Source organism: Streptomyces verrucosisporus, assembly GCF_017114865.1.
In the GTDB taxonomy this organism is placed as follows: Bacteria; Actinomycetota; Actinomycetes; order Streptomycetales; family Streptomycetaceae; genus Streptomyces; species Streptomyces fenghuangensis.
The window spans coordinates 1-56046 of record NZ_JADEYH010000001.1 but is presented as its reverse complement, the minus strand read 5'-3'; the positions used below and the strand labels follow the sequence as shown (position 1 = coordinate 56046).

Annotated in this window: 53 protein-coding genes and 2 tRNA genes; 27 read left to right on the top strand and 28 right to left on the bottom strand. The window is 73.5% G+C overall.

The window, feature by feature from the left end; all coding sequences use genetic code 11:
• Nucleotides 1–263 precede the first annotated feature (263 nt).
• Nucleotides 264–1610 (top strand): SGNH/GDSL hydrolase family protein, encoded by a 1347-nt coding sequence (locus tag IQ279_RS00265; protein ID WP_206346198.1) that lies wholly within the window; start codon nt 264–266, stop codon nt 1608–1610.
• Nucleotides 1611–1707: 97 nt separating this feature from the next.
• On the opposite strand, the gene IQ279_RS00260 is transcribed toward IQ279_RS00265, so the two are convergent.
• Nucleotides 1708–2163, bottom strand: a complete 456-nt coding sequence (locus IQ279_RS00260) for a hypothetical protein (protein WP_241027373.1) — start codon at nt 2161–2163, stop codon at nt 1708–1710.
• An 879-nt stretch (nt 2164–3042) separates the two neighbouring features.
• Here IQ279_RS00260 and IQ279_RS00255 point away from each other — a divergent pair.
• Nucleotides 3043–4590: a peptidoglycan recognition protein family protein gene (locus IQ279_RS00255; protein WP_206346197.1), complete on the top strand. Its 1548-nt coding sequence runs from the start codon at nt 3043–3045 to the stop codon at nt 4588–4590.
• A 112-nt stretch (nt 4591–4702) separates the two neighbouring features.
• On the opposite strand, the gene IQ279_RS00250 is transcribed toward IQ279_RS00255, so the two are convergent.
• The gene (locus IQ279_RS00250; protein WP_206346196.1) at nt 4703–5242 is read right to left on the bottom strand and encodes a hypothetical protein; all 540 of its coding nucleotides are present in this window, start codon (nt 5240–5242) and stop codon (nt 4703–4705) included.
• The gene (locus IQ279_RS00245; RefSeq protein WP_206346195.1) at nt 5239–5496 is read right to left on the bottom strand and encodes a hypothetical protein; all 258 of its coding nucleotides are present in this window, start codon (nt 5494–5496) and stop codon (nt 5239–5241) included. Before IQ279_RS00245 ends, IQ279_RS00250 begins: the two co-directional genes overlap by 4 nt.
• A 436-nt stretch (nt 5497–5932) precedes the next feature.
• Between IQ279_RS00245 and IQ279_RS27645 the strand changes: the two genes are divergently transcribed.
• Together IQ279_RS27645 and IQ279_RS27640 are read left to right on the top strand one after the other, a co-directional pair.
• Nucleotides 5933–6343, top strand: a complete 411-nt coding sequence (locus IQ279_RS27645; RefSeq protein ID WP_241027372.1) for a hypothetical protein — start codon at nt 5933–5935, stop codon at nt 6341–6343.
• Entirely contained in the window at nt 6340–6570 is a 231-nt protein-coding gene (locus IQ279_RS27640; protein WP_241027371.1) for a hypothetical protein, read from the top strand. The genes IQ279_RS27645 and IQ279_RS27640 overlap by 4 nt, the downstream gene beginning before the upstream one ends.
• Here IQ279_RS27640 and IQ279_RS00235 read toward each other — a convergent pair.
• The 4 genes from IQ279_RS00235 to IQ279_RS00220 all read right to left on the bottom strand — a co-directional run bounded on the left by IQ279_RS00235 (nt 6561) and on the right by IQ279_RS00220 (nt 9121).
• The gene (locus tag IQ279_RS00235) at nt 6561–7235 is read right to left on the bottom strand and encodes a pirin family protein (protein WP_206346194.1); all 675 of its coding nucleotides are present in this window, start codon (nt 7233–7235) and stop codon (nt 6561–6563) included. The genes IQ279_RS27640 and IQ279_RS00235 overlap by 10 nt on opposite strands.
• Before the next feature lie 409 nt (nt 7236–7644).
• Nucleotides 7645–7968: a helix-turn-helix domain-containing protein gene (locus IQ279_RS00230; protein WP_206346193.1), complete on the bottom strand. Its 324-nt coding sequence runs from the start codon at nt 7966–7968 to the stop codon at nt 7645–7647.
• A 38-nt stretch (nt 7969–8006) separates the two neighbouring features.
• Complete coding sequence (locus IQ279_RS28740; protein ID WP_372445050.1) at nt 8007–8126, bottom strand: hypothetical protein; 120 nt, start codon at nt 8124–8126, stop codon at nt 8007–8009.
• Nucleotides 8127–8518: 392 nt separating this feature from the next.
• Nucleotides 8519–9121, bottom strand: a complete 603-nt coding sequence (locus IQ279_RS00220) for a CGNR zinc finger domain-containing protein (RefSeq protein WP_206346192.1) — start codon at nt 9119–9121, stop codon at nt 8519–8521.
• A 74-nt stretch (nt 9122–9195) separates the two neighbouring features.
• On the opposite strand from IQ279_RS00220, the gene IQ279_RS00215 reads away from it, so the two are divergent.
• Nucleotides 9196–10467, top strand: coding sequence for an MFS transporter (locus IQ279_RS00215; RefSeq protein WP_307791940.1), 1272 nt, complete (start codon nt 9196–9198; stop codon nt 10465–10467).
• Nucleotides 10468–10493: 26 nt separating this feature from the next.
• On the opposite strand, the gene IQ279_RS00210 is transcribed toward IQ279_RS00215, so the two are convergent.
• On the bottom strand, nt 10494–11069 hold the full coding sequence (locus IQ279_RS00210; RefSeq protein ID WP_206346191.1) for a Uma2 family endonuclease: 576 nt from the start codon (nt 11067–11069) through the stop codon (nt 10494–10496).
• Between the two features lie 154 nt (nt 11070–11223).
• Here IQ279_RS00210 and IQ279_RS00205 point away from each other — a divergent pair, with 154 nt between their 5' ends.
• The 5 genes from IQ279_RS00205 to IQ279_RS00185 all read left to right on the top strand — a co-directional run bounded on the left by IQ279_RS00205 (nt 11224) and on the right by IQ279_RS00185 (nt 16187).
• Nucleotides 11224–12426 carry a PucR family transcriptional regulator gene (locus IQ279_RS00205; protein ID WP_206346190.1) on the top strand — a complete coding sequence of 401 codons (1203 nt, stop codon included), beginning with the start codon at nt 11224–11226 and terminating at the stop codon, nt 12424–12426.
• A 100-nt stretch (nt 12427–12526) separates the two neighbouring features.
• Complete coding sequence (locus IQ279_RS00200) at nt 12527–13483, top strand: ACP S-malonyltransferase (protein ID WP_206346623.1); 957 nt, start codon at nt 12527–12529, stop codon at nt 13481–13483.
• Nucleotides 13484–13497: 14 nt separating this feature from the next.
• Nucleotides 13498–14502 carry a ketoacyl-ACP synthase III gene (locus IQ279_RS00195; protein WP_206346189.1) on the top strand — a complete coding sequence of 335 codons (1005 nt, stop codon included), beginning with the start codon at nt 13498–13500 and terminating at the stop codon, nt 14500–14502.
• Between the two features lie 86 nt (nt 14503–14588).
• Nucleotides 14589–14837, top strand: a complete 249-nt coding sequence (locus tag IQ279_RS00190; protein ID WP_093848993.1) for an acyl carrier protein — start codon at nt 14589–14591, stop codon at nt 14835–14837.
• 87 nt (nt 14838–14924) lie between these two features.
• Nucleotides 14925–16187 carry a beta-ketoacyl-[acyl-carrier-protein] synthase family protein gene (locus tag IQ279_RS00185; RefSeq protein WP_206346188.1) on the top strand — a complete coding sequence of 421 codons (1263 nt, stop codon included), beginning with the start codon at nt 14925–14927 and terminating at the stop codon, nt 16185–16187.
• A 280-nt stretch (nt 16188–16467) separates the two neighbouring features.
• Here IQ279_RS00185 and IQ279_RS00180 read toward each other — a convergent pair whose 3' ends face one another.
• Complete coding sequence (locus IQ279_RS00180; RefSeq protein WP_206346187.1) at nt 16468–16962, bottom strand: DUF3145 domain-containing protein; 495 nt, start codon at nt 16960–16962, stop codon at nt 16468–16470.
• 341 nt (nt 16963–17303) lie between these two features.
• Here IQ279_RS00180 and IQ279_RS00175 point away from each other — a divergent pair, with 341 nt between their 5' ends.
• The 8 genes from IQ279_RS00175 (at nt 17304) to IQ279_RS00140 (ending at nt 27214) form a co-directional block, all read left to right on the top strand.
• Nucleotides 17304–18263, top strand: a complete 960-nt coding sequence (locus IQ279_RS00175) for an SGNH/GDSL hydrolase family protein (protein WP_372445049.1) — start codon at nt 17304–17306, stop codon at nt 18261–18263.
• 112 nt (nt 18264–18375) lie between these two features.
• Complete coding sequence (locus IQ279_RS00170) at nt 18376–19536, top strand: mandelate racemase/muconate lactonizing enzyme family protein (protein ID WP_206346186.1); 1161 nt, start codon at nt 18376–18378, stop codon at nt 19534–19536.
• Between the two features lie 304 nt (nt 19537–19840).
• A complete protein-coding gene (locus IQ279_RS00165; protein WP_206346185.1) occupies nt 19841–20896 on the top strand; it encodes a zinc-dependent alcohol dehydrogenase in 1056 nt (351 codons plus the stop codon).
• Between the two features lie 101 nt (nt 20897–20997).
• Nucleotides 20998–22026, top strand: a complete 1029-nt coding sequence (locus IQ279_RS00160; RefSeq protein ID WP_206346184.1) for a hypothetical protein — start codon at nt 20998–21000, stop codon at nt 22024–22026.
• A gap of 5 nt (nt 22027–22031) precedes the next feature.
• On the top strand, nt 22032–23183 hold the full coding sequence (chvE, locus tag IQ279_RS00155) for a multiple monosaccharide ABC transporter substrate-binding protein (RefSeq protein WP_206346183.1): 1152 nt from the start codon (nt 22032–22034) through the stop codon (nt 23181–23183).
• Nucleotides 23184–23211: 28 nt separating this feature from the next.
• Nucleotides 23212–24777 (top strand): multiple monosaccharide ABC transporter ATP-binding protein, encoded by a 1566-nt coding sequence (mmsA, locus tag IQ279_RS00150; RefSeq protein WP_206346182.1) that lies wholly within the window; start codon nt 23212–23214, stop codon nt 24775–24777.
• On the top strand, nt 24774–26036 hold the full coding sequence (mmsB, locus tag IQ279_RS00145; protein WP_206346181.1) for a multiple monosaccharide ABC transporter permease: 1263 nt from the start codon (nt 24774–24776) through the stop codon (nt 26034–26036). The genes mmsA and mmsB overlap by 4 nt, the downstream gene beginning before the upstream one ends.
• Nucleotides 26033–27214 carry an aldose epimerase family protein gene (locus IQ279_RS00140; RefSeq protein ID WP_206346180.1) on the top strand — a complete coding sequence of 394 codons (1182 nt, stop codon included), beginning with the start codon at nt 26033–26035 and terminating at the stop codon, nt 27212–27214. Before mmsB ends, IQ279_RS00140 begins: the two co-directional genes overlap by 4 nt.
• A gap of 21 nt (nt 27215–27235) precedes the next feature.
• Here the strand turns inward: IQ279_RS00140 and arfA are convergent, their stop codons facing one another.
• The 7 genes from arfA to IQ279_RS00105 all read right to left on the bottom strand — a co-directional run bounded on the left by arfA (nt 27236) and on the right by IQ279_RS00105 (nt 34827).
• Entirely contained in the window at nt 27236–28744 is a 1509-nt protein-coding gene (arfA, locus tag IQ279_RS00135) for an arabinosylfuranosidase ArfA (protein WP_206346179.1), read from the bottom strand.
• 59 nt (nt 28745–28803) lie between these two features.
• Nucleotides 28804–29829: an arabinan endo-1,5-alpha-L-arabinosidase gene (locus tag IQ279_RS00130; protein WP_372445048.1), complete on the bottom strand. Its 1026-nt coding sequence runs from the start codon at nt 29827–29829 to the stop codon at nt 28804–28806.
• Between the two features lie 128 nt (nt 29830–29957).
• Nucleotides 29958–30893, bottom strand: coding sequence for a carbohydrate ABC transporter permease (locus IQ279_RS00125; RefSeq protein ID WP_206346620.1), 936 nt, complete (start codon nt 30891–30893; stop codon nt 29958–29960).
• Between the two features lie 17 nt (nt 30894–30910).
• Nucleotides 30911–31870, bottom strand: coding sequence for a carbohydrate ABC transporter permease (locus IQ279_RS00120; RefSeq protein ID WP_206346178.1), 960 nt, complete (start codon nt 31868–31870; stop codon nt 30911–30913).
• On the bottom strand, nt 31867–33096 hold the full coding sequence (locus IQ279_RS00115) for an extracellular solute-binding protein (RefSeq protein WP_206346177.1): 1230 nt from the start codon (nt 33094–33096) through the stop codon (nt 31867–31869). Before IQ279_RS00115 ends, IQ279_RS00120 begins: the two co-directional genes overlap by 4 nt.
• A 138-nt stretch (nt 33097–33234) precedes the next feature.
• Nucleotides 33235–33663, bottom strand: coding sequence for an organic hydroperoxide resistance protein (locus IQ279_RS00110; protein ID WP_206346176.1), 429 nt, complete (start codon nt 33661–33663; stop codon nt 33235–33237).
• Between the two features lie 147 nt (nt 33664–33810).
• Entirely contained in the window at nt 33811–34827 is a 1017-nt protein-coding gene (locus tag IQ279_RS00105) for an NADP-dependent oxidoreductase (protein ID WP_241027370.1), read from the bottom strand.
• An 85-nt stretch (nt 34828–34912) separates the two neighbouring features.
• Here IQ279_RS00105 and IQ279_RS00100 point away from each other — a divergent pair, with 85 nt between their 5' ends.
• Nucleotides 34913–35392, top strand: coding sequence for a MarR family winged helix-turn-helix transcriptional regulator (locus IQ279_RS00100; RefSeq protein WP_206346174.1), 480 nt, complete (start codon nt 34913–34915; stop codon nt 35390–35392).
• 174 nt (nt 35393–35566) lie between these two features.
• On the opposite strand, the gene IQ279_RS00095 is transcribed toward IQ279_RS00100, so the two are convergent.
• The 4 genes from IQ279_RS00095 to IQ279_RS00085 form a co-directional block, all read right to left on the bottom strand.
• Nucleotides 35567–35797 carry a hypothetical protein gene (locus IQ279_RS00095; protein WP_206346173.1) on the bottom strand — a complete coding sequence of 77 codons (231 nt, stop codon included), beginning with the start codon at nt 35795–35797 and terminating at the stop codon, nt 35567–35569.
• On the bottom strand, nt 35788–36162 hold the full coding sequence (locus tag IQ279_RS28915) for an SCO2400 family protein (protein WP_443742646.1): 375 nt from the start codon (nt 36160–36162) through the stop codon (nt 35788–35790). Before IQ279_RS28915 ends, IQ279_RS00095 begins: the two co-directional genes overlap by 10 nt.
• A 62-nt stretch (nt 36163–36224) precedes the next feature.
• On the bottom strand, nt 36225–37091 hold the full coding sequence (locus tag IQ279_RS00090) for an SMP-30/gluconolactonase/LRE family protein (RefSeq protein ID WP_206346172.1): 867 nt from the start codon (nt 37089–37091) through the stop codon (nt 36225–36227).
• Nucleotides 37092–37164: 73 nt separating this feature from the next.
• A complete protein-coding gene (locus IQ279_RS00085; RefSeq protein ID WP_206346171.1) occupies nt 37165–37944 on the bottom strand; it encodes an IclR family transcriptional regulator in 780 nt (259 codons plus the stop codon).
• A gap of 190 nt (nt 37945–38134) precedes the next feature.
• Between IQ279_RS00085 and ligD the strand changes: the two genes are divergently transcribed.
• Complete coding sequence (ligD, locus tag IQ279_RS00080; protein ID WP_206346170.1) at nt 38135–39028, top strand: non-homologous end-joining DNA ligase; 894 nt, start codon at nt 38135–38137, stop codon at nt 39026–39028.
• Between the two features lie 56 nt (nt 39029–39084).
• Here ligD and IQ279_RS00075 read toward each other — a convergent pair whose 3' ends face one another.
• Nucleotides 39085–39396 carry a YtxH domain-containing protein gene (locus tag IQ279_RS00075; RefSeq protein WP_093849012.1) on the bottom strand — a complete coding sequence of 104 codons (312 nt, stop codon included), beginning with the start codon at nt 39394–39396 and terminating at the stop codon, nt 39085–39087.
• A gap of 202 nt (nt 39397–39598) precedes the next feature.
• Here IQ279_RS00075 and IQ279_RS00070 point away from each other — a divergent pair.
• From IQ279_RS00070 to IQ279_RS00050, 5 genes are all read left to right on the top strand, one after another.
• Nucleotides 39599–39671 (top strand) — tRNA-Asn (locus IQ279_RS00070).
• Between the two features lie 213 nt (nt 39672–39884).
• Nucleotides 39885–39958, top strand: a tRNA-Ile gene (locus IQ279_RS00065).
• A 211-nt stretch (nt 39959–40169) separates the two neighbouring features.
• Nucleotides 40170–40637: a cation:proton antiporter regulatory subunit gene (locus IQ279_RS00060; RefSeq protein WP_372445047.1), complete on the top strand. Its 468-nt coding sequence runs from the start codon at nt 40170–40172 to the stop codon at nt 40635–40637.
• 2 nt (nt 40638–40639) lie between these two features.
• Nucleotides 40640–41899, top strand: a complete 1260-nt coding sequence (locus tag IQ279_RS00055; protein ID WP_206346168.1) for a cation:proton antiporter — start codon at nt 40640–40642, stop codon at nt 41897–41899.
• Nucleotides 41900–41943: 44 nt separating this feature from the next.
• Nucleotides 41944–43413 carry an FGGY family carbohydrate kinase gene (locus tag IQ279_RS00050; RefSeq protein WP_206346167.1) on the top strand — a complete coding sequence of 490 codons (1470 nt, stop codon included), beginning with the start codon at nt 41944–41946 and terminating at the stop codon, nt 43411–43413.
• Between the two features lie 59 nt (nt 43414–43472).
• Here the strand turns inward: IQ279_RS00050 and IQ279_RS00045 are convergent, their stop codons facing one another.
• From IQ279_RS00045 to IQ279_RS00020, 6 genes are all read right to left on the bottom strand, one after another.
• The gene (locus IQ279_RS00045) at nt 43473–44630 is read right to left on the bottom strand and encodes an RNA polymerase sigma factor (RefSeq protein WP_206346619.1); all 1158 of its coding nucleotides are present in this window, start codon (nt 44628–44630) and stop codon (nt 43473–43475) included.
• Nucleotides 44631–44933: 303 nt separating this feature from the next.
• Nucleotides 44934–46844, bottom strand: a complete 1911-nt coding sequence (gene dnaG, locus IQ279_RS00040; RefSeq protein WP_206346166.1) for a DNA primase — start codon at nt 46842–46844, stop codon at nt 44934–44936.
• 10 nt (nt 46845–46854) lie between these two features.
• Nucleotides 46855–47385, bottom strand: coding sequence for a GNAT family N-acetyltransferase (locus IQ279_RS00035; protein WP_206346165.1), 531 nt, complete (start codon nt 47383–47385; stop codon nt 46855–46857).
• Between the two features lie 102 nt (nt 47386–47487).
• Nucleotides 47488–48750: an NAD(P)/FAD-dependent oxidoreductase gene (locus IQ279_RS00030; RefSeq protein WP_206346164.1), complete on the bottom strand. Its 1263-nt coding sequence runs from the start codon at nt 48748–48750 to the stop codon at nt 47488–47490.
• A 256-nt stretch (nt 48751–49006) separates the two neighbouring features.
• The gene (locus IQ279_RS00025; RefSeq protein WP_206346163.1) at nt 49007–50317 is read right to left on the bottom strand and encodes a PucR family transcriptional regulator; all 1311 of its coding nucleotides are present in this window, start codon (nt 50315–50317) and stop codon (nt 49007–49009) included.
• Between the two features lie 161 nt (nt 50318–50478).
• Complete coding sequence (locus IQ279_RS00020) at nt 50479–53388, bottom strand: helix-turn-helix transcriptional regulator (RefSeq protein ID WP_206346162.1); 2910 nt, start codon at nt 53386–53388, stop codon at nt 50479–50481.
• Nucleotides 53389–53583: 195 nt separating this feature from the next.
• Between IQ279_RS00020 and IQ279_RS00015 the strand changes: the two genes are divergently transcribed.
• Both IQ279_RS00015 and IQ279_RS00010 read left to right on the top strand, forming a co-directional pair.
• Nucleotides 53584–54366 carry an alpha/beta fold hydrolase gene (locus tag IQ279_RS00015; protein ID WP_206346161.1) on the top strand — a complete coding sequence of 261 codons (783 nt, stop codon included), beginning with the start codon at nt 53584–53586 and terminating at the stop codon, nt 54364–54366.
• 146 nt (nt 54367–54512) lie between these two features.
• Nucleotides 54513–55349 (top strand): endonuclease/exonuclease/phosphatase family protein, encoded by an 837-nt coding sequence (locus IQ279_RS00010; RefSeq protein ID WP_206346160.1) that lies wholly within the window; start codon nt 54513–54515, stop codon nt 55347–55349.
• Nucleotides 55350–55362: 13 nt separating this feature from the next.
• Here IQ279_RS00010 and IQ279_RS00005 read toward each other — a convergent pair whose 3' ends face one another.
• Nucleotides 55363–56010, bottom strand: a complete 648-nt coding sequence (locus IQ279_RS00005; RefSeq protein ID WP_206346159.1) for an N-acetyltransferase — start codon at nt 56008–56010, stop codon at nt 55363–55365.
• Nucleotides 56011–56046: the final 36 nt, after the last annotated feature.

Below are 56046 nucleotides of genomic sequence, written 5' to 3'. Positions count from 1 at the left end.
GCGACGGCCGAGCGACCGGCCCGTGCGACCTGCCGTCCGGCGAAGCCGCGGACGCGGTCGCAAACCTCCCCCGTCCGTCGCCCGTGCCCCGGGTGGCCCGCGAGGCCCGCGAGGCCCGGCCCAGGGATCCCTCAACATCCCGCCATCCCTCATCGAGCAAATTAATCAGGCGAGTTCACGAATTCCTCTTGTCTTTCCGCCCGAGCCCATTAGGGTCGCTCACGCCCACCGGACGGCGACGGACCCTGGAGGTCGCAGTGCCCATGAGACGGAGATCGTCCCTGACGGGCCTGCTCACCGCGGGAGCCCTCGCGGCGACCGTGCTCGTGACCTCCCAGGCCACCGGCGCCCTGGACACCCCGGCCCCCGGCGCCGGGGACCGGACGGGCATCCACACCTCCGCCGCTCCGGCGGCGCCGAAGAGGGCCGCCCGGCACTGGGTGAACACCTGGACGTCGATGCCGCAGCTCACCGAGCCCCACAACATGCCGCCCGCCCCCTTCACCGACGAGGGGCTGGTGATGGAGGACACCACGCTGCGGCAGACCATCCGCGTCACGGTCGGCGGCGACAAGGTGCGGCTGCGCTTCTCCAACGCCTTCGGCGGCGCGGACCTGCCCATCACCGCCGCCTCCGTGGCCTTCCCCGAGGGCGGGAAGGCCGGGACCGACGCGATACGTCCGGGCACCTCCCGCCCGCTGACCTTCAGCGGCAGGCCCTCGGCTCTCGTCCCGGTCGGGGCCCAGGTGGTCTCCGACCCGGTGGACATGCGGGTGCCCGCGGGGGCCGGTCTCGCCGTCACCCTCTATCTGGCCGACGGCCAGGCATCGAACGACATCACCTCCCACCCCGGCTCCCGCACCACTTCCCACCTCCTGCGCGGTGACCACGTCTCGGCCGAGGACCTGCCGGGCGCGACGGCGGCCGACCACTGGTACTTCCTCAGCGGAGTCGAGACGTGGTCGGCCGGGTCCACCCGGGCGGTCGCCGTCCTGGGCGACTCCCTGACCGACGGCCGCGGCTCCACCACCAACGGCAACGACCGCTGGACGGACCAGTGGTTCGACCGCCTCCAGACCCGCCGCGGCACCGCCCGCCTCGCCGTTCTCAACCAGGCCGCCGGCGGCAACCGCGTCCTCGACGACGGGCTGGGCCCCAACGTCCTGGCCCGGCTGGACCGCGACGTGCTGGCACAGACCGGGGTGGAGTCGCTGATCGTCTTCGAGGGCGTCAACGACATCGGCACCGCGGCGGCCACCGAGGCCGCGCAGAAGCGGGTCGCGGCCGACCTGATCGCCGCCTACGAGCAGATCGTCACCCGCGCCCACGCACACGGCATCGAGGTCCACGGCGCGACACTGCTGCCCTTCGGCGGCAACGAGATGTACGACGACCCGGCCGGGCACCGCGAACGCGCCCGGCAGACGGTCAACGAGTGGATCCGCACCAGCGGCCGCTTCGACTCCGTCATCGACTTCGACCGCGCCGTCCGCGACCCCGCCGACCCCGAGCGGCTCCACCCCGGCCTCCACGACGGCGACTGGCTCCATCTGAACCCCGCCGGCTACGGCCGGCTGGCCGCCGCCGTGCCCGGCCGCCTGTTCCGCTAGTCCGGCCGTCCGCGCCGGCCACCCGCGCCGGCCACCCGCGCCGCCCTTCGGCCCGTCCACGACCGCACGCGCGATGGCCGTGGACGGGCCGAAGCCGTCAGGCGGCGTCGGAACCGGCCTCACCGGGGCGGTGCCGGCCGTGCAGCATCAGGTAGAACGTCCGCACCGAATCCTGCGAGCCGTACGCGAAGCGGTTGGCCACCCTGCCCAGCGGGTTCCACACGCGCCCATCGGGCATCCGCACACCCACCGACTGCCCGGACCGCTCGCACTGCCCGGTGTCGAGGTCCACCCACACCGCCCCGGCCTGCCGGACCATCACCTCCCCCAGGTGCCCGCCCAGACCGAACAGGGCCTCCGCCACACGTCCGGCGGGGTCCGGACCCTGGCGGCGCATGCCCTCGATCACCGCGTCCACGATGCGCAGGCTGTTCACCGAGTAGTCCAGGGGCAGCCGGTGCCCGGCCCTCCCCGACGTCAGGTCCGTGACGAACCGCGCCACATGCCCGCGCATCCTTCCGGCCGTGGGTCTCGCCGTGGTCTCCGTACCCATGAGCGTCTCCCCTCGCGTTCGGCTCGGCAGCGGGCGGCGGCACGCCGGACGCCGCCCGGGAGAGGGTTCCATCCCCTCCCCCTCACCAAGCGCCGCCGCATACTGCCTGGTCACGCCCTCACGGTGTGGCGGTACTCACGTTTACGCGGTGTCAGCGAAGCTCCCGGAGCCGGGCCGGGGAGAGGAACCGTACCGCCTCCGCGCCCAGGGGAATTCCGCGTGAACTTCAGCCGTACACAATCTGCGCCGGAGCCCGGGCGGTAGCGGGACGCATGCGCTGCGGGCGGCCATGCGGAACCTCGTCCACGCTCGGTCGGCACCACCACGGTTCCGGCGCCGGATCCCACGAACCCCTGGTGGCGACGGGCTTCCCATACGGATCGGTTCCGGTGCGGGCGGCGGCCGCCGCCCGCACCGGAACCGGTGGCCGCCCGCTCCCACTCCGTTCCTGCGCGCCACCGTGCCCCTTTTCGGGCTTTTCTTTTCACGAATGACGCATGGTGATGCTCTGGGGTATAACCGGCCCGTCCGACAGTGGACGGAAGGCCGGCCGCACTCCGATCCGCCGTACGTACCGGTCGCGGTGCCACCGCCCTGGGCCGGGGCTCGTCATCGCGCCCCGGGAACGGCGGGGCGTGCCGCGGGCCATCAGGGCGGAAGCCGCCGGCGGCCACAGTGCCCGGCGCGTACGACGAGTCGTCGCACACGGCCCGTGCCGCTCGTACGGCCGCTTCCGTCCGCTGTCCGCGTCGGGGCCCGAGCCCGCCGACCGCCGAAGGGGCGGAGACAGAGCGGCGGCCGCCGGACGCACCGGGATCTTCCAGAGGGGGTTTGGAACACGTGGGATCGAACAGAGGCCGCGGCCGCAGGCCGGCGGACATGAAGCGTCGGACCTGGCTGGCGGTCGGCTCCGTCGTGCTCGGGGGGTCGGTGGTGACGACGGTTGCCGTCGCCACCTCCTCGGACACCTCGGACGAGCAGGCCCGCAGCGAGAGGATGCGGCCCGTGGCCGCGTACACCGAGACGTTCCAGGGCGGTGCCCCGGGGGAGCGCTCGGTGCCGCGCAAGGACACCCGGCCCTTCTCCATGCTCGGTGTCTCCTGGGAGGACCCGGAGGCCGAACTCGACGGCACCGCCCAGATACGCACCCGCAGCGCGCAGAGCGGGCAGTGGACGCGGTGGCAGGACCTCGACCTCGACATACGGCCGCCGGAGACCGACGAGGGCAGGGACAGCGGAGTGCGCGGGGCCTCCGAGCCCCTGTGGGTCGGCAAGTCCGACGGGGTCGAGGCACGGGTCCTGGCGGAAGGCGGGGAGTCGGCCGAACTGCCCGGCGGGTTAAGCCTGGTGATGATCGACCCCGGCGTGCTGGGCGAGGACATCGGCGACGGCTGGCGCAAGGTCGGCGACATGAACGGAGGCGGGAAATCGCAGGAGCCGTCGCAGCAGCCCACCACGGAGCCGACGCCGGAGCCCAGCCAGGGCGAACCCTCCACGGAGCCGTCCCCCTCCACCTCCGCCACGGAGGAGCCCGAGCCCGGCCAGGAGCCGTCGCAGCAGCCCACCACAGAGGCTCCCACCGGGGAGCCGAGCCCGGAACCCTCCACCGAACCCACCGGAGAGCCGACCGGCGAACCGACACCGGAGCCCTCCACCGAACCCACCGGCGAACCGTCCGCCGACCCCTCCACCGAACCCACCGGAGAGCCGACCGGCGAACCGACACCGGAGCCCTCCACCGAACCCACCGGCGAACCGTCCGCCGACCCCAGCACCGAACCCACCGGTGAGCCGTCCACCACCGCCCCGGCCCCCTCACCGTCCGAGACGCAGACGCCGCGGATCGTCAGCCGCGCCCAGTGGGGCGCCGACGAGTCGCTGGTGGAGGACCCGCCCTCCTACATGAGCCGGGTGGACGCCGTCTTCGTCCACCACACCGCCGGCACGAACAGCTACACCTGCACCCAGTCGGCCTCCATCATCCGGGGCATCCTCACCTACCACGTGAAGACCAACGGCTGGAACGACATCGGCTACAACTTCTTCGTCGACAAGTGCGGCACGATCTTCGAAGGCCGCGCGGGAGGCGTCGACAAGGCGGTCCGGGGCGCCCACACCTACGGCTTCAACGGCAACTCCGCGGGCGTCTCCCTGCTCGGCAACTACGAGGACGGCGGCCGGCCCACCCAGGCCGCACTGGACGCCATCGCCCGGATCTCCGGCTGGAAGCTCGGCCTGTACGGCGCCGACCCGGCCGGCAGGGTGACGCTCACCGCGGCCGCCGACACCGGCGTCTGGAAGAACGGCGAGCGGGCGACGCTGTACCGGATCTCCGGCCACCGCGACGGCTACGCGACCCTGTGCCCGGGAGCGAACCTCTACTCCCAGCTCCCGGCCATCCGCACCAAGGCCGCCGCGTCCTCCTGACCCACCCCGCGACCGAGCGGCACCGGAGTCGGAACCGGAATCGAGACCGGAACCGGGAACAGGACCGGCCGCCCCGTACACCGGGGCGGCCGGTCCCGTACTCACCGCTCGCTCAGTCGGCCGCGGCCCCGGCGAGCTTGCCCACCTGCGCGGTGACGATGTCCTGCGGCACCGAAGCGCCCGACGGCGACTTGACGTTCAGGCTCATGAACTGCGCCAGCGACGCCCCGGAGCGCACCACCGCGAAGTGCATCGGCACCTCGGCGCCCTCCGCCTCGCCCACCAGCCGTACCGCGACCGCCTCGTCACCGCTCCCGGGCGCCTCGATCTCCTCCACGGCCGTGTAGCGGACCGTCTCCCCGCCGTTGTTGCCCGAGGTGGTGAACCCGGCGCCGCACGCCTCGATCGCCGACCGCACGCCCTCCACCGTCCGGGCCGCGCCATCGCCGTCGTAGGACAGCAGCGACACCGTCACGATCCGCCCGGCCGTCTCCTGCCCCGTCCCGGCGAACCCCTGGGCGGCGAACGCCCGCGCTCGGGGCGTACGTCCGGTGCCGTAGGCGGTCAGGTCGGCCAGCGGCCGGCACTCGTCCCGGTCCGCCTTCGGCGTCAGCGACTCCTGATCGGCGGCGGCGACCTGATAGCCCTTCACCTCGCCGTCGGTGCCTTCTTCCCCCTGGGCAGCTTCTCGCGGCTGGGCAGCGCCGCCCTGCCGTCGGCGGGCGGGGCCGCCTCGCCGTCGTCCTCGTCGCCGGAGAACCAGTCAGCGACGGTGTCGACGATGCCCTTGCCGCCGTCGTCGCCCTCTTCGGACGCCGGGGCCGCGTACGCCACCTGCGGCAGCAGGGTGCCCATGACGGCCGACACGACGAGTCCGGAAAGCAGTCTTCGGTACCGCTTTCTCATCTTGCCGAATTCCTTTCCCGGCCGGTCCCGCGTCTCCCCCGCGCTTGCGTACGCGCGGAATGCGGGCAGGCCGAAGCAACCGCCCCGGGAAACGGGGCGGCCTACGGACGGAACATGGCCGTGAAATCGGCGTTACGGCGTGGGGGCTGGACGACGCACCCCCAGAAGGAACCCCTGAAGAGGGGTTTCGCCAAGGAATGCGTCGCCCGCCGGTCACGACGGCTCTCGCAGCCGACGGAGGGTTCTACGCGTGTTTCCGACCCCCGCCAAGCGTGTGGAAATAACGGGCACTTCACCGGTTCGCCGCCTCATCGCCGCAGATCACGACGGATCGATGGGATGGATTGGGATGCTTTTTTTCCTTCGCTGGCCACGGGGCGCGCGCATGGTGTAGAACGCCGTGTTCACATGTCCGCGTTCTCGGAAAGGGATCGTCATGAGCAAGGACATGTCCGGGCCCCCGGACACACCCGACGAGGAAAAGGAACTCGCGCAGACGCAGACGGACGAATCGGCCGACCGCCCGGACGATCCGGTGCCGGGTGACCCGGAAACCGTCCCTGTGGATTTCGCCGGTTCCACCGATTCCACCGACGGCGAAACCGGAAAGGGAAAGGGAACGTCCGAACAGGGCGTGGACCGGCGCGTGGCGGCCGTCGCCGCCGCCCTGGTACTCGCCTGCGCCGGCCTCGTCGGCTACGGCGTCCTGAACACCGGGGACGAGCTCGGGGAGCGAGCCCTCCCCACCGCCGAGGTCACCTACGAGGTGCGGGGGGGGAGGGCAAGGCCCACATCACCTACCTCGCCCGCAGCGAGGTCGGGAAGGCCACCATCGCCTCGGACGTGACACTGCCGTGGAAGAGGACCGTGGAGGTGCCCCAGGGCAAGGAGCCCACCGTCAGCATCCTCCTCGGCGAGGAGGGCGGCGAGGCCAGCTGCACCCTCGCCATCCGCGGCAGGCACGTCCAGCGCGCCACCGCCTTCGGCTCCTACGGGCGCGCCACCTGCTCCGGCGCCCTCCCGGCACCGGAGTCCGCCCCGGAGCCCGTCGTGGAGAGGCGGTCTCAGCCGTAGGACGGCTCGGAGTGCATCTCCCAGACCAGCGCCTCGGCCCCGGCCCCGCCTCCGGACGCCTCCAGCCCCTGCGCTCCCCCGATCCGCGCCGCGTCGCCCGCCTCCAGCGACTCACCGCCCAGGCTCAGCCCGCCGCGCACCACGTGCACGTACACCCACGGGGCGTCCGGCACCGCCGTGCGCTCCCCCGCGCCCAGCCGCCGCACGTGCAGCACCGCGTCGGCGCGGGCCAGGGCGTAGGGGGTGCCGTCGGCTATACCGCGCACGACCTCGTACTCCGCCTCGCCCCCGAACACCCCCGGCACCAGCCACATCTGCACGAACCGCAGCGGCTCGCTCCCGGCGTTGCGCTCCACGTGCCGGATGCCGCGGCCGGCGCTCAGCCGCTGCACGTCCCCGGGCCGCACGGTAACGCGGCGGCCGGCCGAGTCCTCGTGCGTCAGCTCGCCCTCGACCACCCACGAGACGATCTCCACGTCCGCGTGCGGGTGCTCGGCGAAGCCCGCGCCCGGCGCGAGCCGCTCCTCGTTGCAGGCGACCAGCAGCCCGAAGCGCGTGTTGGACGGTTCGTAGAAGCCGGAGAAGGAGAAGGCATGCCGTGTCTCGATGCCGGCCGCCGGGTCCCCGCCCCGATAACGGTCCGCATCGCGCCATATGTGCAGCATTCCTCCACCGTACGCGGACGGGCCGACATCCCACACGACGGCCGTACTCCCTCACGCCTCCCGTCGGAACAGCGCCGTCCAGCGGTCGGCCCCGGGGCGAACAGCCCGTTCAGCAGCCTCAGTACGTCCTCCACAGCGCGGATGCTCCGGTCCATACCGTCCGCCCCCTCTCCCTGCGGGAAACGTACGCCCGGAGCGCTCAGGGACGCCAGCGGGGCCTGCCCACCCCGACCCCGTACGCGACCGCCTGAAGAGACCGGCCGGGAGCGGCCAGGGGAGCAACCCCCGGCCCGGCGGGGTCGTCCGCCGCCGGGCCCGCTGGAGGCGGCTGCGGGCCTTCGGCGGCTCCCCCGGGGTGGCTTCCTCCACGGATTCCGCCGAGTCCCTCCGTGCGAACGAGCGAACGGGCTCAGCCCACCTTGCGCAGGTCCCCGTCGTCGAAGACGGCGACCATCATGAGGCTGCCACCGAGCGCCTGGACATATCGCGCGATAACCTCACTCCCCGATACTTGACCGCTTTCGATTTGCGAGACACGCCCCTTGCTGATCCCCATCCGCGCGGCCACCTCGGTCTGGGTGAAGCCGCGCTCCCGCCTCATCTCGACCAGCCTCCAGGCTCTCGCCTCGGCCAGCAGACGGCGCGCACCCTCCTCGAACTCCGCCTTCCCCCCGGCCAGTTCCTCCGCACGCTGACGATGCCCGCTCTCCGACCACTTGACGAAACCGTTCACTGCCCCATCTCCTCCTCGCGCTCAGCCGGACAGACCGCCTACAACCGTTCCGCTCGGAGAATCGCTTCGCGGTACCAAGTGCTCCAGTTGCCGGCTTTGTCGCCCGCGGCCAGCAGAACCGACGAACGCCATGGATCGGACATGAACAGGATGCGCACCTCGCCGCGCCCTGCCGATCCCGGCCTCAACTCCTTGAGGTTTGCGGCACCGACCCTTTGACCCGATCGACGAGAGGGCGCCCTTCAGCCGGACCGCTGCACGCCAGGGCTCAGATGGCCTGGTTGACCAGCGCATACGACTCGGAGTCAACTTTCTCGAGCTCGTGAAGCCATTGATCCACCTCGCCGGTCAGGTATACATCCCACCGGTCTTCCGGTCTGCACCCTTTCATCGAGTTTAGCAATCACTAAACCCGATGCCTTCCGTCAGCCTCCGCCGCACTGGCGACAGCCACCCGATCGAGTGATCAGATCGGCGAAACTGACACAAGGCAACCCCCAAAGGTCAAGGACCGGTCGACTCGGAAGGCGGCCGACTCCTCCACTTCACCTCACACCGCCCGCCCGCCCATCCGGCCGGGCGGGTCGCCCCTGCCGTCCTCCCTCCGGCGGCGGCGGTGGGCCGCGACGCGGGCGCGGGAGGCGCAGGTGGCCGAGCAGTAGCGGCGGGCGCTGCCGGGGCCGGTGTCCAGGTAGAAGGCGGAGCAGCCGGGGGCGGCGCACTCGCCCCAGGCGGCGCGGCCGTACTCGGTGAGGATCTGCGCCAGGGCCAGGGCGCTCGCGGCCAGGAACCAGTCGGCCCAGCCCGCGTCCTCGTCCCGGTCGACGTGGAGGTGCCAGGGGTGGCGCCCGCCGTGGTCGGTCAGGCGGGGGCGGGCACCGCACTCGGCGAGGATCCCGTTGAGCGCGCGGGCGGCCCGGCCGGTGTCGGTCTCGGCCAGTACGGCCGTCATACGGGCGACGGCGGAGCGCAGTTCGGCCGCGCAGGCCGGCGGGAACGCCTCCTCGGTGAGGTCCTCGGGCCGCTCACCGTGGCGGACGAGCAACCCGGCCAGCTCCTCCCGCGGCAACTCCGGTTCGGCGCGGAGGGCGTTGGCGAGTTCGACCAGCCGCCGGGCCGGCCGGAATCCGCGTCCGGTGACCACGTCGTTCATATATCTCTCCCCTCGCCGGCCCCGCACAGGGTAACGTCTTTTTCCAAAATGGCGTTACACCTCGGGAGGCGCCCGTGCGTCCGCACACCGGGCTGAGGCCCTATCTGGCCACCGCCCTCCTCGCGCGGCTCGCCGAGGAGGGCATGGCGGTGGCCGTGGTGATGCTGGCGATGCACCGCACCGGCAGCGCCGCCCAGGGCGCGTTCGTGCTCACCGCCTGGATGGCCCCGCACGTACTGGCCGCGCCGCTGACGGGGGCGCTGGCCGAACGGGCCCGCAACCCCCGGCTGTTCTACCTGGGCACGCTGGGCGGCCTCGCTGCCGGCATCGCGGTGCTGGCGGCGATCACCGGACGCGCGCCCCTGCCCGTGGTACTGGCCGTCGCCGCCCTCGGCGGCGGCTGCGGCCCGGTGGCCACCGGCGGACTGTCCGGCCTGCTGGCACGTCTGGTGCCCGAGGGGGCGGACCGCGACCGCGCGTACGCCCTGGACGCGGCCACCTACAACGCCGTGTCGGTGGCCGGTCCCGCCCTGGTGAGCGTGATCGCCGCGCTGGCCTCGCCCGCCCCGGCCGTGTTGCTGCTGGCCGTTTCGGCGGCAGGTGCGGCCGCCACCGCGGCGGCGCTGCCGCACGGGCGGGCGGATGCGGGCGGATGCGAAAGCGGGGACGGAACCGCGGCGCCCGGCCCGGAGCCCCGCAGGACGCTGCGGGCCGATCTCGGGGCGGGGCTGGCGGCGATGTGGCACCTGCGGGAGTTGCGCGCGGTCACCGTCGCCACCTCCCTGGCCTTCGTCGGCGTCGGCGGCCTGACCACCACCGCGGTGCTCCTCGCCGGCGACCGGGGCCGCCCGGACGCCGGGGGCGTGCTGATGACGGCGCTGGCTCTCGGAGCGCTGGCGGGTTCCCTGGCGGTGGCCCGGTGGCTGCGGTCCTTCCCCGCCCGGCGTCTGGTCCCCCTCTGCCTGACCGGTGCGGGACTGGGCCTGGCGGCCGCCGCTGCCATGCCCTCGTTCACCGCGCAGGCAGTGCTGTTCGCGGTGGTGGGCGTCTTCGAGGGGCCGCTGCTGAGCGCCACGCTGCGCATCCGCGCCGACCACTCCCCGCCCGGGGTGCGGGCACAGGTCTTCACCATCGGGGCGGGGCTGAAGATCTCGGCGGCGGCCTGCGGTTCGGCACTCGCCGGGGCCGTGGCCGGGCTGCCGCCGCACCTGTTGCTGCTGGGGATCGCGGCCCTCCAGCTCGCCGCCGCCGGGCTCCACCGACTCCTGCGTCCCCGTCCGCGCCCGGCCGGAAAGCCGGCCGCCCGGGCCGGCGCCCGGGCCCGCGGGCATCGGACCTCCGGCTGAGCGGCTGAGCCTCCGCGCCGGGGCGTTCAGCCGTACGTCGGGAAGACGGATGTGTCCACCGTCCAGTCGCCCACCCGCACCGTCTCGCCGAAGGCGAACTCCGTGGACGTGCCGTAGCGCGGGCCCTCCGGGGTGCGGTGGATGCCGGAGCAGAGCGCCCCGTTGCCCTTCCGGGGGTCGAGCAACAGGTGGTAGGGGATGCCCATCGCCGGGTAGTCGCGGGTCTTCCCCTCGTAGCCGTTCTCCGGGTTGGTCCGCGAGACGACCACGACACCGACCTCGACCTCGCCCTCGTGAGGGTGGACGGCCTCGCCCGTCTCCAGGCAACTCTCGGGGAAGACCATCACGTCCGGCCGCCGTCTGACTCCTACAGCGCGGTCCTCCAGGTCGGCACCGCCGTGGGCGATGAGATCCACCCCCTGCCGATCGACCTGGGCGTCGAGCTGCTTGCCCACCCGGCGGACGATCAGTTCGTGCTGATTGCCCGGGGACATCATCATGACGATCTCTTCGCCGCTGATCTCGACGGCCCGGACCTCCTCGAGGATGTGCCTGCTCAGCTCCTCGGCGATCTCGGCCATACGCTCGTAGTCGACGGACATAGCGCTCCCCTGAGCACAGAACCCCCTGACCGGCTCCGCCGTCACCGTAAGCCGTACGCGCCGGCGCCGGGCGGGCACCGTTCCGGGCCCCGCCCGTTGTACGGATCCGACACCCGCCACCCACACGGCCGTACCAATAAGGCAGTCTTGTCCCGTGCCAGAACCCACTCAGACACCAGCACCCGACAAGCAGCGCCCCCACCCGCACCCCGCGACGCTGCGGCGGCTGGAGCAGTCCTCCGGCAAGCTGGCCGCCGCCGCCCTCACCCGCATGGGAGAGCAACTGCCCTGGTACCGGGCGATGCCACCGGAGAACCGGTCGTGGATCGGCCTGGTGGCGCAGGCGGGCATCGCGGCGTTCACCGAGTGGTTCCGACACCCCGAGACGCCCCAGGCGATCAGCACGGACGTGTTCGGCACCGCACCGCGCGAGCTGACGCGGACGATCACGCTGCGGCAGACCGTGGAGATGGTCCGCACCACCATCGAGGTCGTGGAGGCGGCGATCGACGAGGTCGCCGCACCCGGCGACGAGGGCGTACTGCGCGAGGCGCTGCTGGTCTACGCCCGCGAGATAGCGTTCGCCACCGCCCAGGTGTACGCGCAGGCCGCCGAGGCTCGCGGCGCGTGGGACGCGCGGCTGGAGTCGCTGGTGGTCAACGCCGTGCTCTCCGGAGAGGCCGACGAGGGGGCCGTCTCCCGTGCGGCGGCGCTGGGCTGGAGCTCCCCCGAGCATGTGACGGTCGTGCTGGGCACCGCGCCCGACGGGGACAGCGAGCTGACGGTGGAGGCGATCCGGCGTGCCTCCCGGCACGCCAAGCTCCAGGTGCTGACCGGGGTGCTGGGCGACCGGCTGGTGGTCATCGCCGGCGGCTCGGACGATCCGCTGCACGTCGCCAAGTCGCTGATCGGTCCGTTCGCCGCGGGCCCGGTGGTGGCCGGTCCCGTGGTGGGCGACCTGCTGTCGGCGACGCGGTCGGCACAGGCGGCCGCCGCCGGGCTGAAGGCGTGCGCCGCGTGGCCGGACGCGCCGCGCCCAGTGCTCGCGGACGATCTGCTGCCCGAGCGCGCGATGGCCGCGGATCCCACCGCGCGGGCGCTGTTGGTGGAGGAGATCTACAGACCGCTCCAGGAGGCCGGAGCCGCTCTCCTGGAAACCTTGAGTGTTTATCTGGAGCAGGCCAGCAGTCTGGAGGGGGCCGCGCGGATGCTGTTCGTGCACCCCAACACCGTTCGCTACCGGCTGCGACGTGTGACGGACGTCACCGGATGGTCTCCCTCGGACGTCCGTTCGGCGTTCACGCTGCGCGTCGCGCTGATCCTGGGTCGCCTGGCAGACAGGGGCGGGCAGATATAGTCATGCCCATCGGTTTTGTCGGCCTCCCACAATTCCCCTGACCGTTCTTCGTGCCGGTCCCCACCGGCGTGGACATCCGTCGACAAGAGAGAGTGTGAGAGTGCTCGTACTCGTCGCTCCCGGCCAGGGCGCCCAGACGCCCGGCTTCCTGACTCCCTGGCTCGAACTCCCCGGCGTCGCCGACCGGCTGCGTGAGTGGTCGGCCGCCGTCGACCTGGACCTGGTGCACTACGGCACCGAGGCCGACGCCGAGCGGATCCGCGACACGGCCGTGGCCCAGCCGCTGCTGGTGGCGGCGGGGCTGGTCTCCGCGCAGGCGCTGCTGGAGGGCGTCCCGCTGGACTCCCTCGGTGCCGTCGCGGGCCACAGCGTGGGCGAACTGACCGCAGCCGCGGTCGGCGGAGTCCTCACCCCCGAGGCCGCGATGGCGCTGGTGCGCACCCGGGGCCGGGCGATGGCCGAGGCCGCCGCCGTCACCCCGACCGGCATGGCCGCCGTACTCGGCGGTGATCAGCAGGCGGTGACGGCGCATCTGGAGAAGCTGGGGCTGACCCCGGCCAACGTCAACGGCGCCGGCCAGATCGTCGCCGCCGGCACCATGGAGCAGCTCGCCGCCCTGGCCGAGGACAAGCCGGAGGGTGTGCGGATGGTCAAGGCGCTGTCGGTGGCGGGCGCCTTCCACACCCACCACATGGCCCCGGCCGTCGACGCGCTGGCGAAGGCCGTCGAGGGCGTGGCGCCCAACGACCCGCGCGTGCCCTACGTCTCCAACCGGGACGGGCAGGCGGTCTCCGACGGCGGCGAGGTCCTGAAGCGGCTGGTGCGGCAGGTGGCCGGGCCGGTGCGCTGGGACCTGTGCATGGAGACGTTCAAGGAGATGGGCGTCACCGCGCTGATCGAGGTGTGCCCCGGCGGCACCCTCACCGGCCTGGCCAGGCGTGCCCTGCCGGGCGTGAAGACGCTGGCGCTGAAGACCCCCGAGCACCTCGACGCGGCCCGTGAGCTGATCGCCGAGCACGTCTCTCCCGCGGCCCAGCGGCCGGACAGCAGTCGATAGGAGCTTGCGAGAGCATGACCGCGAAGATCAGGCCCGCGAAGGGCGCACCGTACGCGCGCATCCTCGGAGTCGGCGGCTACCGTCCGACCCGCGTGGTGCCCAACGAGGAGATCCTCAAGCACATCGACTCGTCCGACGAGTGGATCCGCTCCCGTTCGGGCATTACCACCCGGCACTGGGCCGGGCCGGAGGAGACCGTCGCCGAGATGACGCTCGCCGCGGCGGGCAAGGCGATCGCGGACGCGGGGATCACCCCCGAGCAGATCGGCGCGGTCGTGATCTCGACCGTCTCCCACTTCAAGCAGACCCCCTCGATCGCCACCGAGGTCGCCCACCGGCTGGGCACCGGCAAGGCCGCCGCCTTCGACATCTCCGCGGCCTGTGCGGGCTTCGGCTACGGACTGACCATCGCCAAGGGCCTGGTGGTGGAGGGCAGCGCGCAGTACGTGCTGGTCGTCGGCGTCGAACGGCTGTCGGACCTGACGGATCTGACGGACCGCACCACCGCCTTCCTCTTCGGCGACGGCGCCGGGGCGGTCGTCGTCGGCCCGTCCGAGGAGCCCGCCATCGGCCCCACGGTGTGGGGTTCTGAGGGCGACAAGGCGGACGTCATCTCGCAGACCGTGCCGTGGGACGACTACCGCGAGGGCGAGGTCGAGAAGTTCCCGGCGCTCCGCCAGGAGGGCCAGACGGTCTTCCGCTGGGCCGTCTTCGAGATGGCCAAGGTCGCCCAGCAGGCACTGGAGGCGGCCGGGCTCACCTCCGACGACCTGGACGTCTTCATCCCGCACCAGGCCAACATGCGGATCATCGACTCGATGGTGAAGACCCTCAAACTGCCGGAGCACGTCACGGTCGCCCGTGATGTGGAGACCACCGGCAACACCTCGGCCGCCTCCATTCCGCTCGCCATGGAGCGGCTGCTGGCGACCGGGCAGGCGAAGAGCGGCGACACCGCGCTCGTCATCGGCTTCGGGGCGGGTCTCGTCTACGCGGCGACGGTCGTTACCCTCCCATAGCCGGATGTTCCGCGCCGCAGTACACCGGACCGCAGTACACCGGACCACAACCCACCACGCGTAACACGAAACGAAGGAGCGCCACCATGGCCGCCACCAAGGAAGAGATCGTCGAGGGTCTCGCCGAGATCGTCAACGAGATCGCCGGCATCCCGACCGAGGACGTCCAGCTGGACAAGTCCTTCACCGACGACCTGGACGTCGACTCGCTGTCCATGGTCGAGGTCGTCGTCGCCGCCGAGGAGCGCTTCGGCGTCAAGATCCCGGACGACGACGTCAAGAACCTCAAGACCGTCGGCGACGCGGTGGACTACATCCTCAACCACCAGGACTGACCGGTCCGCACACCCGTTGAAGCGTTTGTCGCCACCCGCCCCGCGGTGGCGGATGACCGCACTTCCCCTACCAGTGGAGAAATTCCTGTGAACGCGACCCACCACACCGTGGTCGTCACCGGTATCGGCGCAACCACACCGCTGGGTGGCGACAGCGCATCGACGTGGAAGAGCCTGCTCGCCGGCCGCTCCGGGGTCAGGGCCCTGGAGCAGGAGTGGGCGGCCGAACTGCCCGTGAGGATCGCCGCGCGGGCGGCGGTCGACCCGTCCGAGGTCCTGCCCCGTCCGCTCGCCCGCAAGCTGGACCGCTCGGCGCAGTTCGCGCTGATCGCGGCCCGCGAGGCGTGGGCGGACGCCGGCTTCGAGGGCCGCGCCGGGGAGAGCGGACAGGTGGACCCGGGCCGGCTCGGCACCGTCGTCGCCTCCGGCATCGGCGGTGTCACCACCCTGCTCGACCAGTACGACGTGCTCAAGGAGAAGGGCGTACGCCGCGTCTCCCCGCACACCGTGCCGATGCTGATGCCCAACGGCCCCTCGGCCAACGTGGGCCTGGAGGTGGGCGCCCAGGCGGGCGTGCACGCCCCGGTCAGCGCCTGCGCCTCGGGCGCCGAGGCGGTGGGCTACGCCGTGGAGATGATCCGTACCGGACGCGCCGACGTGGTCGTCGCGGGCGGCACCGAGGCTGCGATCCACCCGCTGCCCATCGCGGCGTTCGCCAACATGATGGCGCTGTCGAAGAACGACGGGGACCCGGCGAAGGTCTCGCGCCCCTACGACAGGGCCCGCGACGGCTTCGTGCTCGGCGAGGGCGCGGGCGTCGTCGTGCTGGAGTCGGCCGAGCACGCCGCCCGGCGCGGCGCGAAGGTCTACTGCGAGGTGCTGGGGCAGGGCCTGTCCGCGGACAACCACCACATCGCGCAGCCCGAGCCGGCCGGCCGGGGCATCGCCGACGCCCTGCAGGGCCTGCTGGAGAGCACCGGTCTCAACCCTTCGGAGATCGCGCACCTCAACGCGCACGCCACCTCCACCCCGCAGGGCGACGTCGCCGAGATCAAGGCGCTGCGCAAGGTGCTGGGTTCCGACCTGGACCATGTCGCCATTTCCGCCACCAAGTCCATGACCGGTCATCTGCTGGGTGGCGCGGGCGGTATCGAGACGGTGGCGACGGTGCTGGCGCTGCACCACCGCACGGCGCCGCCGACCATCAACGTCGACGACCTGGACGAGGAGATCGACGCCGACATCGTGACCGGCGGGCCGCGCCCGCTGGGCGAGGGGCCGCTGGTGGCGATCAACAACTCCTTCGGCTTCGGCGGCCACAACGTCGTCGTGGCCTTCCGCACAGCGTGAACGCCGCATGAGCACCGCCCGAGGGGCCCGCCGGACACCGTCCGGCGGGCCCCTCGGGCGTGCGGAGGAGACGGGTTCGGGCGGGGGTGGGTACAGAAGGCGGAGGCCGGGGCCGCGCGGGAGGCCGTGAGCCGTCACCGCGCCCGGGGCGGGGGCGGGCGGGCACCGTCCGGTCCGCCGGGCTCGGTCCTGCGGGGCGCACGGCCGGGGTGGGGCGCACGGGCCGGGCGGGCTCCGGGCCCGGTGGGTACGGCCACGTCGTCGCGCGGCCGCACCGGTGTCAGACCACCTGGTGCAGCCAGCGCACCGGGGCGCCCTCGCCCGCGTAGCGGAAGGGCTCCAGTTCGTCGTCCCAGGGCTTGCCCAGGAGCTTGGAGATCTCGGCTTCCAGCTCGGTCTCGCCGCGCGCGGCCCGGTCCACGGCGGCGCGCAGCCGGTCCTCGGGGATGAGGATGTCGCCGTGCATGCCGGTGACCGCGTGGAAGATGCCCAGTTCGGGGGTGGAGCTGTAGCGCTCGCCCTCCGCTGTGGAGCAGGGCTCGGAGGTCACCTCGAAGCGGAGCATGCGCCAGCCGCGCAGCGCGGAGGCGAGTTTGGAGGCGGTACCCGGCTCGCCCTGCCAGGACAGCTCCGCGCGCCAGGTGCCCGGGGAGGCGGGCTGCTTGATCCAGTCGAGGCCGACGCGCGCGCCGAGCACTCCCGCGACGGCCCATTCGACGTGCGGGCACAGTGCGCGGGGGGCGGAGTGCACGTACAGAACTCCACGTGTCGTCACCGGGACCTCCTGTGTGGTTCGAGTGCGACCTTCCGTGGCGGCCTCGAATCCCTGCCGGCCATGCGCCGGGTCACCGGTCGACATCTTGTCCCATCGGTCACGTGTCTTCCGGCACCCGAAGTTACGAACAGTAAACACTATCCGTGCCGATTCTCCCTAAAAGGGACAGCAAGTGACGCGATGTAATCTGTCAAACGTGTCCGGCGGCCATTTTCGGACCGTCATGGCAAAAGCTACCGTGCCACGGCACCCATGGGGTGACGTACCGTCGGCCGAGGCGGTCAACCCACCCGTCCGAACCATCACCCCACCGGGACACAGGAAGGAACGGGGGCGCACCCGTGCGAGACGACACGCCGTCCGGCCCTCCACCTGCGGTACGTGCCCGCCGCGGAGGACCGCCGCCCGCCGCCTGGGCCGCGGTCGCCGCCACCGTGGCCCTCCTCGTGTTCGCCGTGTCGTGCGGCGGCTTCGGCGGTGGTGCGCCGCACTCCCGGGGCGCGTCCGCCGGTGCCCGCCCCTCCTCCCCGCCTTCTCCCTCCCCTTCTCCCTCGCCCTCGTGGGAGACCGGCCCCGACTCGCTGGCAGCCTTGGGCGACTCCATCACCCGCGCCTTCGACGCCTGCTCGCTGCTGGACGACTGCCCGGAGGCGTCCTGGGCCACCGGCACCTCCCCGGAGGTGGACAGCCTGGCCCGGCGGCTGGGCATCCCCGCCGCCACGACCTGGAACCACGCGCGCTCCGGCGCCCTGATGGCCGAGCTGCCCGCCCAGGCCCGGAAGGCCGCGGCGCACCGGCCCGAGCTGGTCACGGTGCTGATCGGGGCGAACGACGCCTGCCGGCCGACGGTGGAGCGGATGACGCCGGTGGAGGAGTTCCGCGCCGACTTCGCCGAGGCACTGCGCACCCTGCGCCGGGCCTCACCGAAGACCCAGGTGTACGTGGCCGGCGTGCCGGACCTGGAGCGGCTGTGGTCCCTGGGGCGGTCCCACCCGGTGGCCGCGCAGGTGTGGCAGCTGGGCGTCTGCCCGTCGATGCTGGGCGGGGCGCAGGCCTCGGACACCGAGGCGGCAGAGCGGCGGGCGAAGGTGTCGGCGCGGGTGCGGGCGTACAACGCCGCGCTGGCGGATGCCTGCGAGCGCGACACGCGCTGCCGGCACGACGGCGGAGCGGTGCACGAATACCGTTTCACCGCCCGTGAGCTGAGCTCCTGGGACTGGTTCCATCCCGGCCCGGAGGGGCAGCGCGCACTCGCCGAGATCGCGCACCGGCAGGTCACCGCCGCTTCTCCGCCCGCCTGAGCGGCGGAAATCCGCCTCCGCCCCATTGACGCCGACCGGCGCCCGTCATTACATTCGCGCCAGCATTTCGAACGTGTGACGAAATATCGAACGGCAGAGAAGGGCAGCCGCTGTGCGCATCACCGGGATCAGCACGCATGTCGTCGGTACTCCGTGGCGCAATCTGACCTACGTCCAGGTGCACACCGACGAGGGACTCACCGGCGTCGGCGAGACCCGGATGCTCGGTCACACCGACGCCCTGGTCGGCTATCTGCGCGAGGCCGAGGCCAACCACATCGCCGGATCCGACCCCTTCGCGGTCGAGGACCTGGTGCGGCGCATGAAGTACGGCGACTACGGGCGGGCCGGGGAGATCGTGATGTCCGGCATCGCCTGCGTGGAGATGGCCTGCTGGGACATCAAGGGAAAGGCCCTGGGCGTGCCCGTGTGGCAGCTGCTGGGCGGCAGGGTGACCGACCGGGTCAAGGCGTACGCCAACGGCTGGTACACCGTCGAGCGCACCCCGCAGGCGTACCACGAGGCGGCACTGAGAGTCGTCGGGCGCGGCTACCGGGCGCTCAAGCTCGATCCGTTCGGCACCGGCCACTTCGAGCTGGACCACGCCGAGACGCTGCGCTCGGTGGCCCTGGTGGAGGCGGTGCGGGACGCGATCGGGCCGGAGTGCGAGCTGCTGCTGGAGATGCACGGCCGCTTCAGCCCCGCCACGGCCGTCCGTATCGCCCGCGAGGTCGAGCCGTTCCGGCCGAGCTGGCTGGAGGAGCCGGTGCCGCCGGAGAACCTCAAGGCGCTGGCCAAGGTGGCGGAGAAGGTGGACATGCCCATCGCCACCGGCGAGCGCATCCACGACCGCATCGAGTTCCGCGAGTTGTTCGAGTCCCAGGCCGCCGACATCATCCAGCCGGACCTGGGCCACCTCGGCGGCATCCTGGAGACCCGCAAGCTCGCCGCCACCGCCGAGACCCACTACATGCTGGTGGCGCCGCACAACGTGGGCGGCTCGGTGCTGACGGCCGCCTCCCTGCAACTGGCCGGCTGCACGCCGAACTTCAAGATCCTGGAGCACTTCAACGACTTCGCGGACGCCGAGATCAAGAAGGTGGTCAAGGGCGCGCCGGAGGTCGTGGACGGCTACTTCTCCCTCCCCGACGCCCCCGGCCTGGGTGTGGAGCTGGACACCGACGCGGCGGCGGAGTTCCCGCAGCAGCAGGCCCGCTTCGATTTGTGGGCCGAGGGCTGGGAGAAGCGGGATCCGCGCGGAGCCCGGTCGTGAGGCGGGACGCTTGCCGGGGGCTCACGGCGGCCGGGCCGCGCGCCCCGGCCGCGCACCGGTGCGCGGGCACGCCTTCGGAGGCCGGGGATGGCGTGCGGTCCCGTGCGCGCCGGCTTCGCCGGTGCGGCGGGGGACGGTGCGTCACGTACGGCCCGGCAGGGGGCGGCTTTGCGGCGGCCGGCCTCCCGGGCGGTGGTGACACATCCGGGCATCCGGCGCAGAATCCACCGCGAGGGGCGGCCGTCCGTCCCCCGGCGGGCGCCGAGGGCGCCGGCTGTCCGCACGCCGTGGGGAGGAACCGGTGGTGAACACACCCGCGCACACCCCGGCGCCGGACGGCGTCCGCGCCGGCGGACGCGCCGTCCTCGTGGAGCGGCCCGGCGGCCACCGGCTGGTGGAGGCGCCCCGCGGCGAGCCCGGTCCGGGCGAGGTGCGGGTGGCCGTGTACGCGGCGGGCGTCTGCGCCAGCGACCGCGAGGTGTACGCGGGCACCCGTGCCGAGGGCTACGTCCGCTACCCCGTCGTGCCCGGCCACGAGTGGTCCGGCACGGTGGAGGCGGTCGGGCCCGGCGCCGACCCGGCGCTGGTGGGGCGGAAGGTGGTGGGCGAGGGGTTCCGCGCCTGCCTGGTCTGCGACCGCTGCCGCGAGGGTGCCACCAGCCTGTGCACCGGCGGCTACGACGAGACCGGCTTCACCCGGCCCGGCGCCTTCGCAGACTTCCTCGTCCTGCCCGCCCGGCTGCTGCACGTCCTCGACGACCGCGCCGACCTGCGTTCGGCCGCCCTGCTGGAGCCCGCCGCCGTGGTGGCGGCGGCGGTGCTCGCCGGCGGGCCGCGCTCCGGCGAGCGGATCGCCGTGGTCGGGGCGGGCACGCTCGGCCTGCTGGCCGTGCAGTTGCTGGCCGCCGTCTCCCCCGCCGAGCTTCTGGTCGTCGACCCCCGCACCGAACGCGCCGGGCAGGCGCTGCCCATGGGCGCCACCGGGGTGTGCGCACCGCCCGAGACCGCCGGTCTGCGCGGCCGCTACGACCTGGTGGTGGAGACCGCCGGCGCGCCCACCACCGCCCACGACTCCTGCCTGCTGGCCCGGCGCGGCGGGCGGGTGGTGCTGACCGGACTGCCCGGGCCGGGCGCACGGGGCATCGATCCCGTCCATCTGTCCGTCAGCCAGCTCACCGTCCGGTCCGTCTTCGGCGCCCCGCCGGCCGCCTGGGCCCATGCGGTGCGGGCCTTCGGCGCGGGGCTGCTCGCACCCGCGCCCCTGATCACCCACGAGCTGCCGCTGGAGGACTTCGCCACGGCCGTCGCACTGGTCGGCGGCGGCGACCCGGATGTCGGCAAGGTCCTGCTGAAGCCCTGACCCCGCCTTCCCGGCCACCCATGGCCCCGGCCCGCGCCTTCAACCACGAACGACGTACGAGATACCGAACGAGATCGAGTCAGATCGAACCAGGGAGCATCGTGACCGACGCGTCCATCAAACCCTCCGGCCCCCGCCGTCCCGGCGAGGCCGCCCTCGCCTCCCTCGGCCACCCCTGCCCCGACCGGGACCCCTCCGACTCCTCCCCGCACTCCTTCCCCGACGGCGGCACCTGGCGCACCGAGATCCCCTCCGTCGAGGGGCCGGAGGCGCTGGCCACCGTGCTGAAGGAGGCCGAGGCCCTGGACGTCCCCGTCCACCGCATCAGCCAGGGCAGCGGCGTGTGGATGCTCACCGACGCCGAGATCTCCGAGATGGCCGGCGCCTGCGCCGAACGGAACGTGGAGCTGTGCCTGTTCACCGGGCCGCGCGGCACCTGGGACGCCGGCGCCGGCACCCGTACGCCCTCCGGCGGCGCGGGGCTGCGCGCCCGCGGCCACGACGCGCTCGCCGGATGCGTCGAGGACGCCGTACGCGCCACCGAACTCGGTGTGCGCTGCCTGCTGGTGGCCGACGAGGGCGTGCTGTACACACTGCACCGGATGCGGACGCGCGGCGTCCTGCCGGCCGACACCACCCTCAAGGTGTCTGCGCTGATCGGCCCGGTGAACCCGGCCTCGTACGCCGTCTTCGAGCGGCTGGGCGCCGACTCGGTCAACGTGCCCTCCGACCTGACCCTGGAGCACCTGACCGAGATCCGCCGGGTCAGCCGCGCCCCGATGGACTTCTACCTGGAGGCCCCCGACGACCTCGGCGGCTATGTGCGGATGTACGACGCCGCCGAGCTGATCCGGCGCGGGGCACCGGTCTACCTCAAGTTCGGGCTCAGCAAGGCCCCCGCCATCTACCCCTACGGCGCGCACCTGCGCGACGCGACCCTGGACACCGCCCGCGAGCGGGTCCGCCGCGGCAGGCTCGCCCTGGACCTGCTGGCCCGCCTCGGCGCCGGGGAGGGGATGTCCCCGCCCGGCTCCCGTCTGCCCGGCCCCCTCAACCGCTTCCCCGACGAAACCGGGACATCCGCAGAACCAGGAACATCCGCCGACGCCGCCACGTCCGAAGGGAACTGACCGCCATGCACGACCACAGCCGCCGCACCCGTACCCGCACCCGCACCCGCACCCGCACCCGCAGCCTCACAGCCGTCGTCGGCGCCTGCGCCGCCCTCGCCCTGTCCCTCACCGCCTGCGGCCAGAACTCCGACGGCGGCGGGAACGGCGGCGGCGCCGAGGGAGGCACCATCGGCATCGCCATGCCCACCAAGTCCTCCGAACGGTGGATAGCCGACGGCGAGAACATGGTGGAGCGGTTCGAGGCCGCCGGTTACGAGGCCGATCTGCAGTACGGCGACGACAAGGTGGAGAACCAGGTCGCGCAGATCGAGAACATGATCTCCAAAGGACACAAGGCCCTGGTGATCGCCGCCATCGACGGCTCCTCGCTCACCAACGTCCTCGGCCGGGCCGAGGAGGCCGGCATCCCCGTCATCGCCTACGACCGCCTCATCCGCGGCACCGGGAGCGTCGACTACTACGCCACCTTCGACAACTTCAAGGTCGGCGAGCTCCAGGCCCGCTACATCGTCGACGCCCTGAAGCTGGAGGAGGACGGCGGGGGCGCGGACGAGAAGTCCAACCTGGAGCTGTTCGCCGGGTCGCCAGACGACAACAACACCGGCTTCTTCTTCAGGGGCGCGATGAGTGTCCTCAAGCCCCACATCGACGACAAGCGGCTGGTCGTGCGCAGCGGCCAGACCGAGATGAACCAGGTCACCACCCTGCGCTGGGACGGCGGCACCGCCCAGAAGCGCATGGACGACCTGCTCAGCCGCTACTACGGCAGCGAGCGCGTGGACGCGGTCCTCTCCCCCTACGACGGCATCTCCATCGGTGTCATCTCCGCGCTCAAGAGCGCCGGTTACGGCACGAAGGCCAAGCCCTACCCCGTCGTCACCGGCCAGGACGCCGAGCTGGCGTCCATCAAGTCGATCATCGCCGGCCAGCAGACCCAGACCGTCTTCAAGGACACCCGCAAGCTCGCCGAGCAGGCCGTGCGGATGACCGACGCCGTGCTGAAGGACGAGAAGCCCGAGGTCAACGACACCGAGTCCTACGACAACGGCGTCAAGACCGTCCCGGCCTACCTGCTGGAGCCGGTCAGCATCGACGAGTCCAACACCGAGCTGCTCGTGGACGAGGGCTACTACACCGCCGACCAGCTCAAGTAGCCCGGTCCCCACTCCCCCAGGAGCAGTCATGAGCAGCGTTCTGGAGATGCGCTCGATCACCAAGACCTTCCCCGGGGTCAGGGCGCTGTCCGGGGTCGATCTCACCGTCCGGCCGAAGGAGATCCACGCGGTCTGCGGGGAGAACGGGGCCGGCAAGTCGACGCTGATGAAAGTGCTCAGCGGCGTCCATCCGCACGGCAGCTACGAGGGGGAGATCCTCTTCGAGGGCGAGCCGTGCGCCTTCCGCGACATCCGGGCCAGCGAGCGGCGCGGCATCGTCATCATCCACCAGGAACTGGCGCTGGTGCCCTACCTGTCCATCGCCGAGAACATCTTCCTGGGCAACGAGCACGCCCTGCGCGGTGTCGTGCGCTGGGGGGAGACCGTCCGCCGCGCCGCCGAGCTGATGCGGCGGGTCGGGCTGCGCGAGAGCCCGCACACCCGCGTCGCCGACATCGGCGTGGGCAAGCAGCAGCTGGTGGAGATCGCCAAGGCACTGGCCAAGAGGGTGCGGCTGCTGATCCTGGACGAGCCGACCGCCGCCCTCAACGACGAGGACAGCGCCAAACTGCTGGGTCTCATCGGGGAGCTGCGCTCCCAGGGCGTCGCCTGCGTCCTCATCTCCCACAAGCTGGGCGAGATCCGCGAGGTGGCGGACACCGTCACCGTCCTGCGCGACGGGCGGACGGTCGAGACGCTCGCCGTCCGCCCCTCCCCCGGCGCCCCCGCCGAGGTCTCGGAGGACCGGATCATCCGCGGCATGGTCGGCCGCGACCTGGACAGCCGCTTCCCGCCGCGCACCCGCTACCGGGGGCCGGACGCCGGTCGGGTGGCGCTGGAGATCTCCGGCTGGACGGTCCGCCACCCCGTCGACCACCGGCGCAAGGTCGTCGACGGGGTGTCGCTGAACGTGCGGCGCGGCGAGATCGTCGGTCTCGCCGGCCTGATGGGCGCGGGCCGCACCGAGCTGGCGATGAGCGTCTTCGGACGCTCCTACGGCCTGTACGCGGGCGGCACGGTGCGGATCGACGGGCGGGAGGCCGACACCCGTACCGTGCCGGGGGCGGTCGCCCGCGGCCTGGCGTACGTCACCGAGGACCGCAAGACCTACGGACTGAACCTGATCGACACCGTCAGCCGCAACATCTCCCTGGCCTCGCTGCCGAAGCTGACCCGGGCCGGGGTGGTGGACGAGCACCGGGAGCGGCGGGTCGCCGAGGGCTACCGCGACTCGATGAACATCAAGACCCCGACCGTCTCCGAGCAGGTCGGCCGGCTCAGCGGCGGCAATCAGCAGAAGGTCGTGCTCGGCAGGTGGGTGCACGCCGATCCGGAGGTGCTGATCCTCGACGAGCCCACGCGCGGCGTCGACGTCGGGGCGAAGTACGAGATCTACACCGCCGTCGACCGCCTCGCCGCCCAGGGCAGGGCGGTGCTGCTGATCTCCTCCGAGCTGCCGGAGCTGCTGGGGATGTGCGACCGGATCTACACCATGGCGGCCGGGCGGCTGACCGGCGAGGTGGCGCGCGAGGAGGCGGACCAGGAAGTGCTGATGCGTCATATGACGAGGGACGGAAGCCGAGGCGATCGATGACGACCGAAGAGAGTGTCGCGCGCAAGGGACCGGCGGGCGGGCCCGGCCGGCCGGCCGGGGGCGCCCGCGGCGGTAGGGGCGGCAGCGGTGCCGGGGCGCTACTGCTGCGGACCGTGCGCGCCAACATGCGGCAGTACGGGATGCTCGTCGCGCTGGCGCTGATCGTCGTGCTTTTCCAGATCTGGACCGACGGCAATCTGCTCAAGCCCGTCAACGTCTCCAACATCGTCCAGCAGAACAGCTACATCCTGATCCTGGCCATGGGCATGATGATCGTGATCATCGCGGGTCACATCGATCTGTCCGTCGGCTCGCTGGCCGCCTTCGTCGGGGCCGCGGCGGCCGTGCTGATGGTCCACCACGACTTCTCCTGGCCGGCGGCGCTGGCCTGCTCGCTGCTGATCGGCGCGGCGGCCGGCGCCTGGCAGGGCTTCTGGATCGCCTATGTGGGCATCCCGTCGTTCATCGTGACCCTGGCGGGAATGCTGCTGTTCCGCGGCGGCACCCAGATCCTGCTGGAGGGGCAGTCGCTGGCGCCCTTCCCGCGCGGCTTCCAGAACATCAGCCAGGGCTTCCTGCCCGAGGGCGGTCCGCTGGACAACTACCACGACCTGACGGTGCTCATCGGCGTGGTCGTGGTGGCGGTGGTGCTGTTCCAGGAGTGGCGCGGCCGGCGCCGGCAGCGGGAGTACGAGCTGGAGGTGCTGCCGCTGAGCCTGTTCGTCCTCAAGTGCGTGGCGATCGTGGCGGCGGTGGTGGCGTTCACCCTGACCCTGGCCAGCCACCGGGGCGTCCCGGTGGTGCTGCTGATCATGTGCGGCATCCTGATCGGGCTGGGTTTCGTGATGCGCAACGCCGTCGTCGGCCGCCATGTGTACGCCCTCGGCGGCAACCGGGCCGCCGCCAGGCTGTCGGGCGTGAAGGACAGGCGGGTCACGTTCTGGGTCTTCGTCAACATGGGCGTGCTGGCGGCGCTGGCGGGCTGCGTGTACGCCGCCCGGCTGAACGCGGGCACCCCGCAGGCCGGCATCAACTTCGAGCTGGAGGCGATCGCCGCCGCGTTCATCGGCGGAGCCTCGATGAGCGGCGGTGTGGGTACCGTACTCGGGGCCGTCATCGGCGGCCTGGTGCTCGGCGTGCTCAACAACGGCATGTCCCTGGTGGGTATCGGCACCGACTACCAGCAGGTCATCAAGGGCCTGGTCCTGCTGGCGGCGGTGGGATTCGACGTCTGGAACAAGAGGAAGGTGGGCTCGTGAGCACCAGCAGACGCAGTGTGATCGGCGCGGCCGCCGCGGCCGGTCTGGCAGCGACGGCGACCGCGGGACCGGGCGCCGGGGCCGCACAGGCGAAGCCGGGCGGGCCGGGCGGGCGGCCGTCCGCGCCGCGCCGCGCCCGCTTCGGCGAACTGGCGGACGGCACGGAGGTGGATGTCTGGACCCTGTCGTGCGGGGGCACCCGGCTGCGGGTGCTGTCCTACGGGGGCATCGTGCAGTCCCTGGAGGTGCCCGACCGGCACGGCCGGCCCGCCAACATCTCGCTCGGCTTCTCCGACCCGGCCTCCTACGAGGCCCGCTCTCCCTACTTCGGCGCGCTCATCGGCCGCTACGGCAACCGCATCGCACAAGGCCGCTTCAGCCTGGACGGCAAGGCCTACGAGCTGCCGCGCAACGACGGCGACAACACCCTGCACGGCGGCGACCGGGGCTTCGACAAGCGGATCTGGTCGGTGAAGCCGTTCACCCGGCGCGGCGAGACGGGGCTGGTGCTGACGCGCACCAGCGAGGACGGCGAGATGGGCTTCCCCGGAAGGCTGGAGGTCCGGGTGGAGTACGCGCTGGACCACCGCGGCGACTTCCGCATCGACTACGAGGCCACCACCGACAAGCCCACCGTCGTCAACCTCACCAACCACACCTACTTCAACCTCGCCGGAGAGGGCTCCGGCAGCGTCCTGGATCACGAGCTGGAGCTCGCGGCCTCCCGTTACACGCCGGTGGGCGAGACGCTGATCCCCACCGGCGAGCTGGAGCGGGTGGCGGGCACGCCCTTCGACTTCCGGCGGGCCAAGCCGATCGGGACGGACATCCGCAAGGCGCACCCGCAGATCCTGTACGGGCAGGGCTACGACCACAACCTGGTGCTGGACAAGGGCATCACCGCCGGGCCCGAGCACTTCGCCACCGTCCGCGAGCCGGTCTCGGGCCGGGTGATGCGGATCGCCACCACCGAGCCGGGCGTGCAGTTCTACAGCGGCAACTTCCTCGACGGCACCCTGGAGGGCACCTCGGGGCGGGTCTACCGGCAGGGCGACGGCTTCTGCCTGGAGACCCAGCACTTCCCCGACTCCCCCAACCAGCCGTCATTCCCCACCACCGTGCTGCGGCCGGGGCGCACCTACCGTTCCACCACCGTCCACTCCTTCTCCGCCGAGTAGACCGGACGGCCCGTCGGCCCGTCACACGATCCGGATCATGTTCCACGACATCGGCTCCAGGGTGGCGCGCAGCACCCCGCCGGCCAGCTCCGTGCCCTCCACCCGGCGGGGAGCGACCCTCTCGGGACCGGCCAGGGTGTTGCGGGCCTCGGGATCGGCGTCGGCCAGCACGCTGTGCTCGGCGACCCGCTCCGGTTCCAGCCCGTGCAGGGCGACCTCCAGCGGCATGGCGGCGTGCCTGCCGCGGTTGACCGCGAAGACGGTGACGGCGCCGGTGGCCTCGTCCCGCACCGCGGTGGCGTGCAGCAGCGGTACCTCGCCGTACTTGGCCGTGGTGTACGTGGGCGACTGCACCCGCACCTCCAGCACCCGCCCGCGTCCGTGGCGGGATGCCTGGGCGAAGGGGAAGAAGGTGGTCTGCCGCCAGGCCGGGCCGCCGGGCTCGGTCATGATCGGGGCGATGACGTTGACGAGCTGCGCCAGGCAGGCCACGGCCACCCGGTCGGCGTGGCGCAGCAGGGCGATGAGCAGGGAGCCGAAGACGACGGCGTCGGTGACGGTGTAGTTGTCCTCCAGCAGCCGGGGGGCCTCCTCCCAGTCGGGCGGCGGCTCGGCCTGGAAGCGGCGCTGGTACCAGACGTTCCACTCGTCGAAGGAGAGGCTGATGCGCTTGGGCGACTTCAGCCGGGCCCCGACGTGGTCGCAGGTGGCCACCACGTTCTCGATGAAGGACTCCATGTCCACCGCGGAGGCCAGGAAGGAGTCGCGGTCGCCGTCGGTCTCCTCGTAGTAGGCGTGCAGGGAGATGTGGTCCACCAGGTCGTAGGTCTCGGCCAGGACGGTGGCCTCCCAGGCGGCGAAGGTGTCCATCGCCTGACTTGAGCTGCCGCAGGCGACCAGTTCGAGGGAATCGTCGAGCCGGCGCATGGCGCGGGCGGTCTCGGCGGCCAGCCGGCCGTACTCGGCAGCCGTCTTGTGGCCGGTCTGCCAGGGGCCGTCCATCTCGTTGCCCAGGCACCACAGCCGGATGCCGTAGGGCTCCTTGTCGCCGTGGGCGGCGCGCAGGTCGGACAGGGCGGTGCCGCCGGGGTGGTTGGCGTACTCCAGCAGCTCGCGGGCCTCCGCCACGCCGCGGGTGCCGAGGTTGACGGCCATCATGGGCTCGCCGCCGGCCTTGCGGACGAAGTCGATGTACTCGGCGAGGCCGAAGCGGTTGCTCTCCACCGACCGCCAGGCGGCGTCCAGCCGGCGGGGGCGCTGTTCGGCGGGCCCGACGCCGTCCTCCCAGCGGTATCCGGAGACGAAGTTCCCGCCGGGGTAGCGGATGGCGGTCACGCCCAGTTCGCGGACCAGTTCCAGGACGTCGGTGCGCAGGCCCTGCTCGTCGGCACGGGGGTGCCCGGGCTCGAAGACCCCCGTGTAGACGCAGCGGCCGAGGTGCTCCACGAAGGAGCCGAAGAGCCGGGGGTCGACCTCTCCGACGGTGAAGGCGGGGTCGAGGGTGAACCGGGCCGGATGGGCGGTGCTCATGGGTTCCTTCCGTCGGGGACGGGGTGGGGCCCGGTGGGCCCACCCCGGGTTGAAAGGTTTCAGTAAACTACCGGCCAGCCGCCTTCCCAGCGCATCAGGTTGATGCCGAGGGTGGGCGAGCCGTTGTTGTCGCGGTCGTAGTAGTGGTAGACGAGCAGGTCTCCGTCGACGTCGGACATGACGGACTGGCCGCCGGGGCCGACTACCCGGCCGTGGGTCTCCAGGACGACCGTCCCGCCGTTGTCGCGCATGTCCCTGCCGCTGCGGTCCCGGAACGGTCCGGTGGGGCTGGTGGAGCGGCCGACGCGGATGCTGTAGGTGCTGTCGGTGCCGGCGCAGCACTTGTCGAAGGACGTGAACAGGTAGTAGTGACCGCCCCGCTTGACCAGGGTCGGTCCCTCGATGCCGTTGCTGGTGGGGTTGCGGGCGGCCACGGAGTACAGGGTGCGGTCGCCGGGATGCTGCTTGCCGGTGGACGGGTCGAGCCGGATCGTCTTGATCCCCGTCCACCAGGAGCCGAAGGTCATCCACCACTTGCCGTCGTCGTCGACGAACAGGTTGGGGTCGATGGCGTTGTGGTCCGAGCCCGTGGTGGTGGCGTACACCGGGCCGTGGTCGGTCCAGGTGCCGGGAAGCCCGCTGGGGCTGGTGGCCACGCCGATGGCGGAGTGGCTGGAGCCGAAGGTGGACAGGGAGTAGTACAGCCAGTACCGGCCGCCCTGCCTGGAGACGTCCGGCGCCCAGGGGCTGCGCTCGGGCGAGTACCGGCCCCACCAGGAGGGCGGGCTGGGGAAGGCCGCCCCGGCGTGGGTGAAGTGGACGCGGTCGGTGGAAACGCGCGCCTGGGGGCCGTTGTGGGTGGGGTAGAGGATGTAGCGGCCGTCGTCGAGTCGGACCATCGACGGGTCGTGGACGGAGATGTCGCCGGTCACCCGGCCGGGCCCCGGACAGGCGGAGGCGCTGCCGGGGACGAGGGCCATGAGCGCGCCCAGCAGGGCGGCGGCCAGGGCGGGCAGGGGCCGGCGGGCGGGCAGGCGGAGGGACATGCGGGGGGACGCGCTGTGGGGGGAGGTGCGACTGTTCATCGGACTCCTTCGGGAGTTCTCGGCAACCGGCCGGGGTTCACGGCTTCTTGGGACCTCCTCTCCTTCTCTCCTGCGGGTCGGGGCGGGGCGGAACGGGACGGGACGGGAGGGGAGGGGAGGGCCTTCCGTCACTGGCCGGCCAGCCCCGTGTGGGCGACGCCTCGCACGATCTGCCGCTGGAAGAAGGCGAAGACCAGCAGCAGCGGCAGCCCGGCGATCACCAGCGAGGCCATCACCTGGGCGTAGCGGGCGCCGTAGGTGGACTGGACGTTGACCAGGCCGACCGGCAGCGTCATCGCGTTCGGGTCGGTGGTCACCAGGAACGGCCACAGGAAGTTGTTCCAGGTCTGGAGGAAGGTGAAGATGGCGACGGCGGCCAGGACCGGCCGCGACAGAGGCAGCACGACCGTCCAGAACACCCGCCAGCGCCCGGCGCCGTCGACGTGGGCGGCCTCCTCCAGTTCCCTCGGCACCCCCTCGAAGAACTTCACCAGGATGAACACCATGGCGGGGACGGCGACCTGGGGCAGGATCACGCCCCAGTAGGTGTCGACCAGTCCGAGGGAGACCATCTCGGCGAAGAGCGGGGCGATGAGCACCTGCGGCGGCACCATGATCCCTGCCAGCACGAGCCCGTAGAGCGCCTTCCGGCCGCGGAAGGCGGTGCGTGAGAAGCCGTAGACGGCCATGGCGCAGGCCGCGACGGTCAGCGCGGTCGTCACGACCGAGATGTAGGCCGAGTTGAGCATCCACCGCGCCAGGTCCCCGGATGCCCACACCTTCTCGTAGGCGTCGAAGGTGATCCGCGAGCCGATCCACTCCAGCGAGGTGCGCGTCGTCTCGTTCTCGGGCTTGAGCGAGGTGGCCACCGCCCAGGCCAGCGGCAGCACCCACAGCGCCGCCAGGAGAAGGGCGGCGGCCAGCAGCGCGACGCGGCCCGGAGTCCAGCGCGGCCGCCGGCCGGCCTCGCCGGGGCCGGCGGATCCGGCGCGTCCGGCGGGCGGGGCCGGGGGCGGCGCGGACGGCTCCGCGCCGGGGCCGGCGGAAGATGCGGCCGGGTTCACGGCCTTCGCGGTCGCGCTCACTTGGCGGTCTCCTCACGGAAGCGGCGGGTGATCCGCAGATGGATCAGCGAGACGATCACGATCAGGGCGAAGAAGACGTAGGAGACGGCCGAGGCGTAGCCGATCCGGTAGCCGGTGAAGCCGGCTTCGTAGACGTACTGCAGGATCGGGCGGGTGCTCTCGTCGGGGCCGCCGCCGGTCATGATGTAGACCTGGTCGAAGATCTTCAGCGAGGCGAGGAGCTGGAGGACGACCACCACTGCCGTGGTACGGCCGAGCATCGGCAGGGTGATGTGGACCAGCCGCCGCCAGGCGCCGGCGCCGTCCAGCTCGGCGGCCTCGTACAGATGCCGGGGGGTGGCCTGGAGGGCGGCGAGGTAGAGCAGGAAGTTGAAGCCGACCGTCCACCACACCGTGGTCAGGACGATCGAGAGCATCGCGTAGCGGGTGTCGGTCAGCCAGCCGATCCCGGGATCGAGACCGAGGGAGTTCAGCAGCAGGTCGGCCAGGCCGAAGTCGGACGGGTAGATCATCCACAGCCACAGCAGTCCGACGACGCCCGACGGCAGCAGGAACGGCGCGAACCAGCTCAGCCGCCACAGCCACCGGACCACCCGCAGGTGGTGCGCGAGCAGGGCGAGGACGAGGCCCGTGACGACCAGGGGCACGGTGGACAGCAGGGTGAACCACACCGTGTTCCACAGCGACGACCACACCTCGGGGTCCCGCAGGGCCTCGGCGTAGTTGTCCAGGCCGGTGAACTCGCTGTCGGTGCCGGCGATGTTGTCGTCGCCCAGGCTCATCTTCAGGCCCAGCAGCACCGGCCAGACCAGGAAGAGCGCGTACAGCAGCAGGAAGGGCGCGGTGAAGACCAGGCCGTGCTCGGTCCAGCGGCGGCCCGCCGACAGGGGGCCGGCCCCGGTGCGGGAGGCCGCCCGGCCCGGTGGCACCGGGGTGGTGGGCGCGGTCGCGGTCATGCGTCGCCTCCGAGCGGGTCGGGGGTGTCGAGCAGCGCCTGGAGCCGGGCCCTGGCCTCGTCGAGGGCGCCCTGCGGGGTGCGGGAGCCGGTGAGCACCCCGGAGAGGACCGCGCCGAGTTCGATCCACATGGACGACGCCGATCCCGCGAACCAGGCGGGCGGGTCCAGAACGACGTCTTCGATCACCGACCGGTACTCCGACTGGGGCTCCAGTTCGAGGTAGCCGGGCTTCTCCAGGGTGGGCAGATAGGCGGGGACGTGGCCGCCCTTGGCCCACTCGACGGTGTTCTTCAGCATCCAGGCGACGAAGGCGTGGGCCGCCTCGTCGCTCTCGCCGCCGCGGTCGCGCTGGTGCGGGAGGACGAAGCAGTGGGAGTCGGCCTGGGCTGTGGGGTGCCCGAACAGGTTCGGCACCCGGGTCATGGAGAAGGGCAGACCCAGGTTGGCGAAGGTGCTGACCTCCCATTCGCCGCCCAGGAGGAAGGCGGTCTCCCCGCCGCCGAAGACGCCGACCGTGCCGTTGTAGTCGAGGCGGCGGTGGGCCAGGCCCTCCTCGGTGAGCCGCCGCATGAAGCGCAGCGCCGTCAGGGCTTTGCCGTCGTCGATGGTGATGCGGGTGGCTCTCTCGTCCAGCAGGGTGCCGCCGGTCTGGGAGTAGAGGGTGGAGAACAGCCGCCAGGGCCCGACGGTGCCGGCGCCGAGGGTCTCGACGGCCAGTGCGGGCCTGCCGGTCACCTTTCCGGCGGCACGCAGCGCGGCGGTGAACTCCTCCGTCCCGCGGACCGGTTTCAGTTTCCCGTCCGCTTCGAGCAGTCCGGCCTTCCCGCAGATGTCGGTGTTGTAGTAGAGGACCATCGGGTGGGTGTCGAGCGGGACGGCGTACTGCGCGCCGTCGATCCGGCCGCGCCGCCACAGACCGGCGGGGAAGTCCTTCCGGTCGAGCCCGTGTTCGGCCAGCAGATCGAGGTCGAAGGGGTCGAGCAGCCGGCCGGGGCCGAAGCCGGGCAGTCGCGCCAGGTGCAGGGCGGCGACCTCGGGGGCCCGGCCGCCGGCTCCCGCCATGCCGAGCTTGGTGTAGTACGGGGCGCCCCACTGGAGCGTGGACGCCTGGAGGGCGATCTCGGGGTGCGCGGCGCGGTAGGCGTCCAGCATCGTCTGCATGTTGACGCCGTCGCCGCCGCCGTAGAGGTGCCAGAAGCGCAGCCGGGTGCGGTCCGCACCCACGGCGGTGGGAGCGGCGCACCCCGCGGTGCCCGTGGCCCCGGTGGCCGCCCCGGCGGCGCCGGGGCGGCCTTCTCCGCGCGTACACCGGGCGTGCCGCGAGCGCTTCGCGGCCCACCGGGCGACGCGCCCGACCGCGCCTCAGACGACTTCGAGGACGACCTCGATGTTCCCCTCGGTGGCCCGCGAGTACGGGCACACCTGATGGGCCTTCTTCACCAGCTGGAGAGCCGCCTCCCGGTCCAGGCCCGGTATGGAGGCGGTGAGCTCGACCCTGAGGCCGAAGCCGCCGTCCTCCGCCTTGCCAAGGCCGACCCGCGCGGTCACGGTCGATCCGGAGACATCCGCCTTCTCCCGGCGGGCGACGACGCCGAGCGCGCTCTGGAAGCAGGCGCTGAAACCGGCGGCGAAGAGCTGCTCGGGGTTGGTGCCGTCACCGCTCCCACCCAGCTCCCTGGGCGGATTGACGACGACGTCGAGCCTGCCGTCGTCGGTGGCGACCCGGCCGTCGCGGCCGTTCTCGGCGGTGGCGACGGCGGTGTAGAGAACGTCGTCGGGCTGGACGGGCATACGGATCCTCCTGTGTCGGTCTGCATCGGACTGCGTCGAAGCCTTCTGCGGCCGGTGCTCGGCGCTCTGCCTCCGGCGGGGCAACGGGAAGGGGGGTACGGCCGGGACGCGCGGCCTCAGGGGCGTCCCGGCTCCTTCGACGGGGCGTCAGCCGTCCAGACTGACGACCATCTTCCCGACGTTCTGGCCGCGGAGCATGCCGAGGAAGGCGTCCACCGCGTTCTCGATGCCGTGGACGACCGTCTCGTGGTACTTCAGCTCCCCGGAGCGGATCCAGGCGGAGACCTCCTCGACGAACCGCGGCCGCAGGTCCGAGTGGTCGCCCACGAGCATGCCCTGGATCCTCAGCCGCTTGCCGATGACCATCGCGAGGTTGCGCGGGGCGGCGGGCGGCTCGGTGGCGTTGTACTGGGCGATCATTCCGCAGACCGTGACACGGCCGTGCGTCCTGAGCGAGCCGATCGCAGCCTCCAGATGCTCACCGCCGACGTTGTCGAAGTAGACGTCGATACCGTCGGGCGCGGCCTCCTTCAGCTGCCGCGCCACCGGGCCGTTCCTGTAGTTGAAGGCGGCGTCGAAACCGTACTCCCCGGTGAGGAGGGCGACCTTCTCGTCCGAGCCGGCGCTGCCGACAACGCGGGAGGCCCCCTTGAGCCGGGCGATCTGGCCGACCTGGCTGCCGACCGCGCCCGCCGCACCCGAGACGAAGACGGCGTCGCCCTCCTTGAAGGAGGCCACCTCCAGCAGCCCGGCGTAGGCGGTCAGCCCTGGCATCCCCAGCACCCCGAGATAGGTCGTCAGCGGGGCCAGTCCGGCGGAGACCTTCGCCGCGTGCCTCGCGTCCAGCGTGGCGTACTCGCGCCAGCCCAGGCCGTGCAGCACATGGTCGCCCGGGGCGAACCCCTCGGCCTCGGAGGCGACGACGACACCCACCGCGCCACCGTCCATCGGCCGGTCCAGCTCGAACGGCGGGACGTAGGACCTGACGTCGTCCATCCTGCCGCGCATGTAGGGGTCGACCGAGAGGTGGAGGTTGCGCACCAGGATCTGGCCGGCCCGGGGAGCCCGCACGGGGGCCTCGCGCAGCGCGAACCCCTCCGGCTCCGGCCATCCCTGCGGGCGGGCGGTCAGATGCCACTCACGTCCGGTGGCGGGCAACGTCATGAGAAACGCCTCCATGTACTTCAGACTGTGAAACAACCATCCCCTCGATGTTTCATGTTGTCAAGCAAATCGGTACCCTGGGGCCATGGCCTCCCGTCCCGCCCCCGTCGACCCCCTCACCCTCGAGGTCGTCGAACTGATCGGCTCCGTCGTCGTCCGCTTCCACCAGGAGTACGACGAGGCCGCCGCCAGGCACTCCCTGACCGGAGCGCAGGCGCGGCTGCTCGCCCTGCTCCACCACCAGTGCCTGCCCATGCGGGAGATAGCCCGGCGGCTGAAGTGCGAGCCGTCCAACGTCACGGGCATCGTCGACCGGCTGGAGTCGCGCGGCCTGGTGGAGCGGCGCCCCGACCCGGCCGACCGCCGCGTCAAGCTCGCCGCCGCCACCGAGTCGGGCCACGAGACGGCCGAACGGCTGCGTGCGTCTATGGACTTCGCCAGTGAGCCCCTGGCCGACCTGACGCCGGCCGAACGCGCCCTCCTGCGCGACCTCCTCAGGCGCATGCTGGGCGACGGATACGGCGACGGCCCCCCGGCCACCCCCTCGGACACTCCCGCGGACTGAGCGGCACAGGGCCGGGAACGGGGCCGGACGAGACGAAGGGCCCCGCTCTAGGTGCACCACCACAGGAAGCGCTCGCAGGTGGGCGTCGGCTCCGGCTCGGGTTCCGGCTCGGCCGGAGGCGGCGGCGGATCGGCGGGCCGCGTCTCCTGGGGCGGCTCGGGGGTCTGGGTGGGCTCAGCGGTGGGCTCGGGACTCGTGGTGATGCCGCCGCTCTCGACCGCGGTGGTCGAGGGCTCGGCGGAGGCGGAGGGATCCGGCCTCCTTCTCGCCGTTGGCGCCGTCGTCGAGCTCGTCCCCGCCGCCGTCCGGGGAGACGCCCGGCATGGGCAGCTCCTTCAGCACTCCCTCGGTGGTGAACTCCGCGACGCCGAGGGTGGCGATCCCGGCGCCGAGTATCAGGCCCACGACGGTGGTACGGCGCCACCGCCCCGCCCGCGAGCGTGCCCGGCGGCCGCGCCGGGCGGCCGCGCGCGCCGCCGCCCGGCCCTCGCCGGCCCGCCGTCCGGGCCGCCGTCCTGTTCTCCGTGCGCGCCGGGCCCAACGCGATCACCGCGCCCGCCGTACGCCTCCGCTCCGTACGCGTCGCCGTAGTCGGCGGTGTATCCGCCGTACGCGTCACCGCCACCGTGCGGGCCGGACCCCTGGCCGTACGGATCGGCGAAGGCCCCGGCCGAGGGGTCCACCGGCGCCAGGCCGTGGCTGGGTGTGCCGCAACCCGGGCAGGAGAGGGCGCCGTTGAGATGCCGACGGCATGTGACGCAGTAGGTCATGGAGTCCGCAGGGTACGAGGCTCACCGGAAGAGAAGAAAGCACTCCGTGTGAAGATCCGGTGTCAGCCCGCGAAAGCCGGCTGCGCCAGCCCCTGCCCCGCGTCCGGCAGCACCATCAGCGAACCGGCCAGCGGCTCCGCGCCGGGGTCGGTACCCGTCCGGGCCGTGGTGATGTAGAGGTCCCTCAGACCCGGCCCGCCGAAGGCGCACGAGGTGGTGTTGGAGGCCGGGACGGCGACCGTCCGGTCCAGCCTGCCGTCGGGGGTGTAGCGCCGGACCGCGCCCCCTCCCCACAGGGCGACCCAGACGCAGCCTTCCGCGTCCACCGTCAGACCGTCGGGGAAGCCCGCGCCCTCCTCGATCCGTGCCAGCGCCCGGCGGCCCAGCACCTCGGGGCCGTCGGTGTCGAAGACGTCGATCCGGCGGGTGGGGGTGTCGATGTAGTACATCAGCCTGCCGTCCGGGCTCCAGCCCGTACCGTTGCTGATGCTCACGTCCGTCAGGACCGTGACGGCCGATCCGTCCGGGGCGACGCGGCTGAGCGTGCCCCCGCCCGGGCGCTCGTCGTACGCCATCGTGCCCGCCCACAGCGCGCCGTCGGGGGCGACGGCGGCGTCGTTGCCCCGGCGGCCCGCGACGGGCTCGCGGCGCAGCCAGGAGAACGAGCCGTCCCCGTCGTACAGGCCCACCCCGTCGCGGAGGTTGACCACCAGGCCGCCGCCTGCCCGCGGCTTGGCCGCGCCCACGTGCTGCTCGGTCGCCAGCACCGTGCGGCGGCCGTCGGCCGGGGCGTAGGTGTGCACCCGGCTCGCGAGGATGTCCACCCACACCAGGCGCTCGCGCTCCGCGTCCCAGGTGGGCCCCTCGCCCAGCAGCGCCCCCTGTCGCACCGCGACCTCGAGCCGCGCCGTCTTCCCCGATCCGGCCATGCCGTCCCGCCCCTCTCTTCTCGTCGGCTCTCCTCGCGGGCCGCCCACCGTCCGCCCGCCCCTGCCGGCCCGGCTACGCCGCGCCGCGGTGCCCCAGTCGCACCGACAGCTCGGCCGCACCCTCGACCGCCAGGTTCTCCAGCTCGGCGCGCCGCTCCTCGCTCCACCGGATCATGGGCACCGAGATGCTGAGCGCCGCGACCACCTTCCCCGTGCCGTCCCGGACGGGCGCGGCCACACAGCTCACATCGGGATTGGACTCGCGCCGTTCGACGGCGACGCCGCGCCCGCGGATCTCGGCCAGCGCCTCGCGCAGCTCCTGCGGCGAGGTGATGGAGTTCTCCGTCATGGCCCGCAGCGGCTCGTCGCCGGGGCCGGGAAGGCGCGCGTCCAGCTCGTCCGGGGGCAGCGAGGCCAGCAGCATCTTCCCCACCGAGGTGCAGTGCGCGGGCAGGCGCCGGCCGGCGGCGGAAACCATGCGGACCGCGTGGGTGCTGTCCACCTTGGCGATGTAGATGACGTCCGCGCCCTCCAGAATGGCCACGTGCACGGTCTCGTCGCAGGTCTCGGCGACGCTCCGGGCCACCTGCTGCCCTTCGGCGGCCAGGTCGAGCTGCTCGGCATAGCGGCTCCCGAGCTGGTAGGTGCGCACCCCGAGCCGGTAACGTCCGGGCTGCCCGGGCACGGGTACCAGATACGAGCGCGCGGCCAGGGTGGTCACCAGCTCGTGGACGGTGGTGCGGGGCAGGCCCAGTCTCCGTGTGATCTCCGGCGCCGACAGGATCCCGTCCCCGTCGAGGAAGAGTTCCAGGATGTCGAGCGCCCTGGTCACGGCCGGCACGAGGCGCCCCATGGCAGCCCTCCCCTTCTCCCCTGAGGGCTCCGGGCTCGCCGGCACCCGCAGTCGTTCGAGATTCCGAAGAATGACCGGAATCACGAACACAGGCTAGCCGCAGCCCGAAGCACCCCGCAACGCCCCCTCCTCCCCCGGCACCCGGCCCACGCCCCGCATGGACGGCGCCGCCCGTGGAACCCGCATCCCCATGACGAGCACCGTCGTGGAAGGCCGCACGATCGAGCTGACCAGTCTGGACAGGGTCCTCTACCCCGCCTCGGGCTTCACCAAGGGCGATGTCGTGGACTACTACACCTCCGTCGCCGAGGTGCTCCTGCCCCATCTGCGCGACCGCCCGGTGTCCTTCGTCCGCGCCCCCCGCGGTGTGGAGGCCGAGTCGTTCATGGCCAAGCACGTACCGCCCGGCACACCGGAGTGGGTGACGGTGCGCGAGGTCCACCGCGTCGGTGGGAAGACCGACCGCCAGGTCGTCGTCCAGGACCTGCCGACCCTGCTGTGGGCGGCCAACCTCTCCGCGCTGGAACTGCACACGCCCCAGTGGCGGCTTCCCCACGAGGGGATGGCCGACCGGCTGGTGTTCGACCTCGACCCGGGCGCCCCGGCGACGATCGTCCAGTGCTGCGCGGTCGCCCGCCGGCTGCGCGACCTGCTGGAGCGCGACGGTCTGCCCTCGTACGCCAAGACCTCCGGTTCCAAGGGACTGCACGTGCTCGCCCCGCTGCGGCCCGCCGACTCCGAGGCCGTGGCCGGCTACGCCGGGCGGCTGGCCCACGAGGCGGCCGAGGCCCTGCCGGACCTCGTCGTGGACCAGGTGCCCCGGCGGCTGCGTGAGGGACGCGTCTTCATCGACCACGGCCAGAACCTGTGGACGCGGACCACCGCCGCCCCGTACACCCTGCGCGCACGGCCGAGGCCGACCGTCTCCACCCCGGTGACATGGGACGAGGTCGCCGGCTGCGAACAGCCCGGCGACCTCGTCTTCACGGCCGGCGATCTGGCCCCCCGGCTGGAGAGGCACGGCGATCCGCTCGCTCCCCTCCTGGACCCCTCACGCGCGGGGCGGCTGCCGGACGGCTCCTGACGCGGAGCCGCCGGACGCGCCCCGGGAGCTGACCCCTCAGGCGTTCTCAGGTGTCCTCAGGCGTTGCCGGTGCCCCAGCCGTCGTCGAACGGCGTGCGCTGCTCGACACGGCGGCCGCGCAGCATGCGGACCCTGTCGGACACCGGTCCCGGCACACGGTCGCCCATCCGGTCGGAGACCGTGTTCAGCGCCTTGCCGGCCATCTCCCGCCCGTTGTGCGCGGCGGACTCGTAGGCGTTGCGCACCGCGGGGTTCTCGGCGAACTTCCGGGCCCTCTCGCGCAGCTGCTCGTACTTCTCCCGCCCGGCCCGCGTGCCGAACACGTATCCGACGGCAACTCCTACGACGAACGTGAGCCGGTAGCGCATGGCTCCACCCTTTCTCAGGTCTCTCCCGGCGCACCCCGGCCGCGCGGGTGTGCGCCCTGTCGGTCTGCGGCGGACGTTCCACCGGGTACCCCGAGGCGCGCCGCGAATACCGATTTCAGAGCACCCCCCGGCATGCGCTACTGTATTCCTCGCCAGCGGGGAACGCCCCCGGGAAACCGGAATAGGCACCTCCGAGCAGCAGTCCCCTGTAGCTCAATTGGCAGAGCAGCCGGCTGTTAACCGGCAGGTTACTGGTTCGAGTCCAGTCGGGGGAGCAGGACGAGAAGGGCCCCGCGAGGGGCCCTTCTTCATGTGCCCAGGCGGCCCTGCCGGGCCGCCACCGGGAGGCCTGCTCCGTTCCGGCGACCGGCCTTCGGCCGCGGTGACGGGCCTCACCACCCTCGCCTCACCCCGGCACGGGCGGGAGATCGTATGAGCGGCTATGCTGCGGCAGACGGCGCGCACAGATGTGCGTGGCGCGCCGTCCCGGGGCGGTAGCTCAGCCGGTTAGAGCAGCGGACTCATAATCCGTCGGCCGTGGGTTCGAGTCCCACCCGCCCCACTCTCACTCCTTCCGGGGCGCGGAGCGTCTTCGCCCGGGAGCCGGCTCCGGCCCGCGGTCGCTCTCCTGAGCAGCGGATACGCAGCGGCGTCCGGCTGCCGTAAGACCCCCTGTGCGAAACTTGGCCCCGATTCCACACGAACGGGCTCTTCCGGCGGCGCCGCACGTCCCGGGGCCGCCCGATCCGTCCTACGGGGGGAGAGCCTTGCCGATGAAACGCACACCGCTTCCGGGCGTCGGCACCCAGTACGACGTCACCACCCGCTCCGGGCGGCACCTGTCCGTCGTCGTCCACCAGGACGGCCGGCGATTCCTGGGCTTCTACGACCCCGAGGACCCCGACACCTGCCAGGCGTCCTTCCAGCTCGAATCCGACGAGGCCGCCTCCCTGGCCGCGCTGATCGCCCCCGAACCCGAGGCGCCGGACCTGGCCGTCGGGGAGCTGGACCTGGCCACCGAGCGGATCCCGGTGACCGCCAAGTCCCCGTACCGGGGGCGGCCGCTGGGCGACACCCGCGCCCGTACCCGCACCGGGGCGTCCATCGTCGCGGTCCTGCGGCGCACCGCGCCGCACCCGGCCCCGGGGCCGGACTTCAGGCTGGAGGCGGGGGACGTCCTCGTGGTCGTGGGCACCCGCCAGGGCGTCGAGGAACTCGCCCAGATCATCACGGGGGGCTGAGTATGCACGACACCACCATGCTGCTCATCGAGCTGGGCGCCATCATCCTCGGTCTGGGGATCATCGGGCGGTTCGCCGGGCGGATCGGCCTGTCCGCCATCCCGCTCTACCTGCTGGCCGGTCTCGCCTTCGGCCACGGCGGCATCTTCGAGCTCAGCTCCAGCGAGGAGTTCGTCGCCATCGGCGCCGAGATCGGTGTGATCCTGCTGCTGCTCCTGCTGGGCCTGGAGTACAGCGCCTCCGAGCTGGTGGACAACCTCAAGACGCAGTACCCCTCGGGCGTGGTGGACTTCGTCCTCAACGCCACGCCGGGGGCCGTCGCCGCACTGGTCATGGGCTGGGGGCCGGTGGCCGCCGTGGCACTGGCCGGCGTCACCTGGATCTCCTCCTCCGGCGTCATCGCCAAGGTCCTCACCGACCTGGGCCGGCTCGGCAACCGCGAGACACCCGTCGTCCTCGGCGTCCTGGTCATGGAGGACCTGGCTATGGCGGTGTACCTGCCGATCCTGACCACCCTGCTGGCCGGGGTCGGCCTGATGGGCGGCAGCGTCAGCCTGATCGTCGCCCTGGGCACGGTCGGACTGGTCCTCTACGTCGCGCTGCGCCACGGCCGGCTGATCAGCAAGGCCGTCTCCTCCGACAATCCCGAGCTGCTGCTGCTGGTGGTGCTCGGCCTGACCGTCCTGATCGCCGGCATCGCCCAGCAGCTGCACGTCTCGGCGGCCGTCGGCGCGTTCCTCGTCGGCATCGCCCTGTCCGGTGAGGTCGCCGAGAGCGCCCACCGGCTGTTCGCCCCACTGCGGGATCTGTTCGCGGCGGTGTTCTTCGTCTTCTTCGGTCTGTCCACCGACCCGGGCAACATCCCGCCGGTGATCGTCCCGGCGCTGATCCTGGCCGTGGTGACGGTGGTGACCAAGGTCGCCACCGGCTGGTACGCGGCGCAGCGCGCCGGCATCAGCCCCAGGGGCCGGCTGCGGGCGGGCGGGGCCCTGGTGGCGCGCGGCGAGTTCTCCATCGTCATCGCCGGCCTGGCGGCCGGGGTCGCCACCGAGATCCGTCCGCTGGCCACCGCGTACGTGCTGCTGATGGTGATAATCGGCCCGCTGGCCGCCCGCTGGACGGAGCCCGCCGTCAGAGCCCTGATGCCCCGGCTGGTGCCGGTCTCCCCCGGCCCGTCGGTGCAGCCGCCGGCCGGGACGCGGGAGGGGCCCGGGGCCGCTTCCGACACCGCGGCCCGCGCGGACTCCCCCACCCAGCCGTAGGGCCGGAAGGGGACGCCCGCGGCCGGTGAGGCATCATCTCCCTCATGGGGACAGTCGCCGGTCTGGACAGTTCGTCCGAGTACACCCGCATCGTCGTCTGCGACACCGACACCGGTGCCGTCGTCAGACAGGGATACGCCCCGCATCCCGCGCCCGGAGGCGGCGGGGAGGACGGGGCCGCGGCGGCCGCGGGCAGGCGCACCGAGACCGATCCGCAGGCGTGGCTGCTCTCGCTCGGCGACGCGGCGGCGGGCGGGGTGCTGGAGGGCGTCCAGGCCATCGGCGTCTCGGCTCAGCAGAACGGGCTGGTCGCGCTCGACGAGGTCGGCGACCCGGTACGGCCCGCGCTGGTCGGCAACGACCGACGCGCGCAGACCGCCGCGGCCGACCTCGTCGACGCGCTCGGCGGACGCGAGGCGTGGGCGCAGGCTGTGGGCGCCGTGCCGCAGGCGGCGCAGCCGGTGGCGAAGCTGCGCTGGCTTGCCCGGCACGAGCCGGAGGCGGCCCGGCGCGTGACCGAGGTCCTCCAGCCGCACGACTGGCTGGTGTGGCAGCTGCTGGGCCGTCCGCAGCGCCGCACCACCGACCGCGGTGACGCCTCGGGGACCGGCTACTGGTCGGCCGCCACCGAGTCCTGGCGGGCGGACCTGGCCGAGCTGGCGCTCGGTCACCCGGTGAGGCTGCCGGATGTGCTGGGTCCGGCCGAGCCCGCCGGCCACACCCCCGAGGGTCTGCTGATCTCGGCCGGCACGGGCGAGACGATGGCCGCCGCCTTCGGCCTGGGCGTCGGCCCGGGCGACGCGGTGGTCTCGCTGGGGGCGTCCGGTTCGGTCTTCTCCGTGCACCACCAGGCGCTGGCCGAGCCGACCGGCATGATCACCTCGCTCGCCGACGCCACCGGTATGCACCTGCCGGTGGTGCACACGCTCAACGCCGTACGGGCGCTGCGCGGCGCCGCCGGACTGCTCGGCACCTCACTGGAGGGCCTGTCGGAGCTGGCACTGACCTCCACGCCCGGCTCCCACGGGCTGGTGCTGCTGCCCTATCTGGAGGGCGAGCGCACCCCCGACCTGCCGCACACCGCCGGCACGCTGGCCGGGCTGCGGCGCGAGAGCATGAAGCCGGAGCACCTGGCGCGCGCCGCCTTCGAGGGGATGCTGTGCGGGCTCGCCGACGCCCTCGACGTGCTGCGCGGCCGGGGCGTATCGGTCGGCCGGGTCTTCCTGCTGGGGGCCGCGGCCGGCCTCCCGGCCGTACAGGCGGTCGCTCCGGCCCTGCTGGGCGCTCAGGTGGTGGTCCCCGAGCCCGCCGACTACACGGCGCTGGGCGCGGCCCGCCAGGCCGCCTGGGCCCTGGGCGTGTCCCAGGGCACGCTCTCGCCGCAGCAGCCACCGATGTGGCCCGCGCCCGCCGGCCGGGTCCTGGAACCGGGCGAGGAGCTGGCGGTGGGCCAGGCGGTGCGGCAGCAGTACGCGACGGTGCGGGAGCAGACGCATCCGGGCGCCTTCGGCTGAGCCCGCGCCGGCGGTCCCGGCCGGATGCCGGGTGCCGGGTGCCGGGTGCCGGCCAGGGCTCAGTCCAGATAGCCCCGCAGCTGGTCCGCGTAGGCGTGGTCACGGAGTCTGGCCAGCGTCCTGGACTCGATCTGGCGGATGCGTTCACGGGTGACGCCGAAGAGGCGGCCGATCTCCTCCAGCGTGCGGGGCCGGCCGTCGGCGAGCCCGTAGCGCAGCTGGACGACCCTGCGCTCGCGCTCGCCGAGGGTGGACAGCACCGCGTCCAGGTGCCGGCGCAGCAGCAGGAAGGCGGCGGTCTCCACGGGCGAGGGCGCGTCGCCGTCCTCGATGAGATCGCCCAGGTTGACGTCGTCCTCCTCCCCCACCGGGGCGTGCAGCGACACCGGCTCCCGGGCCAGCCGCAGCACCTCGCCGACCCGCTCCCCGGTCAGGCCGAGCTGGGCGGCGACCTCCTCGGGCGTCGGCTCGTGGCCGCGCTCCTGGAGGAGGCGGCGCTGGACGCGGACGACCCGGTTGATCAGCTCCACGACGTGCACCGGGACCCTGATGGTGCGGGCCTGGTCGGCCAGCGCCCGGGACATGGCCTGGCGTATCCACCAGGTGGCGTATGTGGAGAACTTGTAGCCGCGGGTGTAGTCGAACTTCTCCACGGCCCGGATGAGGCCCAGATTGCCCTCCTGGACCAGGTCGAGCACGGTCAGCCCGCGGCCGGCGTACCGCTTGGCCACCGAGACCACCAGGCGGAGGTTGGCCTCGATCAGGCGGCGCTTGGCCACCCGGCCCATGACCACCAGACGGTCGAGGTCGAGGGCGAGGCTCTCGTCGAGGCCGGGGGTGCGGGCGAGCTTCTCCTCGGCGAACAGACCCGCCTCGACGCGCCGGGCGAGTTCGACCTCCTCTGCGGCCGTCAGCAGGGGGACGCGGCCGATCTCGCGCAGGTACTGGCGGAAGAGGTCGGCGGAGGGGCCGCTCGTGTCGGGCCCGGCAGGCCGGGGGGCGAGGCGGGGTTCCTCCTGGAGGTGGCCGGCGTTCGGTTCCGCCTCCTGCCCGGGGACGGCCCGCGGGTGGCCGGGCGAGGGGGCCTGCGGGCCGTCAGGCGGTACGACGGCCGGGCCGGGAGTGCTCGGGGAGTCGGGGGCGACGGGAACGGCGGGGGCGGCGAGGGCCGCGCCGGCCAGGGTCCGGGTCTGCACGAGGGCGGCCTCCAAGTTGATCGCTGCCGGTTCGGGGCGACACGCGAGACGAGGACGGGCGCGGCCGCACCGCTGTCCGCACCGCGGCGGACGAGCGGCGCCGAGGGGGGTACGCGCTCCGGGGGCTCAGGCACCTCCCTCAGTGTGGGGTACGACACACTCCCGTCACGAGGGGCGTGCGCACGGTTTCTGGACTCCCGGGTGACCGAACGCGTACGGAAGGTGGCAGAACGGGCCGGTGAACGGCCGCCGGCGGCGGAAGGGCGGCGCGGGCGGGGTCCGGCCCCGGTACGGGATCAGGCCGCGCGGGCCTTGAGCGGCCTGCTACGACCAGAGCGCGGCGGCGCCGCGGTCGCGCAGCGACCGGCCGTACCGCTCCAGCGTCCACAGCTGCTCGGCGACGGCCGTCTGGGCCTCGTCCCCGCTGTTCGCCATGCGCGCGAGGGTGCTGCTCAGTTCGGCGATCCGGCGGTTGACCGCCTCCAGGCGCACCTTGACCAGGAACTCCCCGGCGTAGGCCTCGTCGGGCTCGCGCGGGGTGCGCAGCGGCTCGACGCTCAGCTCGGTGATCATCGACCGCACGGTGTCGTCCGGCGCGGCGTCCCGCACCCGGGCCAGGTACTCCCCGTCGGCCCGCTCCACTCCTCCGGCCTTCTCCACGGCCCGGCGTACCTCGGCGTAGGGCTCGGCGGTGAACTCGTCGGCCCCGTAGGCGTCGAAGAGCGGGGAGACCAGCGCCGGGAACTGAAGTGCCAGCTTGAGCAGTTCACGCTCGGCCAGCCGCTGGGGGCTGCGCAGGTCCAGCCGGGGGCCGCCGGGCGCGGGGCCGGGCCGCACCTGCGGTGCGGGCGGCCCGGCGGGGCGGCGCTGCTGCGGGCCTCCCGTGCCTCCGGACCGCCGCTCGCGCTCCCAGCGGGCGAGCTGCCCCACCCGCCGCACCACGAACTCGGTGTCGAGGATGCCCAGCAGCCCGGCCAGGCGTACGGCGTACTGGTGCTGGATCGAGCCGTCCTTGATCCGCGCGACGATCGGCGCGGCCTCCTCCAGGGCGGCGGCCCGGCCCTCGGCGGTGTCCAGGTTGTGCTGCCCGGTGACCGAGCGGATGGCGAACTCGAACAGCGGCGAGCGCCCCTGGACCAGGGCCGCCACCGCCTCGTCGCCCTCGGCCAGCCGCAGTTCGCACGGGTCCATGCCGCCCGGGGTGATGGCGATGGAGGTGCGGGCGGCGAACTTCTGGTCGTCCTCGAAGGCGCGCAGGGCCGCCTTCTGCCCGGCCGCGTCGCCGTCGAAGGTGAAGACGACCTCCGAGCGGGAGTTGTCCATCAGCAGACGGCGCAGGATCTTGATGTGCTCGCCGCCGAAGGCGGTGCCGCAGGTGGCGATGGCGCCGGTGACCCCGGCGAGGTGGCAGGCCATCACGTCCGTGTAGCCCTCGACGACCACGGCCCGGCCGGTCTTCGCGATCTCGCGCTTGGCCAGGTCGATGCCGTAGAGCACCTGGGACTTGCGGTAGATCGCCGTCTCGGGGGTGTTGAGGTACTTCGGCCCGTTGTCGTCCTCGCGCAGCTTGCGGGCGCCGAAGCCCACGACCTCGCCGGTGATGTCGCGGATGGGCCACATCAGCCGGCCGCGGAAGCGGTCGATGGGGCGGCCGTTGCGGCTCTCCTGGGCCAGGCCGGCCAGGATCAGCTCCTTGTCGCTGAAGCCCTTGCCGCGCAGGAAGCGGGTCAGGTGGTCCCAGCCGGCCGGAGAGTAGCCGACGCCGAAGTGCGCGGCGGCCTCCTGGCCGAAGCCCCGCTCGGCCAGGAAGCGGCGGCCGGTCTCGGCCTCCGGCGAGTCGAGCTGCTCGGTGTAGAAGGCGGCGGCGGCCTTGTGCGCCTGGACCAGCCGGATGCGCTCGCCCTGCTGGCGGCCGGGGGCGTAGCCGCCCTCCTCGTAGCGCAGGGTGACCCCGGCCTGGGAGGCCAGCCGCTCGACGGCCTCGGAGAAGGAGAGGTGGTCCACCTTCATCACGAAGTCGAGGGTGTCCCCGCCGGCCTGGCAGCCGAAGCAGTGGTACAGGCCCTTGCTCGGGCTGACGTGGAAGGAGGGGGACTTCTCGTCGTGGAAGGGGCACAGGCCCTTGAGGTTGCCGCCGCCGGCCGGGCGGAGCTGGAGGTACTCGGAGACGACGGCGTCGATCGGGACCGCGTCCCGCACCGCCTTCACGTCGTCGTCGTTGATCCGTCCCGCCACGGCGGAAAGTCTACGGCCGCCCCGCGACATCCCCGGCAGGGCGGGTCCGGGGCCGGACCTCCCGGACGAAGACGAGGTGCGGGCCGACGCCCTCGATGACGAACTCCTCTCCGTGCGTCCGAAAGCCCTGGCGCTCGTAGAAGCCCCGGGCCGTGGTGCGGCCGTTGCACCACAGCAGCGCGGCGCCGCGGGCGGCGGCCTCGGCGGTGCCCGCGCGCAGTACGGCGGCGCCGTGGCCCCGGCCGCGGGCGGCGGGGGCGCTGGCCACGCCCCGGAAGCGGTAGGCGGTCGCGGCGAGGTCCGCCGGCGGGCCCGGGGAGGCTCCGGGGAGTGGTCCGGGGAACGCCTCGGGGAAGAACGTGCCGCATCCGAGGACCTCCGGCGCGTCCCCCTCGTAGGAGGCGATGTGGAACGCGGCGGGGTCTCCGCCCTCGGGGAAGAACGCCGCCTCGCGCGGCAGTCCCGGGCGCAGCACCTCCCACCGCAGGCCGAGGATCTCCGAGGCGGGCACCAGCGCGGTACGGACGGCGGGGACGGTCATGCCGCCACGCTACGGCTCCGCTGCCGGGGCGGGGACGGGCCGGGACCGGGTCGCCGACCGGGTCGGGGCCGGGTCGGGGCCGGGTCGGAGGAGTCCTGCGGGTCAGTTTCCGGCCAGCTCATCCAGCGGCAGCGAGGGGTCGGCCAGCTTCTCCGGATCGGTCTCCCGGCCGGAGCGCACGAGCCGCTGGACCGGCCCGGTGGCGCCCTCGGTGTTCACGCCCAGCCCGGCCAGCACCCGTCCCTCGCTCAGCCAGAAGGCGGTGAACTCGCGCTTGCCGAGGTCGCCCCGGACGACCACCTGGTCGTACGAGCCGGGCGGCGCCCAGCCGGAGTACTCCATGCTCATGTCGTACTGGTCGGAGAAGAAGTAGGGCACCCGGTCGTAGGAGACCTCCTGCCCGAGCATCGCCCGGGCGGCGGCCGGTCCGCCGTTCAGGGCGTTGGCCCAGTGCTCGACGCGCAGCCGGGTGCCGAACAGTGGGTGGTGGAGGGCGGCGACGTCGCCGGCCGCGTGGATGTCGGGGTCGCTGGTGCGCAGCGAGGCGTCCACCGCGACGCCGCCCACGGGCTCCCCGGCCAGTTCCAGCCCGGCGGCGCGGGCCAGGGAGATCCGGGGGGCGGCGCCGATGGCGGCGAGCACGGCGTGCGCCGGGTGCTCCTCGCCGTCTCCCGTACGCACGGCCAGGACCTGGCTGTCCTGGCCGACGACCTCGGTGAGGGAGGTGCCGAAGTACAGGCGCGCACCGTGCTCGCGGTGCAGGTCGGCCAGGACGGAACCCAGCTCGGGGCCGAGGACGGAGTGCAGCGGGGTGGGGCTCGGCTCGATGACGGTGACCTCGGCGCCCCAGGAGCGGGCGGCGGCAGCCACCTCCAGGCCGATCCAGCCCGCGCCCGCGACGACCAGGTGTCCGTTGTCGCGGCCGAGCCCGGCCAGAGCGCCGCGCAGCCGGTCGGCGTGCGCCAGGCGGCGCAGATGGTGCACCCCGGCCAGCCCGGTGCCGGGGACGTTCAGGCGGCGCGGCTCGGCTCCGGTGGCCAGCAGCAGCTTGTCGTAGTGGATCCGGGTGCCGTCGCCGAGCTCCACCGTCTTCGCCTCCCGGTCGAGGCGGACGGCGGGCTGCCCGAGGTGGAGTTCGACGGCGGCCCCGGCGTACCAGGCGGGCTCGTGGACGAAGACGCCCTCGCGTTCGGTGGTGCCGCCGAGGTAGCCCTTGGAGAGGGGAGGCCGCTCGTAGGGGTGGTCGCGTTCGTCGCCGATCAGGATGACGCGGCCGGTGAAGCCCTCGGCCCGCAGGGTCTCGGCCGCTTTCGCCCCGGCCAGGCCGCCGCCGACGATGACGAACGTGCGGTGTGCGTCGACCACGTGCTTCCTCCTCGTTGCGCTGCCCCCCTGCGGTGGATTCCCCGGGAGTGTGCCCCGCCGGCCCGCCGCCGGAAGGGGCGGCGGGCCGGGCGCGCGGGGGATGTCCGGGGAGGGCCCGCGGTCGGCTCCGCGGACGTCTCCCATAGATCCTCCCCAGCCTCCGGGCCGCTCTATCCCCCTTCGCGCGCACCGTCCTCGTTTGTCTGGAACCATCTGGTACGCGCACCCGCCTCCGCGCCTCCCCGCCTCCGCGCGCTCAGACCGCGGGACGGGTCCGGCCGGACGCGGTCCGCTCCGTCGCCGGGGCCTGGAGGACCCGGCGGGCGGTCAGGGCGAGGGAGAGCTCGGCCACCTCGTGGGGGCGGCCGAGGGATCTGCCGGTGAGCTGCTCGAAGCGGCGCAGCCGGTTGAGAACGGTGTTGCGGTGGCAGAACAGCCTGCTGCCGGCCCGCCGGGCCGAGCCGTCGCACTCCATCCAGGCGGTGAGGGTGTCCAGCAGCAGGTCCCGGTCGGCGCCCTCCAGTCTCAGCACCGGGCCCAGCACCCGCTCGGCCAGTGCCGCGGCCAGGCCGGGCGAGGAGACCAGCAGAGCGGCGGGCAGATGCTCGTGGAGCAGGACCGGCGTCCCGCCCGGGGCGGCCGAGCGCAGCGCGGTCTCGGCGAGCCGGCGGGCTTCGCCGATCCGGGCCAGCCCATCGACCGCGAAGCTGACGCCGGTGCGCAGCCCCGGCAGCGCGGGGAGGGCGCCGGCCAGCTCCGCCAGCAGGCCGTCGGCGGCGCCGTGGCCGTCCGGATCACCGGGTTCGCCCGGGCCGCCGTGACCGGCCGGATCTCCGCCGATCACGGCGATTCCCAGGTCGGCGTCGGACCGGGGGTGCCACAGGATCGGTACGGCCTCGGGGACGCGGGAGCGGATCAGGGGGCGGTGAGCCTCCCGGCCGGGGCCCGCGACGGCCACCACCGCGTACCGCCCCCGTTCGGGCAGTCCCAGCGCCTCGGACGTCTCCGTGAGGTCGGCGACGCGCATGGTGCCCTCCAGCAGGGCGTCGGCCATCAGCCGCTGGCGGTTGCCGTGGCGCCAGGCCAGCCGGCGCTCGGTCCGCCGGTACGCCTCGGCGACCACCGCGCAGTGCTCGTCGACGAAGTCCCACACCTCGGCCGCGACGTGGACCAGCAGCCGCGCGCCGTCGGGATCGTGCCGGGTGACCCGGTCCACCAGGGACTGCCAGACCACCGCGCCGCCGAGCCGGAAGGCCCGCATCAGGGCGTCCAGCGGAAGCCCCTGCTCGGCGCGGTCGGCGCCGATCCGCCACGAGCAGCGGCGGGCGGCGTCGCGCAGTTCCTTGGGGCGCAGCAGGGAGCCCACGTTGTGCCGCAGGGAGCGGTACACCTCGTGCCACAGCTCGTCCTGGTCGACGGAGGCGGCGCGGTAGGCGGGCTCCTCCTTGCACAGAAGCTCGACCACGCGGTCGGTGAGCCCGGGCAGTTCGTCCATCAGCGGCCGGGCGGCCCGGTGCAGCACGGCCACGGCCTCGGCGTTCACGGGGGCGCGTACGACGGGATGCATCTCGGTCCTCCACCTGGCGGGTGTCGGGAGCGGCTCGATGCAGCATTGTCAGCAGGCCCGGACCGGGATATCCAGAGGCGTGCGGGAATCGCTTAGCGACCGCTCAGTCTCCCAGGTGTCCTGGCGTACGCGGCCGGCGCCCGGCCGCACCGGTCGCGCCCTCAGCCGTCGTGCCGGCTCTCGCCGGCCGCCGCCAGGACCCTGGTGAGCTCGACCCGGGAGCGGATGCCCAGTGCGGCGAAGACGTTGCGCAGGTGGTGGTCGACCGTGCGGGGGCTGACCGACAGCCGCAGCGCGACCTCCCGGTTGGTGGCCCCCTCGGCCACGCAGCGCGCGATGCGCAGCTGCTGCGGGGTCAGTCCGCCCAGCACCCGCGGCGCGCCCTGCCCCGCCGTCTCGCCGGTGGCCCGCAGCTCGGCGCGGGCCTGGTCGGCCCAGCTGCGGGCGCCGCACCGTTCGAAGGCCAGGAGCGCGTCGCGCAGTACCCCGCGGGCCGCGCCCGGACGGCGTCCGCGGCGCAGCGCCTTGCCGTGCAGCAGCTGGGTGCGGCCGTACTCGAAGTCGCTGTCGATCCGCGCGTGCTCCTCCAGCGCCTTCGCGAACAGCTCCGGCGCCTCCTCCGGCCCGGCGAGCAGGGCCCGGCAGCGGGCGAGCTGGACGGGCGCCATCGGGTCCGCGGTGACGGCGGTCCACTGGGCGAAGCGCGTCAGCGCGGCGCGGGCGGTGCGCCGGTCGCCCGCCTGGGCGGACGCCTCCACCAGGCACGGCGCGGCCAGCGCCTGGAGCGCGAAGTGCCCGCGCCCGCCGCCGGTCCCCGGCAGTTCGCCCGGACCGGTGCCCACCAGCGGCTCCAGCCGGGCCGCGGCCTCGTGCGGTCTGCCGTGCCCCATGTCGCAGCGGGCCAGCGCCCACTGGGCCAGGGTGGCGGCCACGCCCAGGCCGTGCGGGCCCGCGTCCTCGCCCGCCGCGCGGGCGTGCCCGGCGCAGGCGGCCGCGTCCCCCTCCACTGCCGCGGCCATCGCCAGCACCGCGTGGTGGTGGGCGGCGCAGTTGCGCTGGCCGCTGCGGCGGGCGCGGCGCAGCCCGTCCTCGGCGTGGGCGCGGGCCCGGCTGTGCCGCCCGGCCCGCAGCTCGCTGTAGGCCAGGTGCTCCAGCGCCTGGGGTACGACGGCGGCCGGCCCGCACGCCCGGGCGGCGGCCAGGGCCCGGGTGTTGAGGTCGTGGGCCGCCGCGACGTCACCGACGACCAGGGCCACGATCCCGGCCCGTATCAGCCTCCAGGGCTGCCGCTCGCCGGCAGCGTGCTCCAGGACGCGCAGCAGCAGCGGGCCGCCGCGGTCGATGTCACCGCGGAGCACCGCGTCCAGGCCCGCGCGGTAGTCGTCGAGCAGCGGGTCCCCGGCGGGCGTCCTCAGCCCGGCGATACGGGCGAGGTCGGCGCGGAAACCCGCGATGTCTCCGATCGCCCAGGCCGCCTCGGTCGCGTGCAGCAGCGCCCGGCGGGCGGTGTGCGGGTCGTAGGGGCCCAGCAGCCGGGCGGCGTACGACAGCAGCTCATGGGCGTCGGTGACCACACCGTTGCGCAGCTCCAGTACTCCGCGAACGAGTTCGGCCCGGCCGCGCACGGTGTCGTGCACGGGCAGCGCGCGGGCCCGGTCCAGCAGGGCCAGGGCCCGGTACGGGCGTCCGGCCGACCATGCGTGTTCGGCCGCGGCGGTCAGCCGGGCCGCGCGCACACCGGTGTCCTGGGCCGTGCCGAACCCGTCGCCGGACCCGCCGTCGGCTCCGGTGAGTTCGGCCGAACGCCACAGGGCGTCGGCCAGTTCGGCGTGGGTGTGCTCGTCGGTGGCCGTGGTGTCGGAGGCGACGGCGGCCAGCGCGTCGGCCAGTTCCGGGTCCGCGCCCTCCTGCGGCAGGGCGGCCGCGGCGCGGTGGCGCAGGGCGAGCAGCCGGTGCGGCGCTCCCGCGTTCACGGCCTCACCGCCCCGGCCGCCCCCGGCGGGGGTGCCCTCCCCCGCGCGGGCGCCCTCCAGGGCACGGGCGAGCAGCCGGTGGGCGGTGCGCCGCCGCTCGGGCGGCTCGCCCCAGTAGGCGGCGCGGCGCAGCAGCGAGTTCGCGAAGCACAGCCGGTCGCCCTCGCGCCGCAGGGCACCGCGGCTGCGGGCCGGGTCCGCCCCGTCCGGGCCGAGTCCGGCCAGTGCCGCGGCGCGCGCCAGGGTGGAGCAGTCCGCCGTGCCACCCAGCTCGTACGCGGCGGCGGTCAGCAGCAGCAGGGTGCGGGCCTGTTCGGGCAGGTCCGCCAGTTCGGCGGTGGCCGAGCGCAGCCGCGGCCCGGTGGCGGGGAGCGGATGGGGCAGCGGTTCGGCGCCGGCGAGCTGGGCGGGGGTGAGGGAGGCGGCCAGATCGGTGAGGAGGCCGGGGTTGCCGCCGCCGCTGTGCAGCAGCGCCTCGCGTACGGCCGGGTCGGTGTCGGCGGACAGCAGCTCGTCCAGGAACGCGCCGGCGGCCGCGGCGTCCAGCGGCTCCAGCGCGAGTACGGGCAGCCCGGCCAGCAGCGGGTCCTCGGCGCCGTCGCAGTCCGCCGTCACCAGCATCGCCACGGGCAGCGGAGGGCCCAGCCGCCGGGCCGCGAAGCCCAGGACGCGGCGGCTGGGCGCGTCGAGGTGGTGCGCGCCGTCGACGCACAGCAGCAGCGGCCCCCCGGCGGCCAGGTCGTGCAGCAGCGCCGGCAGTCCGGCCAGCACCGGCCCCTCGTCGGCGGGCGCGGCGCCCAGCGCCAGGGCGCGGACGAGGGCGGCGGTGCGCAGGTCGTCCGGTGCCGCCCGGTCGGCCACCGGCCGCAGCAGGGCGTGGAGTCCGCTGTAGGGGACGGCGGTCTCGGCGGCCACGCCCCTCGCGCGCAGCACGGTGCCGCCCGGGCCGGCCCTCTCGAAGGAGGCCGCGGCGTGGTCCAGCAGGGCGCCGGCGCCGAGCCCCGGTTCGGCCCGCACCAGCAGCGTGCCGCCCCGTCCCGCGCGTGCGCCGCCGATCAGTTCCGCAACGGCCTTCCGTGCGGTGTTCGCACCGTGCATCCGCGCATCCCTCCTCGGAAGGGACTTCCAGGTCGCCCGGGTCTGCCTTCACGACAGCACCGAGCCCGCATAGTGTCCATGACAATAAGGCCAGGTCGCGGCCACCGCCCAGCGGCCGGCCGGGCGGCGTGTGCGCTCGCACAACGGCTCCCCCCGCGGCCGCCGGGCCGCGACCGGCCGTCCTACGGTCGGCCCATGACACGAGAGTTCACCTCCTTCGACGGCGTGACCATCCGCTACCACCGCTGGGACCCGGCGCCCGGCATGGACGGCGGACTGCCGGTCGTGGTGCTGCACCACGGCTTCATCGCCGACACCCACACCAACTGGGTCCGGCCGGGCGTCGTCGAGGTGCTGACCCGGCGGGGGCGGCGGGTGGTCGGCATCGACGCGCGCGGCCACGGCCGCTCCGGCAAGCCCTACGACGCCCGCCACTACGGCGAGAGCGCCATGGCACGCGATCTGCTGGACCTGCTGGACGTCCTCGGCGAGGGGCGGGCGCACCTGGTGGGCTACTCGATGGGCGCGGTCACCGCGCTGCTGGCCGCCGCCCGGGACGAGCGCGTCACCCGGCTGGTCGTCGGCGGGGTGGGGGCCGGGGTGGTCGAACTGGGCGGTGTGGACACCCGCGAACTGCCCCCCGAACTGGTGGTGGCGGCGCTGCTGGCGGACGACCCGGCCGACGTGCCGCTGCGGATGGCGGGCCTGCGGATCTGGGCGGACGAGGTGGGCGCCGACCGCCGCGCCCTGGCCGCGCAGGGCAGATCGATGCACCAGGGCCCGACCGCGCTGACGGACGTCACCGTGCCGACCCTGGTGCTCGCGGGCGCGGACGATCCGCTGGCCGCGCGCCCCGGGGTGCTCGCCGACGCGCTCCCCCGCGCCCGGCTCCGGACCCTGCACGGCGACCATCTGACGGCCGTGCGCGACCCGTCCTTCGCCCAGGCCATAGCGGACTTCCTGGAGTCCGCCGACTGACACCGGCCGACGCGGACCGGCCGGGGCGGCCGTACCCGAACCGTTCGCCCCGCGTACCGCCGCGCGTCACATCGGGCGGGTAGCGGGGCGGTGGACGGGGTACACCCATGGCCCACCGGGGCGAGGCAGCAGGGAGCGGTCGGCGGATGCGCGTGATGACGTGGAACGTGTGGTGGCGGTTCGGACCGTGGCGGGAGCGGTACGAGGCGATCCTGGCCACACTGCGCCAGACGCGGCCCGACGCGGTCGGCCTGCAGGAGGTGTGGACCCGGGGCGGGGAGAACATGGCCGGACGGCTCGCCCGCGAGCTGGGCATGCACTGGACCTGGGCGGCCTGGGACGTCCCCGGGCAGTGGCGCGAGCGGCTGGACGACCCGGAGGTCGGCGTCGGCAACGCCGTGCTCAGCCGCTGGCCCATAGCGGACCGGGCCGAGATCCCCCTGCCCCCGGCCGGGGGCGGCGACGAGCGGGTGGCGCTGTACGCGCTGCTGGACGCGCCCGGCCGCCCGGTGCCGTTCTTCACCACCCACCTGACCTCCGCCGCCCACGCCTCGGCACTGCGCTGCCGGCAGGTCGCCGCCCTGGCGGAGTTCGTCGCGGCGCACCGCGGCGGGAGCGGCTTCCCGCCCGTGGTCACCGGGGACTTCAACGCGACGCCCGACTCCGACGAGATCCGGCTGCTGGGCGGCTCGCGCACGGCCCCCGCCGTCGAGGGCCAGGTGCTGCCGGACGTCTGGGAGTACGCCGATCCGGCCGCCCCGGCCGCGACCCGGGACGCGGCCAACCCCTATGTCGCGGCCACCTTCCGGCCCAGCGCACGCGTCGACTACATCCGCGTCGGGCCGCCCGGCCCGGGCGGGATCGGCCGCGTCACGGACGTGCGGCGGGCGGGCGACGGCCCGGTCGGCGGCGTCTGGCCCTCCGACCACGCCGCCGTCGTGGCGGACCTGGCCCCGGAACCGGCCCCGGGGCCGGCCTCCTGAAGGCCCCGCCCGCCTACGGGCGGGCGGCCCCGTCCGGGACGGACAGCGGCAGCGCGCGGACGTCGTCCAGCGGCAGCAGCCGGACACCGCCGGGACGGGCCAGGGCGTCACGCATCCGCAGCACCGGACCGTCGGCCCGGTGCTCCTCGCCCGAGAGCAGGTAGTCCTCCAGGAAGGAGCGGACCGGTCCGGGGTCGACCGTGTCCGGCCGCTCCCCTTCCGTGCCGGAGGCCCGGGCGAGCACCAGCAGCAGCATTCCGTGGACCCGCTCCGCGCCGGGGCGCAGCGCGGGCTGGAAGTAGGGGATGTCCAGGGCCCGGGCGCCGTGCCGGGCGTAGAAGCACAGCCGGGCGGCCGGGTCGCCGCGCTCGCCGTCCGCCTTGTGCGCCAGCGGATGCTCCACCTCGGCGAGCGTCAGCAGCGGCCGGAAGCGCTCCTGCCAGGCTCCCGCGACCACGCCCATCAGCAGGCCGCCGAGCCCGCCGGAGCGGGACCGGGGCCGTACGGTCAGGTAGGACAGCAGCAGCACCCGGCCGGCCGCGTCCCACTCGCCGACGGCCACAGCCTCGGGAACGCCGGCGTCGTCCAGGACGGCGCTGACCGCGACGCTGCCGCCGGGACGCTGGTATCTGACGGCCTCGTGGACCAGGCCCGCGGTCAAGACGGTTCCGCTGGAGACCGCCCGCGCTCAGGGCAC

Coding starts and splice junctions, on each gene's coding strand:
- IQ279_RS00255 (WP_206346197.1), top strand. CDS start 3,043: ATGAAGCGTCGGACCTGGCTGGCGGTCGGCTCCGTCGTGCTCGGGGGG.
- IQ279_RS00020 (WP_206346162.1), bottom strand. CDS start 53,388: ATGCACGGTGCGAACACCGCACGGAAGGCCGTTGCGGAACTGATCGGC.
- IQ279_RS00100 (WP_206346174.1), top strand. CDS start 34,913: ATGGCCTCCCGTCCCGCCCCCGTCGACCCCCTCACCCTCGAGGTCGTC.
- IQ279_RS00220 (WP_206346192.1), bottom strand. CDS start 9,121: ATGAACGACGTGGTCACCGGACGCGGATTCCGGCCGGCCCGGCGGCTG.
- IQ279_RS00010 (WP_206346160.1), top strand. CDS start 54,513: ATGCGCGTGATGACGTGGAACGTGTGGTGGCGGTTCGGACCGTGGCGG.
- IQ279_RS00035 (WP_206346165.1), bottom strand. CDS start 47,385: ATGACCGTCCCCGCCGTCCGTACCGCGCTGGTGCCCGCCTCGGAGATC.
- mmsB (WP_206346181.1), top strand. CDS start 24,774: ATGACGACCGAAGAGAGTGTCGCGCGCAAGGGACCGGCGGGCGGGCCC.
- IQ279_RS00055 (WP_206346168.1), top strand. CDS start 40,640: ATGCACGACACCACCATGCTGCTCATCGAGCTGGGCGCCATCATCCTC.
- IQ279_RS28915 (WP_443742646.1), bottom strand. CDS start 36,162: ATGACCTACTGCGTCACATGCCGTCGGCATCTCAACGGCGCCCTCTCC.
- IQ279_RS00105 (WP_241027370.1), bottom strand. CDS start 34,827: ATGACGTTGCCCGCCACCGGACGTGAGTGGCATCTGACCGCCCGCCCG.
- IQ279_RS00025 (WP_206346163.1), bottom strand. CDS start 50,317: ATGCATCCCGTCGTACGCGCCCCCGTGAACGCCGAGGCCGTGGCCGTG.
- IQ279_RS00075 (WP_093849012.1), bottom strand. CDS start 39,396: ATGCGCTACCGGCTCACGTTCGTCGTAGGAGTTGCCGTCGGATACGTG.
- IQ279_RS00015 (WP_206346161.1), top strand. CDS start 53,584: ATGACACGAGAGTTCACCTCCTTCGACGGCGTGACCATCCGCTACCAC.
- chvE (WP_206346183.1), top strand. CDS start 22,032: ATGCACGACCACAGCCGCCGCACCCGTACCCGCACCCGCACCCGCACC.
- IQ279_RS00090 (WP_206346172.1), bottom strand. CDS start 37,091: ATGGCCGGATCGGGGAAGACGGCGCGGCTCGAGGTCGCGGTGCGACAG.
- IQ279_RS00060 (WP_372445047.1), top strand. CDS start 40,170: ATGAAACGCACACCGCTTCCGGGCGTCGGCACCCAGTACGACGTCACC.
- IQ279_RS00085 (WP_206346171.1), bottom strand. CDS start 37,944: ATGGGGCGCCTCGTGCCGGCCGTGACCAGGGCGCTCGACATCCTGGAA.
- ligD (WP_206346170.1), top strand. CDS start 38,135: ATGACGAGCACCGTCGTGGAAGGCCGCACGATCGAGCTGACCAGTCTG.
- IQ279_RS00120 (WP_206346178.1), bottom strand. CDS start 31,870: ATGACCGCGACCGCGCCCACCACCCCGGTGCCACCGGGCCGGGCGGCC.
- IQ279_RS00050 (WP_206346167.1), top strand. CDS start 41,944: ATGGGGACAGTCGCCGGTCTGGACAGTTCGTCCGAGTACACCCGCATC.
- IQ279_RS00245 (WP_206346195.1), bottom strand. CDS start 5,496: ATGAGAAAGCGGTACCGAAGACTGCTTTCCGGACTCGTCGTGTCGGCC.
- IQ279_RS27645 (WP_241027372.1), top strand. CDS start 5,933: ATGAGCAAGGACATGTCCGGGCCCCCGGACACACCCGACGAGGAAAAG.
- IQ279_RS00265 (WP_206346198.1), top strand. CDS start 264: ATGAGACGGAGATCGTCCCTGACGGGCCTGCTCACCGCGGGAGCCCTC.
- IQ279_RS00235 (WP_206346194.1), bottom strand. CDS start 7,235: ATGCTGCACATATGGCGCGATGCGGACCGTTATCGGGGCGGGGACCCG.
- IQ279_RS00190 (WP_093848993.1), top strand. CDS start 14,589: ATGGCCGCCACCAAGGAAGAGATCGTCGAGGGTCTCGCCGAGATCGTC.
- IQ279_RS00260 (WP_241027373.1), bottom strand. CDS start 2,163: ATGGGTACGGAGACCACGGCGAGACCCACGGCCGGAAGGATGCGCGGG.
- IQ279_RS00110 (WP_206346176.1), bottom strand. CDS start 33,663: ATGCCCGTCCAGCCCGACGACGTTCTCTACACCGCCGTCGCCACCGCC.
- IQ279_RS00195 (WP_206346189.1), top strand. CDS start 13,498: ATGACCGCGAAGATCAGGCCCGCGAAGGGCGCACCGTACGCGCGCATC.
- IQ279_RS00210 (WP_206346191.1), bottom strand. CDS start 11,069: ATGTCCGTCGACTACGAGCGTATGGCCGAGATCGCCGAGGAGCTGAGC.
- arfA (WP_206346179.1), bottom strand. CDS start 28,744: ATGAGCACCGCCCATCCGGCCCGGTTCACCCTCGACCCCGCCTTCACC.
- mmsA (WP_206346182.1), top strand. CDS start 23,212: ATGAGCAGCGTTCTGGAGATGCGCTCGATCACCAAGACCTTCCCCGGG.
- IQ279_RS00130 (WP_372445048.1), bottom strand. CDS start 29,829: ATGAACAGTCGCACCTCCCCCCACAGCGCGTCCCCCCGCATGTCCCTC.